This is a genomic window from Saccharopolyspora sp. NPDC050642 (assembly GCF_040654735.1).
Lineage (GTDB): Bacteria > Actinomycetota > Actinomycetes > Mycobacteriales > Pseudonocardiaceae > Saccharopolyspora > Saccharopolyspora elongata.
The window spans coordinates 115,343-172,641 of record NZ_JBFAIN010000007.1; the positions used below are offsets into that span (position 1 = coordinate 115,343).

A 57,299-nucleotide genomic window follows, 5' to 3' on the forward strand; every position below is an offset into this window, starting at 1 on the left:
ACGCGGAAAGCGACGCTCGATCGGCGCGGACAGCCAGGTCAGGGCGCGGTTGGTGTGGTGGGCCGGTCGGCCTCGGTGCTCGGGTCGTAGAGGTGGCAGGCGACCCGGTGCCCGCTGGAGAGGTCGATCATCTCCGGCTCGGTGGAGTGGCAGTGGTCGGTCGCGTACGGGCAGCGTGAACTGAACCGGCATCCGCTCGGCAGGTCGATCGGGCTGGGGATCTCGCCGCTGAGGGCGATTCTCTTCCGCTTGTTCTGGCCGCCCGGGTCCGGGACGGGGACGGCCGACATCATGGCCTTGGTGTAGGGGTGGGCGGGGTCCTCGGCGAGGCGTTCCGCAGGGCCTGCCTCGACCACTTTCCCCAGGTACAGCACGGCGATTCGGTGTGCGAGGTGTCTGATGGTGGCGAAGTCGTGGGAGATGAGCAAGCAGGCGACGCCGGTGGACTCCTGGAGTTCGAGCAGGAGGTTGAGGATTTCCGAGCGGGTGGAGAGGTCCAGTGCGGACGTCGGTTCGTCGGCGACCAGCAGGCGCGGCGCGAGCACCAGCCCGCGGGCGATCGCGACCCGCTGCCGCTGTCCGCCGGAGAGCTCGGCCGGGTAGCGCCACGCGTACGAGGCACCGAGTCCGACGCGATCGAGCATCCGCTCCGCCAGTTCCTCGCGCTGCGAGCGGTTTCCCAGCTTGTGCACGACGAGCGGTTCCGCCACGGCGTGGCCGACCGTCTTCGTCGGGTCCAGGGAGGAGAAGGGGTCCTGCAGGACCACCTGGACCCGGGTGCGGAGCCAGCGGAGGTCGGCCGGGGTGTCGCCCACCTCGCGACCGAGCAGCGCAACTCTGCCGGCGTCGGGTCTCACCAGTCTGGCCACGAGTCGACCGGCGGTCGACTTCCCCGAGCCGGACTCACCGATCAGTCCGAGGGTTTCCCCTGCCGCGACCCGCAAGTCAACCTCGTCCACGGCGCTCACCGCACGGGTCACGCGGCCGAACAGCGTGCGCCGCACCGGAAACCTCTTGACCAGGCCGCGAGCCTCGAGCACCGGCGTGTCGTCATTCACCGCGGGCCTCCTCGGAGGTTTTCGAAGCCGGGCTCTCCACCCGGACGCAGCTGGTTCGGTGTTGTGGCCTGATCTGCCGCACCTGGGGATCGGGAGCGTCGCAGGTGCCCGCGAGCGCGTGCTCGCACCGCGAGAAGAACCGGCACCCGATCGGCAGGTGACCGGCCGCGGGGACGCGCCCGGGAATCGACGCCAAGCGGGTATGTGCCGCGCCGTTCTGCGGGATCGCGCGCAGCAGCGCGGATGTGTAGGGGTGGAGGGGTTCCGCGAAGACGGACGACGTCCCCGCCGACTCGGCGACCTGCCCGGCGTACATCACGACGGTCTGGTCCGCGTTGCCCGCCACCACGCCCAGGTCGTGGGTCACCAGCAGCATCGCCATCGACGAGCTGCTGCGGAGCTCGCCGAGCAGCTCGAGTATTTCCGCCTGGATGGTCACGTCGAGCGCGGTGGTCGGCTCGTCGGCGATGAGCAGGGCGGGTTCGCAGGAGATCGCCATCGCGATCATCACCCGCTGCTGCATGCCACCGCTGAGTTCGTGCGGATAGGCGTCGAGCCGGGTGCGGGCGTTCGGGATGCCCACTTCCTGGAGGAGTTCCAGCGCTTTCGCTCGTGCTCGTCTCGAGTTCTCCCGCGCGTGCAACATCCTGGACTCGGCGATCTGGTCGCCGATGCACATCGTCGGGTTGAGGCTGGCCATCGGATCCTGGAAGACCGTGCCGATCTCCGCGCCGCGAACCTGCCGCAGCTCGCGTTCGGACAGCGCGAGCAGGTCGCGGCCCTTGAGCAGGATCTGGCCCCGCACGATCCTGGCGGCCGGCGGGAGGAGCCCGAGGATCGCCATCGCGGTCATCGTCTTCCCGCAGCCGGATTCACCGATCAGCGCGACCGTTCGACCCGCGTGGACGTCGAACGACACCCGGTCCACCAGCGCGGGCTGCGCGTCATCGCCCCCGATGTCCACGACGAGGTCTCGGACCTGCAGGACGGGTTCGGATTCGGCGGCGCTCATCGCGTCCTCCGTCCCGCGACGGCATCCCGGATGCCGTCGCCGACGATGTTGAACGACAGGATGGTGAGGGTCAGCAGCACGCCCGGAGCGACGACCGCGTACGGAGCGCGGAACTGGTGCTCGTAGGCCGTGCGGAGCATCGCGCCCCAACTCGCGTCCGGCGGCTGCACCGCCAGGCCGAGGAAGCTCAGACTGGCTTCGGCCAGCAGCGCGAAACCCATCATCAACGTGACCTGCACGAGCAGCGGCGTCGAAACGTTCGGCAGCACATGGGAGAACAGCGTCCGCGAAGTGGAACACCCGATGCTGCGGGCGGATTCGACGAAGAGCTCTTCGCGCACCGAAAGCACCGAACCGCGCACGACGCGGAACAGCCGCGGCGCGTAGACGATCCCGATGCCGACCATCGCGTTGACCAGGTTCGGACCGATCACCGCGACGATCGTGACCGCGAGGACGATCGGAGGCAGGCTCAGCAACGTGTCCGCAACGCGCGACAGCGCCCAGTCGATCCACCCGCCGCTGTAGCCGGCGAGGAGCCCGGTCGGCAAGCCGATCAGCACCGCGACGCCCACCGCGATCAGCGGCGCGATCACCGTCAACCGGGTGGCGACGATGATGCGGCTGTACACGTCGCGTCCGAGATCGTCGGTGCCCAGCCAGTGGGCGGCGCTGATCGATCCGAAGGACTCGCGCAGCGACTGCTGGTTCGGGTCGTGCGTCATCAGCAGCGGGCCGAATACCGCGACCGCGCAGAGCAGCAGCAGGAACGCCATGGCGAGCAGCACCGACGGCCGGCGGACGAGGCGGCGCCACGTCCGCCCTCTCTGCCGAGGAGAGGCCGACGGGCCGGTGCGCGTGCGTGCGTCGAGCGTGTTGATCATGGCTATGCCTGCACCTTCGGGTCGATCCAGCGGTAGGTGAGGTCGACCGCGAAGTTGATCGCGACCACGACGAGGGTGATCAGCAGGATGTAGCCCTGGATCACCGGCAGATCTCGGCTCAGCACCGCCGAGACCGCGAGCGTGCCGAGGCCGGGGATGCCGAACACCGACTCGATGACGATCACGCCCCCCAGCAGCCGGCCGATCTGCAGCCCCAGCACGGTGACGACCGGGATCGCGGCGTTCCGGGCGACGTGGCGGCGCAGCAGCCGGCCGGTGGGCACGCCCTTCGCCCGGGCGGTCTTGATGTAGGGCCGGTCGAACACGTCGCTGACGCCCGACCGGGTCTGCCGGGCGATCTCGGCGGCGGTGGCGAGACCGAGCGCCGTCGCGGGCAGCAGCGCGTGCACGAGCCACGGTCCGGCACCGTCCGCGAGGCCGACGTACCCGGTAGCCGGGAGCAGGCGGAAGGTGAAGGCGAAGACGCTGACCAGGATCAGCCCCACCCAGAAGCTCGGCATCGCGATCCCGAGCGTGGACACGAGGCTCGCCACCCGGTCCGTGATCGAGCCGCGGCGAATACCGGCGACGGCCCCCAGCCCGATGCCCACGACGACGGCGAGCAGGCTCGCCAGCGCGGTGACGGTCAGCGTCGGCGGGGCGGCCACCAGCAGCAGGTCCAGGACCGGGCGATCGGTGATCAGCGAGGTGCCGAGGTCGCCGCTGAGCACGTCGCCGACCCAGTTCGAGTACTGCAGGTAGATCGGCTGGTCGGTGCCGAGCCGCTCGCGGATCGCAGCGAGTTGCTCTTCCGTCGCGGCCTCTCCGGCGATGACGGACGCCGCATCGCCGGGCACGAGGTTGACCAGCAATGCGGCGAGCACCGAAACCAGCAGCACCACGAGGACGGCGCCACCGACACGCCTGCCCAGTTCTCCGGCAGTCACAACGCCGTCCTGCTGATGGCGCCGGGCCGCGAGGAGCGTTCATCGGCCAGGAGTTGGGCGAGTGGTGGTGCCGTCATGGGCCCTCCCGATGTCGTCGCCGCGTTGCGGAGCACGACAGACAGTAATTCGACGCCGATATCGAATCAACATTGACTTCGATACCGATGTCGAAATACCGTCTTCCCCTGACCGCTCCCGCCCTACCAGCGGTTCTCCGCGAAACCGCCGGCCCTGAAACGGGATCGGCGCATCAGGCACCCGATCCGTGCGTTTCGCGGTTCACCAAGCCCCCAGGACGACCGGGTCGAGGAGATGCGGATGAGCTTCAGCAGACGGCGGATCGGCCGGCTCGCAGCGGCGATCGCGGTGGCAGCACTGGTTTCCACCGCGTGCGGCAGCGGGACGGGATCGCCCGGTCCGGCCGGCGACGTCTTCCGCTGGGGCTATTCGACCCCGCCGACCTCGCTGGACCCGCACCGGACGGCCAGCGCGTTCGACCTCGCCTTCCTCGTCCCGATCTACGACACCCTCACCCTGCGCACCGCGAGCGGCGAACTCGAACCCAATGTCGCGACGGCGTGGGAGTTCTCGCCCGATCGCCGGAACCTGACGCTGACCCTCGCCGGAGGACGCACCTTCCAGGACGGCAGTCCGATCGATGCCGCGGCAGTCAAGGCCAACGTCGACCGGGCGGCCGCACCGGCCAGCAGCGTGCGCAACCACCTCAAGGGGCTGACCGGTGTGCACGTCATCGACGCCCGGCACGTGGCGCTCAGCTTCAACCGGCCCGCGGGCGACATCCCGGCGGTCCTCAGCAACAACGCCGGAATGCTGGTCAATCCGGCGAAGTTCGGCGATCCCGGGCTGTCGACGGGTCTGCCGACGGCCGGTTCCGGTGTCTTCCAGGTCACTGCCAGCACCGCGACGACCGTCTCCTACGAGCGCTGGGACGGACATCCGCAAGCCGCGAGCGTCGCGATCGCCGGTATCGAGATGCAGGTGCAGAACGCCGACAACACGCGGTTGGCGGCGGTGCGGTCCGGCCAGCTCGACGCGACGTTCATCCGGCCCTCCCAGGTCGCCGAAGCCCAAGCCGCGCAGTTGAAAACGGTCGAAGGCACCCGCACCCAGTTCTACGGGCTGCGGCTGAACCCCGGGAAGGAGAACCTCGGATCCCCAGCCGTGCGGCGGGCGATGATGCACGCCATCGATCGCCGCACGATCAACGAGCACGTGTACGACGGCCTGTGCGAGCCGACGCCCCAACCGTGGCCGAGCCGCTTCTTCGCCTACGACCACGGTCTGGACGAGGAAGCCGTCGGCGGCTACGACCCGGCGCTGGCCCGCCGCCTGCTCGCCGAAGCGGGACTCCCGGGCGGTTTCCACGTCACGCTGACCGTGACCAACATCAGCGCCTACACCCGCCTCGCCGAGGTGATCCAGGGCCAGCTCGCCGAGATCGGTGTCGAGGTGGAGCTGAAGATCATGGACTCCGTGCAGGCCTCCACCGCGGTCCGCAAGGGTTCCTTCGAGATGTACGTCGGCCCGAACGAATCCGCCCGCCCCGGCCCGACATCGTTCCTGTCCGAGTACTTCCTGCCAGGCGGAACCTCGAATCCCGGGGATTTCGACCTTCCCGGCATCGATGCGCAGGTCGACCAGGTCCGCCGGACCGCCAGCGAGGAACAGCAGGCCCCGGCGATCCGGGCGGCGGTGTCCGAAGTGCTCGCGGCCGGCCCGCCGGTGGTCCCCGTGTGCGTGCCGGCCACGGTCCTCGCCCACCGGGACGGGGTGCGCGGCTTGGAAGTCCCGCTTTACGGCAACTACGACTTCCGCCGGGTTTCGAAGGCGAACCACTGACGTTCCTCGGGCTGTGCCGAAGAACCTCCAACGACGGGAAGGAGCGGCAGACCCATGCCGGACACCTCAACGCGACCCGAGTTCTGGACCTCGATGCGCTCGCTGCCGGGCCGCGTGTCGGCGGGCGCGCGACAAGCCGAGGACGAGGGCTGGGACGGCTTGTGCTTCACCGATTCCCAGAACCTCTCCGGAGATCCCTACGTCGCGATGGCGACGGCGGCCGCAGCCACCGAGCGGATCAGGCTCGGCACCGGCGTGACGAATCCGAGAACCCGGCATGCCGCGGTCACCGCCGGGGCCATCGCGTGCGTTCAGGTGGAATCCGGTGGACGGGCCGAGCTCGGCATCGGCCGCGGCGACTCGTCGTTGGCCCACATCGGCATGGCGCCCGTGCCGCCCGCCGTGTTCGAGGACTACGTGCACCGAGTGCAGCGCTACCTTCGCGGTGACGCCGTCGAGTTGACCGGCTCCCCCTCTTCGGGCGCCGGCGACTCCTCGGCGACGTCGGACCGAGCGGTGCGCAGCGCACTCGTCGTCGCCGACGCACCGGCGGAAAGCCGCCTCCGGTGGTTGGCGGAGTGCGGCGCGACCAAAGTGCCGGTCTTCGTCGTCGCGTCCGGCCCGAAGATGATCGCCACCGCGGCGCGGGTCGGCGATCGCGTCGCGCTCGCCCTGGGTGCCGATCCGGACCGGCTGCGCTGGGGCGTCGAGGCGGCGCGCGCGGAAAGACCGGACGCGCGGATAGCCGCGTACGTCCACGTCGTCCCGCACGACGACGTGGCGGCCGCGACCCGGCTGGCAGCCGGGGGAATCGCCAGCTTCGCGCGGTTCTCGGCGATGCACGGCAAGGTCGCCGCACCGGCCGGCGAGAGCGATCGCGAGGTCATGGCGTCGGTGGCCGCCGCTTACCAGCTGACCCACCACTTCCAGGGCAGCGGCGGGCAGGCCGCCCTGATCACGCCGGAGTTCGCGCAGCGCTTCGCCGTCATCGGCGCGGTGGACGAATGCGTGCGGAAGCTGCGCGAGCTGGCATCGCTGGGGATCGACCGGTTCTACGTCTCGACGGCGGCCCGGGACGCCCCGCCCGCAGCCGCGCGCGAAGTGCACGACCGGTTCGTGCGCGATGTCCTGCCGCAGTTGAGGTCCGGCGCGTGAAGCCCGGGACCCGACATTGACTTCGACATCGGTGTCGAATTAGCCTCCGATGCACGTCACCTGAACGCTCGATCGGCGGAAGTACCGAGAGCGGCTCCCCTCCGGCCCCCCGAAAGGCAAGGGCACAGTGGCTGATCTGGAATTCACCGTCTCCGATGGGATCGGGACGATCCTGCTGAACCGACCGGAGCGCAAGAACGCCTTCACGCTCGAGATGATCGACGAGTGGGCCGGTCTCCTGCAGGCCGCGCGCACCGACCCCGACGTGCGCGTCGTGGTGCTCACCGGCGCAGGCGACAGCTTCTGCTCGGGCGTCGATCTCGGCACCGTGACCGACCGCGCCCGCGGCGAAGCCGGCCCGCTCGACCGCAAGACCGTGCTCACCGACCGCATCCACCGCATCGCCTACGCGCTGGAAGATCTCGACAAGCCGGTCATCGCCGCCGTCAACGGGCCCGCGGTGGGCGCCGGGATGGACATGGCCCTGATGTGCGACCTGCGCGTCGCCTCGCGCTCCGCCCGGTTCTCCGAGGGGTACATCAGGGTCGGCCTGGTCCCCGGCGACGGCGGCTGCTACTACCTGCCCCGCCTGGTCGGCACGGCGAAGGCGCTGGAGCTCATGTGGACCGGTGACTTCATCGACGCCGACGAGGCCCATCGCCTGAACATCGTCAACCGCGTGTACGACGACGAGGAGTTCACCGACTCCTGGCAGGCCTTCGCCCGCCGCCTCGCCGCCCAGCCCCCGGTGAACGTTCGCATGATCAAGCGCGCCACGTACCAGTCGGCCCGATCCGACCTGCGCACCGCTCTCGACCTCATCTCCTCCCACATGGCCGTCGTGCAGACCACCGCCGACAGCCGCGAGGCGATGACCGCCTTCCGCGAGAAGCGCCGGCCCGTCTTCGAAGGCCGCTGAGCCGGCCGCGCACCTGCCCACGCCCGTTTGCCGTCGATGTCACCTGTGAGGACGACCGAATGGTTCCCGACCTGCACGACGCCCCTCCATCCGCCGCGATGCAGGCGTTCCTGCGGCCGCGATCAGTCGCCGTGGTCGGCGCGACCGAGCGCCCGGGTTTCGCCGCCACCACCCTGCGGAACGCGGTCGGCTCCGATTTCCGCGGTTCGGTCCACCCGGTCAACCCGAACTACGAGCAGTTGGCCGGCCTTCCGTGCCACCCGTCGCTGAAGGCCGTGCCGGAACCGGTGGACCTGGCGCTGGTCGTGGTCCCCGCCGCAGCCGTTCCCGGTGTCCTGGAGGACTGCGGGGCGGTCGGGGTCAAGGCCGCGATCATCTACTCCTCCGGATTCGCCGAAACCGGATCGGAAGGGCAGCGGCTGCAGGAACGCGTGCTGGAAACCGCCCGGGAGCGCGGAATCCGGTTGCTCGGACCGAACTGCATGGGGCTGTTCCACCAGCCGTCCGGTCTGGTCGCGTCGTTCACCTCGGCGCTGAACACCGGTCTGCTGCCGAGCTCCGGCGCCGCCTACGTCGGGCAGAGCGGCGCGATCGGTGGCGCGGTCCTGGGCATGGCCAAGGAGCGCGGCTTCGGCCTGACCACCTGGGCCAGCACCGGCAACGAGATGGACCTCAGCGTCGCGGAGATCGCCGGAGGGCTCGTCGAGTCCGACGACATCCGGGTGGTCGCCGCCTACCTGGAGTCGATCCCGGACGGCGAGACCTGGTCGCGGCTGACCGCCCGGGTCCAGGAGCTGGGCAAGCACCTGGTGGTGCTGCGCAGCGGGCGTTCGGAATCCGGGCGCCGCGCCGCCGCCTCGCACACCGGCGCGATGGTCCGGCCGGACGCCGCGTTCACCCTGCTCAACCGCGAGCGCGGCGTCGTGTCGGTCGACGACGTCGCGAGCCTGGTCGACGCCGTGGAGGTGCTGGTCCGCGATCGCCGGCCGCCGGGGCCGCGGATCGCCGTCGTCACGAGCTCCGGCGGGGTGGGGAGCCTGATGGCGGACCACATCGAAGCGGCCGGGCTGCGCCTGGCCGAGCTCAAGCCGCGGACCCGGGAGGAGCTCGGCGAGCTGATCCCCGCGTACGGATCGGTCGCCAACCCGGTCGATGTCACCGCCCAGCTGTTCACGCAGGGCGATCGCGCGTTCGAAGCGGCGTGCTCCCCGCTGGTCACCGACGAGAACGTCGACGCCCTGGTGATCGTGCTGACGACGGTGACCGGAGAGCGCGCCGTCACGATCGCCGAGGGCATCGTCCGGCTGGCGGCCGGCACCACCAAACCGGTCGCGGTGGTGTGGGCGGCCTCGCACGAGGAGACGCTGGACGGGCGTCGGGTCCTGCGCACCGGGGGCGTTCCGGTCACCTCATCGGTTCCAGGGCAGATCGCGTTGCTGCAGAAGCTGGTCCAGGCCGTTCCGGTCCCGGTGGATGCGACCGAGCCCGATCGCACCCGCGCACTGCCGTGCGACCTCGTCGACGAGCTGTTCGCGGCCCCGGCCACCGTGACCGAGGCCGCTGGCGCCCGGTTGCTGGATGCGCTGGGCATTCCGCGTCCCGAGGCGGTGCTGACCACCAGCGAGCAGGAAGCCGTCGCCGCAGCGGATCGGTTGCGCGCGCCGCTGGTGTTCAAGGTCCAGTCCCCGCAGATCGCGCACAAGAGCGAGGTCCACGGGGTTCGCGTCGGCGTCGCAGCGGACCAGGCCGCGGCGGCGTACCGGCAGATCCGGTCCGCCGGTGAAGCAGTCGCCGGGGCGCAGGTCGAAGGCGTGCTGGTGCAGGAGATGGCCACCCCGGGCACGGAGCTGATCGTCGGCGTCCGCGGCTCCCGCGACGGCTACCCGCCGGTCGTGACCGTCGGCATCGGCGGGGTCGCCACGGAGATCTACGCGGACGTGGTCTCCGCTTCCGCACCCGTGACCCGCGAACGCGCGCGACAACTCCTGCGCGGCTTGCGCGGATGGCCGCTGCTCGACGGCTACCGCGGCCGACGGCGCGCGGCGGTCGACGCGGTCGTCGACGCCGTGGTCGCGCTGTCCCGCGCCGCCGTCGAACTCGGCGAGCGGCTGGACGAGCTGGAGATCAACCCGTTGGTCGTGGACGCCGACGGGATCAGCGCTCTGGACCTGCTGATCCGCTCCCGCGGCGCGGAACCGCCGGACGGCAAAGTAAGGCAGCGGACCCGAGACAACAACGCCACTCCAGGCAAGGACGACTGATGCGCTTTCTCCCCACCTCACTCACCCCCGCCGAGCTGGCCCTGCGCGCCGAGGTCCGCGCGTTCCTGGCCGAGGAGAACATCGAGCGGCACGCCGCCGGTGCCGAGCTCGCCGGTGGCCTGAACCGGGATTTCAGCCGCCGGCTGGCCGCCAAGGGCTGGGTCGGCATGGCCATCCCCACCCGCTACGGCGGGCACGGGCGCACCGCCGTCGAGCGGTTCGTCGTGGTCGCGGAACTGCTGTCTGCGGGCGCGCCGGTCTCCGCGCACTGGGTCGCCGACCGGCAGACCGCGCCCAGCGTCCTGGCGCACGGCACCGAGCAGCAGCGGCAACGGTTCCTGCCCGCCATCGCCGCCGGGGAGTGCGCCTTCTGCATCGGCATGAGCGAGCCGGACTCCGGCTCCGACCTCGCATCGGTGCGCACCAGCGCGGTGCAGGTCGACGGCGGCTGGAAGGTCACCGGTACCAAGGTGTGGACCTCGGGCGCACACGTCGCGGACCACATGCTCGCGCTGGTCCGCACCTCGCCGCTGGGCGAGGACCGGCACCGGGGGCTGAGCCAGCTGATCATCGACCTGCGCAGTCCCGGCCTGCGCGTCAACCCCATCCGCACCCTCGACGGCGGCCACCACTTCAACGAGGTCGTCCTCGACGAGGTCTTCGTGCCCGATGAGCTGGTGCTCGGCCGCGTCGGCGAGGGCTGGAAGCAGGTCAACTCCGAGCTGGCCTACGAACGCTCCGGTCCGGATCGCTGGCTGTCCACCTACGCGCTCTTCCGCTCGTTCCTGGAATCCGCCGACAGCACCTCGGATTCCGTTCGGGACGCCATCGGCCGGATCACCGCCCGCTACCGGGTGCTGCACAACCTTTCGCTGTCGGTGGCCCGCATGATCGACCGCGGTGCCGCCCCGGCAGCCGAGGCCGCGCTGGTCAAGGACCTGGGCACCACGTTCGAGAAGCAGACCGCGGAGACCGTGCGCGCGCTGGCCGGACGCGTCCCCGACCTCGCCTCCGGCGAACGGCTCGCCCGCGACCTCGCCGCCACGATCCTGACCCTGCCCACCGTGACCCTGCGCGGGGGCACCACCGAGATCCTGCGCACCGTCGCCGCCCGGGAGTTGACCCGATGACCACCACCGCCGAGCACCCCGAGGTCGACCACGTCCTGGTCGAAACCTTCCTGCGGATCTGCGCCGACGACACCGCGCGCGCCGGACTCGACGCCGCCGAGACGACCGCCTGGTCCGAGACCCTGTGGCACGCCCTCGCCGAGTCCGGGCTCACCCGGGTCGGCATCGCCGAGGCGGCCGGCGGCAGCGGCGGAACCGCTGACCAGGCCACCGAGTTGATCCGCCTGTCGGGGTACGCCGGCGCACCGGTGCCGCTCGCCGAGTCCCTGCTGCTGGGCGGCCCGGCGCTGGCCGCCGCCCGGCTGCCGCTGCCCGACGGCCCATTGGCGGTGGCGCCCGTACCGGGCGAGCTCATCGCGGTGCGCGCGGCGGACGGCTGGACCGTCAGCGGTCGGATGACCGACGTCGCCTGGGCTCAGGTCGCCGAGCAGGTCGTGGCGCTCGCCGACTCCGCCCAGGGGCCGGTCGTCGTCACCATCCCGCTCTCCGCCGGCCAAGTCGTCGCAGGCGTCAACCTGGCCGGGGAGCCGCGCGACACGGTGTCCGTCTCCGGAGCCACCGTCGCAGGCGCGCACGGTGTGCTCACCGCCGAGAACTGGCGCGAGCGTGGGGCGCTGGCGCGGTCCCTGCAGATCGCCGGCGCGCTGGAACGGGTGCTGGAGATGACCGTGGCCTACTCCAAGCAGCGCGAGCAGTTCGGGCGCCCCATCGTCCGCTTCCAGGCCGTCGGTCAGCTGATCGCGCTGCTCGGCGAGGCGGTGGCGCAGGCCCGGATGGCGGCCGAAACCGCCGCCGGCACGGCGTCGTCGACCGACATCGCCATCGCCAAGGTGATCGCCGGCGAAGCCGCCACCGCCGGAACCGCCAACGCCCACCAGGTTTTCGGTGCGATCGGCATGACCCTCGAATGCGATCTCCAGCGCTTCACCCGCCGCCTGTGGTCCTGGCGCGACGAGTACGGGGCCGAGCGCTTCTGGGCCGAACGCGTCGGCAGGCAGATCCAGCACGACGGCGTGCCCGGCCTGTGGGGGGTCATCACCGAGAACAGCCGCACCCGGAACGACAGCAAGGAGCAGGCATGAGCACGACGTTGGACGGCAAGGTCGCCGTCATCACCGGGGCGGGCCGCGGCATCGGCCGGGGCTATGCGCTGGAATTCGCCAGGCAGGGCGCCAAAGTCGTGGTCAACGACCTCGGCGGCACCGGCGACGGCACGGGCCGGGACAACGGCCCGGCCGACTCCGTCGTCGAGGAGATCACCGCGGCCGGCGGGCAAGCGGTCGCCAACGGCGACGACGTCGCCGACGAGCAGGGCGCGCGCAACATCATCGACACCGCGATCTCCACCTTCGGCCGCCTGGACGTCCTGGTGAACAACGCCGGGATCCTGCGCGACCGGACCGTGGCCAACATGTCCTACGAGGAGTGGGATTCGGTGATCCGGGTGCACCTGCGCGGCACGTTCGGCCCCACCCACTTCGCCGTGCAGCACTGGCGCGAGCTCGCGAAGTCGGGCCGGGCGGTGGACGCCCGCGTCATCAACACCTCGTCCTCCTCGGGCTTGTACTGCAACCCGGGCCAGGCGAACTACGGCGCCGCCAAGGCGGGCATCGCGGCCTTCACGATCATCACCTCGCGCGAGGTGGAGCGGTACGGGATCACCGTCAACGCGATCTACCCCACCGCGATGAGCCGCCTGACCGAGCCGGTGTTCAGCCGGATCAAGGCCACGGCCCCGACGGGCGGGAACGGCTTCGACGCCTTCGACGCGGAGAACGTCGCCCCGGTGGTGGCCTGGCTGGCCGGGCCGCAGGCCAAGGGCATCACCGGCCGGGTGTTCGGGGTCCGCGGCGGGCGCGTGACGGTCGCGGAGGGCTGGCGCGCCGGTCCGGCCGCCGAGGTCGACCGGCGCTGGACCGTCGAGGAACTCGACGAGGTGATCCCCGACCTGGTCGCCCGCGCCGCGGGGAACGCCGGATCCGATGGGCGCGTCCCGGAGGCGCAGCGATGAGCCTGGACCTCAACGCCGTCGGCCGCACCGCCGGTCCCGTCGAGGTCTCCTGGACCTCCCGCGACGCCCTGATCTACGCCCTGGGTGTTGGTGCCGGCCAGCACGATCCGCTCGCCGAACTGGAGTTGACCACCGAGAACACCGCAGGGGTGGAGCAGCGCATCCTGCCCGGCTACGCCATCGTGATCGGGCAGCGCGGGCCTCGAACCGATCTGGGCGACTTCGACCGGAGCAAGCTGGTGCACGCCGAGCAGGCGCTGACGCTGCACCAGCCACTGGCCGTGGCGGGCGCGGCAAAGCTCACCACCCGGGTCGACGGCATCCAGGACAAGGGATCGGGCGCGCTGGTGACCACCTCGACCGAGGCCACCGATCCGGCCACCGGCGATGCGTTGTTCACCACCACCTCGTCGGTGTTCATCCGCGGTGCGGGCGGTTTCGGCGGCGAGCGCACCCCGGCGGCGCCGTGGGAACGCCCGGACCGGCAGCCGGACCACAGCATCGCCGTGACGATCCGACCCGACCAAGCGCTGCTGTACCGGTTGTCCGGAGATCGCAACCCGTTGCACTCCGATCCCGCCTTCGCCGCCCGCGGCGGGTTCCCCCGACCCATCCTGCACGGCATGTGCACCTACGGGACCACCGTGCGGGTGCTCCTGCGGGCCGTCGGCGCCGATCCGCGCGAATGCTCTTCCATCACCGGACGTTTCACCAAGCCGGTGCTCCCCGGGGAGACGCTGACCGTCGAGGTGTGGACCGAGGGCTCATCGCACTGGTTCCGCACCACCGACTCCGCGGGCTCGGTCGTGCTGGACCGCGGCGTTCTGACCACCCGCCACCCCGGGGAGGCCGCATGACGTCCGAATCCCGCAAGCCGGTGCCGAAGCCCACCGACACCACCCGCCCGTACTGGGACGCGGCGAGCCGCGGCGAGCTGTGGCTGCAGCGCAGCACCGGCACCGGCGAGTACGTGTTCTACCCCCGCGCGCATTCGCCGTTCGGGCCGGACGACGAGCTGGAGTGGGTCCAGGTCAGCGGGCGAGCGACGCTCGACTCCTACGTGATCAACCACCGCCCGGGCCCCGGTTTCGAAGGCGGCCGGCCCGTCATCGCCATCGTCCGGCTGGTCGAGGGGCCACGCATGCTCAGCAACATCGTCGGCGTCGAACCCACCCCGGAGAACCTCGTCCTGGACATGCCTCTCGAGGTCGACTTCGAGGCCCGCGGCGAGCTCGCGGTGCCCGTTTTCCGCCCCGCGCAACCGAAGGAGTCAGCGTGAAGCCCGCGACCGCAGCCATCCGCGGCGCAGCCGAGAGCCGCATCGGCAAGTTGCCCGGGGTGTCCGAACTGGAACTCCGCGCCGAGGCCGCGCACCTCGCGCTCGCGGACGCCGGACTGGGCCTCGGCGACGTCGACGGCATCACCAGCGCCACCCAGTCCCCCGTCGACGCCGCCCACTACCTGGGGATCACCCCGACCTGGTACGACGGCACGAGCGTCGGGGGCTGCTCCTTCCTGGTCCAGGTCCGGCACGCGGCCGCGGCCATCGCCGCCGGGTACTGCACCACGGTGCTCGTCCTGCACGGGGAGTCCGGCCGCTCGCAGGTCGGACGGCCACCCCGCGTGCAGGCCCCGGATTCGCTGGCCAGCCAGTTCGAACGCCCCTACGGCGTCACCGCGCCGTTCAACATGTTCACCCTCCCGGTCATGCGCTTCCTCAAGGACACCGGGACGACCGAGGAGCAGCTGGCCGCCGTCGCCGCCGTGCAGAGCCAGTGGGCCGAGGGCAATCCGCGCGCGGGCAGGCCGGATCGCGTCGGCGTCGAGGACGTGCTGGCCTCCGAGCTGATCGCATACCCGTTCCACAAGCTGGAGTGCTGCCTGCTGACCGACGGCGGCGGGGCGTTGGTGGTCACCTCGGCCGAACGCGCCGAGGACGGGCCGCGCCCACCGGTGTACCTGCTCGGTTCCGGCGAATCCTGCGATTCCCCGCTGGTCTCGCTGATGGACGACCTGACCTCGTCCAAGGCGTTCCGGGAGTCCAGCCGCGCTGCGTTCGCCTCGGCCGGGATCACCACCGCCGACGTCGACCACCTGATGGCCTACGACGCCTTCGCGCACCTGCCGCTGTACATGCTCGCGGACCTGGGTTTCGTGGAGCGGCACGAGGTCGGTGCGTTCGTCGCCGAGGGCCACACCGCGCCCGGCGGCCGGCTGCCGATGAACACCAACGGCGGCGGGCTGCGCTACACCCACACCGGGATGTACGGGATGTTCGCCATCCAGGAGTCGGTGCGCCAGCTGCGCGGCGAAGCCTTCCGCCAGGTGGACGGCGTGGAAACCAGTGTCGTCCAGGGGGTCGGCGGCATGTTCACCGCCGCCGCCACCCTCGTCCTCGCCAACCGGAAGCCGTGAGATGTCCATCGTGGACAGTTTCGAGGAAAGCCGCGAACCGCTCGGGGAGTTCCGCAACCGCGCCCGCGACTGGCTGGCCGCGAACGCGCCGCGCACCGACATCGGCGCGGATGTTCCGGCCGCGCGGTCCTTCCAAGCCTCCCTCCACGAGGCCGGATTCGCCGGCATCAGCTGGCCCGCCGAGTACGGCGGCCAGGGGCTGGGGCAGAAGCACGAACGGGCTTTCAGCGCCGAGGCGAACGCCTATGAGTTGCCCGGCCAGCCGTTCGGCATCGGCTTGGGCATGTGCGGCCCGATCCTGCTGCAGCTGGGCACCGAAGCGCAGAAGCGCAGGTACATCCGGCCGATGCTGCGCGGCGAGGAGATCTGGTGCCAGCTGTTCTCCGAGCCGGGCGCCGGCTCGGACGTCGCGTCGCTGCAGGCACGCGCGGTGCGCGACGGCGCGGATTGGCTGGTGCACGGGCAGAAGGTGTGGACCTCGCGGGCGCACTTCGCCGACCGGGGCATCCTGATCGCCCGCACCGATCCGGACGTGCCCAAGCACCAGGGCATCACCATGTTCGTCGTCGACATGCACGCCCCCGGGGTGGAAGTGCGCCCGCTGCGGGACATGACCGGTGGCGCCACCTTCAACGAGGTCTTCTTCGACGGGCTGCGGCTGCCGGCCGACGCCGTCGTCGGAACGGTGGACGACGGCTGGTCGGCGGCCGTCTCGCTGCTCAAGTTCGAACGCATCGCCATCGGCACCCGCGCACGTCCGCGGGTGAATCCGCTGTCCGTGCGAAGTCTTGCGGACGCGGCTGCCGCCCGCGGCGTGGGCGGAGATCCGGGGATCCGCGGCGAGTTGGCCCGGCTCGCCGTCGAGGAGCTGGCGGTGAAGCTGCTGGCGGCGAGGCTCGCCGAGGAGCGCGCCGCCGGGATCGAAGTCGGGCCCCGGGGATCGGTGGCGAAAGCCGCCGGCACGGCACTCGCCCAGCGCGCGGCGGATCTCGCCACCCGGATCGGCGGGGACACGGCAGTCGCCCACGACCCGCAGGACGAGCAGGCCGCGATCCGCGTCGCGGCGCTCAACTCCGTTCCCTCCAACGGCATCGCGGGCGGCACCACCGAAGTCCAGCGCAACATCATCGGCGAGCGCGTCCTCGGGCTGCCCAAGGAACCGCAGTTCGACCGCGATGTGCCGTTCCGGGAGCTGAACGTCGGCACCCAGCGCCGCTGACGCCGCGGCCGGAACGATCACCTCTCCCACCGAAGGAGCCCTTCGTGGCGCTCATCCTCACCGCAGAACAGCAAGAGCTGCAGGCAACCACCCGCAAGCTGCTCGCCGACCACTCCCCCGGCTCGCGCGTCCGGGCCTTCGTCGACGATTCCCCCGACGGGGTCGGCGGTCGCGACGAGCTTTGGCACCAGCTGTCCGAGAAGACCGGGCTGACCGGTCTCGGGCTACCGGAGGAATGCGGCGGCACCGGCTCGGGGAACACCGAACTCGCCGTCGTCCTGGAGGAATTCGGGCGCGCGCTCACCCCCTCCCCGTTCTTCGCCTCGGTCGCGTGGGCCGGGCAGGCGCTGCTCGTGCTCGACGACGAGGCGGCCAACCGGGAACTGCTGCCCGGCATCGCCGCGGGGACCGTCCTGGCGTCCTTCGCGCCGTTGAGCACCGACCCGGCCGCCGCGTCGCACCCGCACGCCGGCCGCGACGGCTTGACCGGCACGGCCCCGCTGGTGGTCGACGGGCTGCTCGCCGACCAGATCGTGGTGGAGGCGCTCGGCGGCGACGGCCGAACCGAGTACCACCTGGTCGACGGCGCTGCCGCGGGCCTGCGCCGAACGGCGCTGATCAGCACCGACCGCACTAGGGCCATCGCCAGGCTGGACTTCGACCGCGTTGCGTCCCGGCGTCTCGCGTGCCGCGATGGCGACGCCGCCCGAGCTGCGATCACCGACCGCGCCGCGTTGGCGCTGGCCGCCGAACAGCTCGGCGGACTGCTGCGCTGCATCGAGATGACGGTCGAATACGCCAAGATGCGCGTCCAGTTCGGACGGCTGATCGGCTCCTTCCAGGCGGTCAAGCACCGGCTCGCGGACCTGCACACCGCGGGTGAACTCGCCGTGTCCCTGGTCCGGGACGCCTGCCGGGCCGCGGACGAGGAACCGGATGCGTTCCCGGTGGCTGCGCGCGCCGCGCTCGCCCATTGCAGCCGGGCTTACGCGACGATCGCCCGCGAAGCGATCCAGCTGCACGGAGGCATCGGCTTCACCTGGGAGCACGACGCCCACCTGTTCTACAAGCGCGCGCACAGCAGCCGCCAACTGCTCGGCGGCCCAGAGCAGCACGAAGCCGTCGTGGCCGACCGCCTCGCCCTGTAGAGCCTGTTTCCGAACTCATTTCGCGTGACGGTGCGGGTGGCGGCCCCAGCGGGAATTACGGCCGCCTTCCCCGAACAGCCTCTGTGATCGCGGCCCGCCGAAAGGACCTTCCGTGACAAGCGATCAAGCCGATGACCTCGCCGCGTTCCGCATCGACGGCGCCCTGGGGTTCTGGGAAATCGCCGCCGCCCGACCGCAGCGGCCAGCCGTCATCGCCGACGACGGCGGCCGGACCACCTTCGGAGAGCTCCGCGCGTGGTCCGACCGGATCGCCGCGGGCCTGCTGGAACTCGGTCTGGCGCCCGACGACACCGTCGCGGTCGTGCTCTCCAACGAGCCGGCTTTCCTCGCCGTGCAGCTGGCCACCAGCCAGCTGGGGCTGTACCTCACCCCGGTCAACTGGCACCTGACCGCGGCCGAAGCCGGCTACATCCTCCGGGACAGCGAAGCCCGCGTGCTGGTGGCAGATGCCCGCTTCGCCGCCACGGCCGCGGAAGCCGCGGACCTGGCGGGCATTCCGGCCGACCGTCGATTCGCGGCCACCCAGGTCGCGGGCTGGCGGCACCTCGACGAACTCGCGGGCCTGTCCCCGCTCCCCTGCCCGCCTCCCGACCGGCGCTTGATGGGCGCCACCATGCTCTACACCTCCGGCACCACCGGGCACCCCAAGGGAGTCCGCAAGCGGCGACGCACCGCAACTCCCGAGCAAGCACTGGCCCGCTCGCTTCCGCTCGGCTCCCGCCGCTACGGAACGGTTCCTGGCGACGGCGCCCATCTCGTGGTGGCACCGCTCTACCACGCGGCACCGAACGGGTTCGCCACCAGTTCCTTGCACCTGGGCCAGACCGTCGTCCTCATGCAGAAGTGGCAGCCCGAGCGAACCCTCCAGCTGATCCAGGAACACCGGATCACCTCGACGCACATGGTCCCCACCATGTTCCACCGCCTGCTCGCACTGCCCGAGGACGTGCGCCGCTCCTACGACGTGTCCTCGCTGAAGTTCGCGGTCCACGCCGCCGCGCCGTGCCCGGTCGAGGACAAGCGGGCCATGCTCGACTGGTGGGGCCCGGTGATCTACGAGTACTACTCCTCGACCGAGGGCGGCGGCGCCGCCGTGAACCCGCACGAGTGGCTGGAACACCCTGGAACCGTGGGCCGCGCCTGGGAAGGCGCGGAAGTCAAGATCCTCGACGAGGACGGTGCACCCGTCCCGGCCGGAGCCGTGGGAGCGGTGTGGATCCGCAACGACGACCCGTTCGTCTACCACAACGACCCGGAGAAGACCGCAACCGCTTGGCGCGACGGTTTCTTCACCGCGGGCGACATGGGATTCCTGGACGAGGACGGCTGGCTCTACCTCGCCGACCGCCGCTCCGACCTGATCATCTCCGGCGGCGTCAACATCTATCCCGCCGAGATCGAAGCCGCACTGCTCGCCCACCCCGCGGTCTCCGACGCCGGCGTCATCGGACTGCCCGACCCGGAGTGGGGCAGCACCGTGCACGCCGTCGTCGAACTCACCGCGGGAACCGACCCCGGCGACCGGCTCTCCCACGAGCTGCTGGACTTCTGCGAACGGCGGCTGGCCCGCTACAAGTGCCCGCGAAGCCTGGAATTCCGCAGCCTGCCCCGCACCCCCACCGGAAAGCTCAGCCACTCGGCCCTGCGCAAGACGATCCTGGAAAGCAGAGCGCAACGATGAGCGAAGTCAGCGCACCCCGCGGCGATGCGCCGCTGAAGATCGGCATCTCCCTCAGCTCCGCGACCGACTTCGCAAGCGCCATCGCGGAAATTCCCTCCTACGAGGCCGCCGGGCTGGACGTGGTCTGGGTCGGCGAGTCCTACGGCTTCGACGCCGTCTCCGCGTTGGGGGCGCTGAGCCAGGTCACCCACCGAGTGGAGCTCGGGTCATCGGTGCTCGGCCTCTTCAACCGGACCCCGGCCACGACGGCGATGTCGATGGCCGGCCTCGACGCGCTGTCCGGCGGCCGAGCGCTGTGCGGGCTCGGTGCCTCCGGCCCGCAGGTCGTCGAAGGCTGGCACGGCGTCCCCTTCGACGCCCCGATCGGCCGGACCCGCGAGGTGGTCGAGATCTGCCGCGCCGCATGGCGCCGCGAACGGCTCCAGCACTCGGGCCGGCACTACCGGCTGCCGCTGCCCGCTGACCGCGGCACCGGCCTGGGCAAGCCGCTGAAGCTGATCAACCCGCCGGTACGGCCCCGGATCCCGGTCTTCCTCGCCGCGCTCGGCGAGAAGAACCTCGCGCTGACCGCCGAGATCGCCGATGGTTGGCTTTCGATGTACTTCTGGCCCGAGCGCGCCCACGACGTCTTCGGCGCGGGCCTGGACCGGGGGCGGGCCCGTCGCGACCCCGGCCTGCCCCCGCTGCAGATCGTGGCGAACGCCCCGCTGGCGATCGGAGAGCGCACCGAGGGGCTGATCGACCGCCAGCGCCCGAAGATCGCCCACTACGTGGGCGGCATGGGAGCCCGGGACCGCAACTTCTACAACAAGCTGCTGGCCGCCTACGGCTTTCCGGCGCAGGCAGCGCGAATCCAGGACCTCTACCTCGCGGGGCGCAAGGACGAAGCCGCCGACGTGGTCCCGGAGGAACTGCTCCGGCACATCTCCCTGATCGGCACCGAGACCGAGATCCGCGAACGCCTCGCGGCGTACCGGAAGGCAGGTGTCACCCACCTGACGGTCATCCCGCTCGGCGAGAGCCTCGAAGAGCGCTGCGCCCAGATCAAGGCACTCCGCCGCCTCATCGACGCCACCGAGAGCACGGCCTAGCCCCGATCTGCACGTGACGGCCTCGTGATCAGCGCTCGTAGCCGATCGCGCCCAGCCACATCCGGCTCAGGGTGGCCTTGGCCAGCTCCTCGTCGAACGGCTCGCCCATGGCCAGCCAGTAGTAGGCGAAGTTGCCGACCATCGCCGCCAACGCCGCACCGGCGGTCCGCGCGTCGAGCTCCCGGTCCACCAGGCCCTTCGCCTGCAGATTGCGGATGCTCTTGGCGATCCGCTCCATGTGCAGTCGCCGGCCTTCGGTCCGGTACGAACCGATCTCCGGATCGACGGTGGCCAACTGCTCCATCAAGGCCATCATGGCGCTGTTCTTGCGGTAGACGTCCAGGAAGCGGCGGTTGGACGCATCCAGGCGAGCGGGGAAGTCGAGTCGCTCCTCTTCTGCGGTCTCGTCCCCGCCGAGCGTCAGCGCATCCGCGATCTCGTTCCTGACCTCCGCCATCAACGCGCGCATGACTTCGTTCTTGGAGTCGAAGTAGGTGTAGAACGTGCCGTGGGAGACACCGGCGTGCGCGACGATGTCGGCGACCCTGGCTTCCAGGTAGCCGTCCCGCTCGAAGATCTGCCGGGCAGCGGCCAGCAGCAAGCCGCGGGTCCGGCGCCCGCGCGCCGTGGCCCCGCTCCCGTACTGCTCCCGCCGCGCCTGGGCAGTCCCTTCCACACCCCAGCGCGCCGCACCTCCCGGCATGCGCTCTCCTCAGCTCGATGGGCGGCGAAGGCCGCTGCCACCATGGTTGTCGATGTCGATGTCGAAATCAAGTCGACCCGAGACTACCTGACGGTAACTCCTCACATCGACCTCGGCCGTGCCGGGCACACGCGAGGTCGGCCGGTGTGATGGGCATGAGCCAAGCGCGTAGGCACACTGCGGGTCCGAAATCCGGGGCGGCCGTCTGCACCGAGACGAGCCGGTGGGGACGGCCCGGCCGCGACCGCCGCGGGCACCACGAACCGGATCGCCGAGCGGGCGCAGATCTCGATCGGCTCGCTGTACCAGTACTACCCGAACAAGGACGTGATCGAGAACCATCTCAACGACCCGCAGCTGCTGCGGATCATGATCGAGCAGGTGCCCCGCTCCGGCGAGTTGCTGGAGCGGGTTACCCGGCAGGAGTGGGAGATGGTCGGTGACCTGCGGGACCTGTTCGACCACCACGCGGAAGTCCGGGTCCAGGACAAGGACACGGCCGCCCGGCTCGTGGCGTCCACTGTGGAGCTGACCGTGCACCAGCTGATCGCCGCGCCCGGCTCCGTCGACACCACACGGCTGGAGAACGAGCTCGTGGCGATGATCACCGGCTACCTCCGCACTCCCCGGTGAAGCCGGCCTGGCTCAACGGCGCCCCATGGCGCGCGTTTCATCCGTCGTGCGGGAGGCTCCACAAGTGGAGTGCGGTCCGGTCCTCGGCCCCGGTGTACCAGGTGCCGCGCCCCGCCGAGCGGGGCGAACCCGAGATGGGGAAGGGATAGTCGATCCGGCCGCGCAGGGTCATCGTGCGCGCGTCGACGAGCCAATGGTCGGGACCGCCCGCGGCGCTCTCGAGCCCGGCCACGATGGTGTCGTCGTCCGGGAACGCCGCCTCGTAGTCCCAGCAGGGACGGCCGTCGCCGCTCTGCGGCACCGCGTCTGCGGCGTCCAGCCGCCCCAGTTCCACGCCATCCTCCGCCCGGCGCAAGTAGAGGGCCCACTGCCCTGGATCCGTCGCGACGAGGTGCTCCCCGGATGGACTCGCCGCGAGGAAGACCTCCTCGACGAACCGCTGGATGCTGAACGTCGCGCCGTCCCAGCGTCCCCACAGCACGGGCGAATCCTCGTCGCCCTCACCGACGGTCAGCGCCATGTACGCGGGATTCGGGTGCGGGGAGTGGAAGGAGCCCGATCCCACGGTCATCGTCTCGGCACGGGCCAGCACCCTGCCGTCGGCGGGATCGAGGATCAGCCACTCCTCCTCGACGCCCTCTCCCGCGTAGTTGCGGACGTGGGCCCACACGAGCTTGCCGTCCGAGGAAAAGGCGGCCGATCCGCTGTCGGCATGGCCGTGGTCGTGGTCGTCGGCGTACTCGGCGAACGACGCGTGGGCGTCGGTGCACACCGCGGCCGACCAGCAGCCGTGCCGAACCTCCCACCGCACGGCGCCGGTCGGATCCACCGCTTGCAGCGCGTGCACCCCGGCGAACACGGCGAGATCCGCCTCGGGAGAGACCGCCACCGAGCCGAAACGTCGCGGCCACGGCGCCGGGAAGCGAACCTCTGCTCCCGAACCGTCCAGGTCACGGCCGACCAGTTCGGTGTCCCCGCGCTGCACCAGCAGCTTGCGCCCGGGCCAGTGCCGCACTTCTGGCGCGTCCGCGGACGCCGGGTCCAGCGGAGCATCGACAGTGGCGACGAGACGAGCCGCGTACTGCGCAGCACTCGCCCGAGCGGAATTCGTTGCCATGCCGGTATCTATACATGAACCGCTGGACGACCGGTACGTCGTGCGAGCCGGGCCTGGCAGCCCGGCTGTCCACTCGCGACCGCGTCAGAGCCGGGATGTTGCCGAGCGATCTGCGGCCGGTCGGCGATGCGGCGGCTGGCCTATGGCGTCCGGAATGTCGCACTCGGCGGTTTCGCGCTTCGGGCTCGAGCCGCACGCGGTCGAGACGTGGAAGCCGGCGCCACGACGATCGTCCCGGCAGAAACCCGGGAATCGCGATGATCAACTCCGTCAGCGCCCCCTACTTCGCCGGGACCATCGCGACCGGTAGCTTCACCTGTGCACTGTTGACCATCGCGATCACCACGGCCGCCGGGCCTCCCGTTCACCGCGGGGCGCCGGATGGGGCGGCTGGACAGGAGCCCGTCGTGACCACCGCACTGATCATCGGCGACGTCCAGCGGGGCATCACGAGCAGCTACCCGTTCGCCAGGCAGGTCATCCCGCCGCTCGCCGAACTGCTCCCGCGCGCCCGCACGGCCGGTGCTCTCGTCGCGTTCGTGCGCTTCGCAGTCCGGAGCAACGGGGCCGACTTGCCGCCGGGCAACGCGATGTTCAGGACGTTCCACGAAGCCGGGGACACCTTCCACGAGGGATCGGCCGGAACCGAGATCGATCTGCCGGTCTCCGACGAGGACGTCGTCGTGCTGAAGCGCCGTGCCAGCGCCTTCGCCGGCACGGATCTCGACCTCGTGCTCCGCGCTGCGGGCGTCGACACTCTCGCGATCGCCGGAGTCGCGACCAGCGCAATGGTGGCTGCGACGTGCTACGACGCGGCGGACCGCGGCTACGAAGTGACCGTGCTGCGGGACGGTTGCGCCGACGACGATCAGGCAATGCACGACTTCTTCATGGACTCCGTCTTCCCCAGTCGGGGATTCGAGGTCGTGCCCTGCGCCGGTTGGTCATAGACCCACCCGCGCACGCGGGGATGGTTCCTCGCCGAGCCCGGCACGGCCGCCGTTCGTGGTTCACGGGAGTCCTGGTGTTGCCGGGTCCACCTCGACCCAGCCGGTTCGGTTGAAGCGAAAGCCATCCGGCAGACGAACGGGCGAAACAGGTTGCGGCTGCCGGTTGCGCCAGCACGTGAACAAGTGCGGCTCGTGCCAGCGCCCGTCTTGGCGCCGCGCGTCGTTGAGATCGTCGTTGATCCAGTCGCTCCGGCCGATGTCGTTCTTCACCCGGCGCCACGCCTCGTCCAGATTCTCGACGCGACCATGGAAAAGGACTTCGTCGACGGTCAACAGGGATCGAATGGTCCGGGTGCTGTCGGCGGCGTAGTAGGAAAAGCCCTTGCCCATGTCGGTTTTCATGGGATTTCCACCGGGGTCGCGGCGGTACAGGACCCAGCCGCAGCCGTCACCCCGGGTCTCGTCGTCGGCCGGATCCCACCACCAGTGGTTGCGGATCCACACCTGGTGGCTCATCGATTTCTCCTCTGCCGGTGCGGTGCAGGAAGCGGGTGGGCAGGGCAGCGTCCCCCAGAGGGGCAGGGGTCTGCCCGGCCAAGCAGACCCGCATCCGGACACGCGGCCCACCTCGTCCGGCTCCTCGCTCTCCTGCGATGCGCCGGGACGTTCGGATCACTTCATGCACATGGCGGACTGGTACGGGCCCTTGGAGGTGGCCTCCTGCACGACCTGCCCGTTGACGAGGATGCGGCAGGTGAGGGTGCCGCCGTCCTCGTCGTTGGAGGCCATCAGGCTGTACGAGGTGAACCCGTCGGTGTCGACCGGAACCTCCACGCTCCACGGCAGACGCGCGTCGGACACCGACTCCGAGCTGAACCCACCGCCATTGCCGGTGGAGTAGTTGATCGACATCGCGGTTCCGGTGCCGTCGACCTCGTAGCGGACCACACCCGCCCCCGGCTCGACCTCGTTCCCCGGCGCAGCCGGGACGACACCCTCCGCGGTGTTCCCGATGCCGGGCGCAGGCGGAGCCTGCAAGCTGGTGCCGATCTCGTCCAGGTCGCGCACGAGCTTCTCGGTGGCCTGGAACACGATCACCATTCCCCAGATGCCGACCACGAGCGACAGGGCACCGAGCCCGGCCCCGATCCACGACATGATCTTGTTGGTCGCCACGCCCTTGCGCGTCCTAGCGACGCCGAGCAGCCCGAACAACACGGCCAGCGCCCCCAGGATGAGCGCGATGAACCCGGTCAACGGGACGATGCTGAACACGAGGCCGACCAACGCGAGCACCAGCGCCGTGATGCCGAAACCGTTGCGGGGCTGCACCGGGTGCGGGTTGGGGTTGGCTACCTGAGTCATGACAATTTTCTCTTTTCCGCCCCGTCAGGGCGCCCATGGCTCGTCCGGAGGTGCGAGCTTCAACTAGCCATTCGCGTGATCACTGAGCGTTGTTACGAGTTGGCGCGAAAAAGTTTTCGCAGGTCATGCACGGCACACCGCAGTAACGCTGCGCGGTCGGCAAGCGATTACTCCTGCCTGCATCGGCGAAGCTCCTTGCGATCGCCCGTCTCGCGGGCGATCGCAAGGCATGGTCACGCGACCAGGCGTAGCCAGGCCGCCGCGAGTGCGGCGTGACCGGCCGGCGTCGGGTGCACGCCGTCCGCGGCCCAGTACTCCGGCCCGGTCGTCGCGGCGAGCTCGGCGAACATGCCGTCTGCGGCAAGCAGGTTCGCGCCGTACTTGCGGGCGAGCTCGCGCACCACCTGGATCTTCGGGTTCAGGTCGGCGCGCCATTCCTTTCGCTCTTCCTCTCCGATGAGCGCGGCACCGGCCTCGACGACGCCGTGGATCGGCAGGAGGAACGGCTCGATGAGGATCAGCTCCGTGCCTGTCTCGGCGAGTGGCGCGAGCAGGCGGTCATAACCCGCTTCGAACTCCTCCACGGGGATCACGTACCCCTCCGGATCCAGCGTGTGCCAGCCCATGTCGTTGACCCCGACGAGGATCGACACCACGTCCGGGCGCGCGTCGAGCACGTCCGCCTGCCAGCGGGCTTCGAGGTCCATCACCTTGTTTCCGCCGATCCCGGCGTTCAGCCAGGTGACGGGGCGGTCCGGATGCCGGAGGCCCCACTCGCCCGCGATGCGCAGCGGGTAGCCGAACCCGAGGCCGTCTTCGCTGTCCAGCCGTTGGCAGTCGGTGATCGAATCGCCGGTGAACACCACGGTGCTGCCCGGTCGGAGGGTGATCGTCATGCGTGCTCCTCGAAATCGTTGCGGGGGAAGGAGGATTGGAGCGCTGGTCAGCTTTCCGGAGTGCCGAACCACTGGTTTGCGGCCCGCTCGAACGCTTTCCGGTCGAAGTCGCGATCGCCTGCCCAGGCGACGATGCCGTCCGGCCGGACGAGCACGGCACCCAGTCCGAGGTCGTTCTTCGCCGCCCCGGCCGCATAGCGCAGCCGGCGCTCCCGGCCCGTCGCCGAATCGCGCAGCCGGCGGTCGGCGCTGAAATCCAGCACGACGCCTCGCCCGTCCTGCATCAGGTCGCCGAGGCGAGTGCCGTCTCCGAGACGGAAGTCCGGGGCGTTGCGGCCGACCAGCGGCTGCTCGCTGCCGAGGTCGTAGCGGATCGCCGAGCCCGACACCTTCTCGAACACGTAGGTCGTTCCGGCCCCGGTCCCGATCAGGTCGCGGATCAGTCCCTGGACCGCCTGGCCATGCGGGTCCGGCCGCATGGCCACCGCCTGGGCGCGCGTCCAGTCGAGCGCCCAGGCCGCGATCGGATGGCGCTCGCGGGTGTAGGTGTCGAGCAGCCCGTCCGGCGCGTGCCCGTGCACGGTCGCCGCGAGCTTCCACCCCAGGTTCAGGGCGTCGCCGAGGCCGGTGTTGAGTCCCTGCCCGCCCAGGGGCGAGTGGATGTGCGCGGCGTCGCCCGCGAGCAGGACGCGTCCCTGCCGGTAGGTCGTCGTCTGCATTGCCCGATCGGTGAAGCTCGAGACGAGATGCACCTCGTCCAGCGTCACGTCGGTGCCGGACACGCGGCGCAGAACCGCCTGGAGGTGATCGCGAGTCGGCTGCTGCGAGCGATCGAACGCGCCGCCGTCGAAGTCCATCATCCCGATGTGCCCTTCGGCGGGCATCTGCACGTACATGCCCGTCGGCGTCAGGTTGAACCCAGGGCGCAGCTTCTCGGGATCGGCGACGGTGACGAGCATGGTGTAGCCGGTGAACTGCGGCTCGGTGCCGACGAACTCGAAGCCCGCGAGCCCGCGCACCACGCTGCGTCCGCCATCGCAGCCGACGACCCAGCGCGCCGCGTACTCGTGGTCACCGGCGTGCACGACCACGCTCTCCTCGTCCCGCGCGATGGCGTCCACGGTGACGCCGCGCCTGATCTCCACGCCCAGCTTGGCGGCCCGCTCGGACAACACCGACTCGACCGCCTCGAGGCTGGTCATCAGAAAGTCCGGCGCCGGGCTGGGAAGCCGGAACGGCAGGGCAGCGACGTCGACCTTGGCCGGATCGAGCACCATGCCGGCGAAGTGGCCCACGCCGCTGGGAGGCGCCGGCTCGTCCGCGTCGGGGCCGGGCTCGTCGTGGACGCCCGACGCCGCCAGCAGCGGGCGCAGCATCTCGCGGCGGTAGAACGCCTCGACCGAGGTGGCGGACAGGCCCCGCAGCCCGAGCGGGTCCGCCCGCCACGGGGAGCCGGGTTCCGGCTCCCGCTCGAGCACCAGGACGGAGCAGCCCGCGAGGCCGAGCTCGCAGGCTCACCACCGGCAGCCGGACCGCCTCCCCCCGGCACCGCACGCTGCGCGCGGTCATCGCGTGGAGCTGGGACCTGCTCGACGCGGACGCGCGGACGGTCGCGGCGCGGATCTCGGTCCTGCCCGGCGGAGTCACGCCGGCCTCGGCCACCGCGGTCTGCGCCGGCACCGCGGTGCCGGCCGGTGAGATCCCGGAGCTGCTCGCGGGCCTGGTCGACCGTTCGTTGCTGCAGCTCGCGCCGGACACCGGCCGGTACCGGATGCTGGAGACGATCCGCGAGTACGGCCTGGAGAACCTGGCCGAGCAGGGCACCCTGACCGGCGTGCGGGACCTGGCCGCCGACCACTTCGCCGAGCTGGTCGCCCGCCACGACCCGCTGCTGCGCGGCCCCGAGCAGCTCGACGCACTCCACGTGCTGCGCACCGAGTACGACAACGTCCTCGCCGCGCTGCGCCACCTCTGCGACACCGGTGACGCCGGCGGCGCGATCGGACTCGCGGTGAACCTCAACTGGTACTGGCAGATGCTCGGCCGGCACCCCGAAGCGGCCTACTGGCTCGGCGAGGCGGTCGCGGTGCCGGCCGAGCGGCCGAGCGTGGAGCACGACATCGCCGAGGGGGTGCTGCTGCTCAACGCCATCGCCACCCAGGGCTCGCTGGTCGACGACTCGATCGAGGAGCGGCGGGCGCTCACCGACCGGCTGCTGAGCTATCCGGAGTTGCCGGGCTTCGGCGGCGCGCTGACCGCGGTCGGGCTGGCCTGCCTGGAAGAGATCGAGGCGTCGCCGACGATCACCCGGCGACTGGTCGACGGGCCGGACGGGTGGCTGGCCGGGCTGGCGCACATGTTCCGGGCCCAGTTCGCCGAGAACGAGGGCCGGCTCGACCCGGTTCGCGGCGACGTGACCGCCGCCCTGGAGTGCTTCGCCCGGGCGGGCGACCGCTGGGGCCTGACCAGGGCGCTGCCGCTGCGCGCGCTGCTGCGGCAGTACGACGGCGACCTCGACGGCGCGCTGGCCGACCTGACCGAGGCCAAACGGCTGGCCCGCGAGTTCGGATCGCTCAGCCTCAGCGATGAGATCTTCATCGACCTGCGCCTGATCGATCTGCACGTGCGGCTCGACGAGACCGCGCGGGCGACCGAGCTGATCGCCGCGACCCGGGAGCGCGCGCTGCGCTCGGCGACGCCCGAGATGGCGTTGCTGCTCGACGCGCGGGAGGGCGGCCTGGAGGTGCGGCTCGGTGACCTGGACCGGGCGCGCGAGCTGATCGAGTCGGCCGAGTCCTGGCTGTCCGAGCAACCCTCGTTCGACGGCGGGCACGCGCTGGTCGGTGCGGTGCGGGGCGCGCTCTGCCTCGAACTCGGCGACGGTCCGGGCGCCGAGGAGACGCTGGGCCGGGCGTACGCGGCGGCGGTCGACAGCAAGGACATGCCGATCGTGGCGACGGTGGCGGTGACCGTGGCCGGCCTCGCCGCGCTGTACGGGCAAAACCGTGACGTGGCCGCCATTCTCGGCGCGGCGGCCCGCCTCCGGGGCGCCCACGAGCACACCGACCCGCAGGTCCGCACGCTGACCAGCCGCGCCCGGGCCACGCTCAGCGACGAGCGCTTCGCCGAGGCGTACGAGACCGGCTGGCAGCTGGACGCACCAGCGGCCCTGACCCGGACCGACCCGGCGCGGCTGCGGCGAACACACCGGGCCCGGCCGAAATTCACTTGATCTAGTGCGGTTTCAGTCAGGGTTCGCCCTGTTTGATCGCGACGCGCCGTTGTTGGTGCCGCAGAGATTGGTGTGATCGTTTCAAAACTGTGGATCATGGCTGAACGGGTGCGGGTTCGGGAGCTCGGTGACGATGAGGGCAACCGGTTGTTACGGATCATCCGCCGTGGCAGTGGGTCCGTGGTGGCCTGGCGGAGAGCGCAGATGGTGCTGCTGTCCGCGCAGGGCATGCCGGTGGCCAAGATCGCGAAAGTGGCGTTCACCAGCGAGGACCGGGTTCGGGATGTGATCCACAACTTCAACACCGACGGATTCGACTCGCTGTATCCAAAATACAAAGGTGGGCGCCCGCCGACATTCACGCTGCCGCAGCGCCGGGAAATCAAGAAGATCGCCAAGTCCAGGCCTGCCGAGCACGGGCTGCCGTTTTCGACCTGGAGTTTGACCAAGCTGGCGGATTTCCTGGTCGCTGAGGGGGTGGTCGAGGACATCAGCCATGAGGGCCTGCGCGCGATTCTGCGTGCGGAAGGGGTGTCTTTTCAACGGATAAAGACCTGGAAGACCTCCCGGGATCCGGAGTACGCGGTGAAGAAGGCCCGCATTGAGCACCTGTATGCGATCGCCGACGGCGAGATCGTCGGTGAACCCGACGATCCGACCGTGGTGTTCAGCATGGACGAGTTCGGGCCGCTGAACCTGCAGCCCCACCCAGGCCGGCAGTGGGCCGAACGCGGCGGTAACCATAAAGATCCAGACCGTGATCCCCGGCCCCGGCAACGAGCTACCTACACGCGCACCCACGGGGTCCGTCACCTGTTCGCTGCCCTCGATCTGGGCGCCGACAAGATGTACGGGCACGTGAAAACACGTAAGAAGCGGGTCCAGTTTCTAGAGTTCTGCCGCTACCTGCGCAGTCGGTACCCGCTCAAGGTGCGGATCGCGATCTTTTGCGACAACGCCAGCGCACATCTCAGCACCCGCATCGACACCGGGGTCGCCGACTGGGCCAGGGACAACAACGTCGAGATCGCCTACACCCCAACGAATTCCTCGTGGCTCAACCGCATCGAGGCACAGTTCACCGCCCTCCGCTACTTCACCCTCGACGGCACCGACCACGCCAGCCACCACGAACAGGCCAGCACGAACAGGCCAGCACGATCCGCCGCTACATCGCCTGGCGGAACCGCAACACCGACAACCCACGACTACACAAGATCGTTCAACAGGCAAACGTAGCCTGACGCAGCACTAGGGCGTGTCTGGCCACGAGATCTCCGGAAAGATCATCGTCGTGGTCGATGACTGATCTACCGGAGACCCTCACCTATCTGATCAACGACACGCTGTCAGTACAGCCATCCCCAACATCAACAGGCCAGCACTTCGATACACGCCCTAGCTGTACTGATCAGAGAGGTTGCGAACGGGCGGACACGCAGTTCGATGATCTTGGAATGAGGGAGGACCTCCAGGTGCGGTGTGGATTGCGACGTCTACACCAGTACCCCGGAGGTCCTCATGAACCACCGTAACGCCCCACTGACCGAGACCGGCAGATTGCGTCTGGCGCGCTGCGTCGTGGACAACGGCTGGCCGCTGCGCCGGGCAGCGGAACGATTCCAGGTCTCGGTCAGCACGGCCAAACGGTGGGCTGACCGGTACCGGCAGCAGGGTGAAGCGGGCATGGCCGACCGGTCCAGCCGTCCGCACGTCAGTCCACGTCGAACCCCGACCCGCACCGAGCGGCGGATCATCAAAGTCCGAGTGCTGCGCCGGTGGGGACCTGCCCGCATCGCCTATCTGCTTGGTCTGAATCCCTCGACGGTGCACCGGGTTCTGGCCCGATACAGAATTGCCCGGCTGTCCCACCTCGATCGGGCGAGCGGGCGGGTGATCCGTCGTTACGAACGCGCCGCACCAGGCGAGCTGGGGCACGTCGATATCAAGAAGCTGGGCAACATCCCCGACGGCGGCGGCCACCGGGCCGTGGGTCGCCAAGCCGGCCAACGGCATCGCACCCGTACGCCCGGCAAACGACTGGACCGCAACGGCAACAGTCATGTCGGCTACAGCTACCTGCACAACGCCGTCGACGACCACCCCCGGCTGGCCTACTCCGAGATCCTGCCTGATGAGACCAAGGAAACCGCGGCCGCGTTCTGGCAACGAGCCCAAGCGTTCTTCACCACCTGCGGGATCACCGTCGAGCGCGTGCTCACCGACAACGGCTCCTGCTACAAATCGCACCTCTGGCGCGACACTCTGACCGCAGCCGGGATCACACACAAACGCACCCGCCCCTACCGGCCACAAACCAACGGCAAAGCAGAACGCTTCAACCGCACCCTGCTCGACGAATGGGCCTACGCACGGCCCTACCAGTCCGAAACCGAACGCCGTAACGCCTACCCCGCCTGGCTTCACACCTACAACCACCACCGCGGCCACACCGCACTCGGCGGCCTACCACCCGCCACCCGCGTCCCCAACCTCACAGGTCAGTACACCTAGCGGAGTAGGTCCGGCCGGACTCTGGCTATCTCCTGGGCCAGCTGCCGGACCGTGGTGGTGTCCGGCAGTCTCAGTTCCACTTCCGGATCGGCAGTGGGCAGGCGTTGCACCAGCGCGCTGTGGCGGGTGACGAAGCGACGGTCCACGGGGGTGAACACTAGGGCCGACAGCACCGCCCTCGAGTTCGGGTCGTCCTTGACCGGCGGGCGCGGTTCCTGGCCGCGCACGGCACGCAGCTCGTCCCACGCGATCAGGTCAGATTTGCGACCGGCCCGCCACCACAGTCCACGTTCATCGACGGCGAAGCGATGCGTGCGGGGGACGGAGCCGACCATCACCAGCAGGCCGCCCAGCGCGAGCGCGCCGAACAGGAACGACACAAGGGCCGGAGAAAGATCGGCTTTCGACGTCCCCGACGGGTTCCCGATGTCAGGGAAGACGAAGGCCATCCCGAAGAAAACGAACATGGCTAGCCCGCCGATGAACATCGCCCGGCCGGATCGATACTCGACTACGGGCGTCCCAGGATCGGGTGACCATGTTTGTACGGACACGGCAGGCAGCGTAGCTGAAGACGGGAACCGGCAGATACATCATCTGGCGAAACCGTCACGCTGACGATCAACGACTACGAGCCGTAGTCGACAGGGCGAACGTTGCCTGATGCGGCACTAGCCACGGGTCGACGCTGCACTGTGACGGGACACCACGAGTCGTGGTGCCGGTATCCCCGGGGAGGCAGCGGCAGCAATGGAGATCCGTTCCACGACCGACCAGGACCTCGACGTCTTCGTCGACACGGTCCATGCCGCGTTCGGGCGCTTCCCGGAAACCCCGCCCGATGGCGGCGGGGGCTGGTGGTCGGCGCTCGAAATGGACCGAAACCTGCTCGCCACGGCGGCGGACGGGCGGCCCGTCGGCACCGCCGGTGCGTACTCCTTCGAGCTCACCCTGCCCGGGGAGATCCTCGTCCCGGCCGCCGGGGTGACCGCCGTCGGCGTCCTGCCCTCGCACCGGCGCCAGGGCGTGCTCAGCGCGATGATGCGACATCAGCTCACCGAGCTGCGGGCCCGAGGGGAGTTCCTCTCCGCACTGCTGGCCTCCGAGGCCCTGATCTACCGCAGGTTCGGCTACGGACCGGCGACCTACACGCAGCGGCTGGTGGTGCCGCGCCACCAGGCAGCCCTCGCCGTCCCCCGGGCGCGCGGAACGGCCGGCGCCCCAGCGACCGGATCGGTCGAGCTGCTGCGGCGTGCCGAGTGCGGCGAGATCCTGGAAGAGATCTACGACCGGTACCGCCGCGCACAGCCCGGCGCGCTGTCCCGGCCGCACCACTGGTGGGCCTTGGGCGCGGGGCAGCCCCCGGTCTCTCCGGCGCCGCGCTACGTCGCCGTCCACCGGGACGCCGACGGCGTCCCGGACGGGTACGCCAGCTACTCGCTCGGCGAGCCCGGCACTTTGACCGTCGACGAGACCGTCGCCACCGACGACGCCGTCTTCACGGCCCTGGCCGAGTTCGTGCTCGGACACGACCTGGTCGCTCAGGTCGAGTTCAAGAAGTTCCCGCCCGGGCACCCGCTGCGCTGGCAACTCGCGGACTTCCGCGCCGGCCAGGTGAGCGACGACACCGACTGGCTCTGGGTGCGGCTGCTGGACGTCCCGCGTGCGCTGACCGCGCGCGGCTGGTTCATGGACGGCGAGCTCGTCCTCGACGTCGACGATCCGTTCCTCGGCGAGCACGGCCGCTACCTGCTGACTGTCCTGGACGGCCAGGCCGACTGCGTCCCGACGGACCGGGAGCCCGACCTGTCCCTGGACGTGAGCGACCTGGGCTCGGTCTACCTCGGCGGCACCGCCCCGAGCACGCTCGTGCGCGCCGGACACATCCGGGCCCACCGCCCGGGCGCGGCGATGCTCGCTGACGCCCTCTTCAGCGCCGAACGCTCCCCGCACTGCCTGCACTGGTTCTGACCATAACGGCGCAGATCTTGTTCGTGGCATTGGGCGCCTAGGCATTCGCAGTGGTCTTCCCTCTCGACTTGGTGCAGCCTGGCCCATGCCGCGCCATGGCCCGCCTCTATATGCCGAGCACGCGGCGGGCGTTGCCGGCGAGCACCAGTGCACGCTCGTCGTCGGTGAAGGTCACCCCTGCCGCATCAAGCACTGCCGGATCCGGGGAACGGAACACCTCCACCCACTGCTCGTAGTCGACGAGCTTCTCGAAGGCGGGAAAGTCCGAGGCGAACAGCATCACCGCTCTGCTCACCTGGAACGGCTCGCTCAGAACAGCCCCGACCACCGACAACCCGTCGTCGACCTCTTCTGCGCCTACCTGAGGATGCCGTTCGTCCCACAGGAAACTGAACAAGCAGCTCACCACTGTCCACCATGGACTATACCGGGAGCATCCGAATCCGGTGGCGAGTCGCGCGACCTCCCGCTTCCTGGGTAATAACTCTCATGTGGACGGTGGGTAGGAGGGGCAGGGGTGCGTGCATTCGTCGAACCTGACGTGGTCGCTCAAGGAATAGCCGGTCACGCTGCTGCCAGGTACCGCTTCCTGCCTCGTCCTGTTGACCAGCCGCAATCGTCTGACAAGGTTGGCGATGAACGAGGGCGCCCATTGCACCGCGTTGGATCTGCTCGGCGGAGCCGAGGCGGCTCGTTGCTCACCAAACGTGTTGGACGGCAGCGAGTAGGGGCTGAGCCGGAGGCCGCTGATGCGTTGGTCAGATGGTGCGCGGGCTTGCCGCCGGCGCTGAGACTTAGCGCTGGCAAGTCATCGCGCTTCACGTTCGCCGCCGAGGCTCCAGCTGGCAGGCGTCACTCCACTAGCAGGAGCTGCAGCATGACAAGGACGAGAAGTCCACGTGGGACAGCCGACGAGAGGTCGTAGTCAGCTAGCTCATCTGTCGAAGCAGGGGCAATCGTTTGGTGAGAGGGCGCGTGCCCCGGGGCGGACGCCGACGGTCACCCCGGTCGATGTGGTGGCTTGTAGAGGTCGTCAAGGCGGAGTGGCGCGGGCTGGGGCAGGGGCACGCCGTCCGTCGTCTGGCAGGACTGGAGGAAGAAGGCGAGCAAACGGCGGGAAGCGGCCGTGGCGACCTCCGGGGACTCCTGCACGACCCCGTTGTTCGCCAGGAGCAGGAGGGTGACGTCGCTGGGGTCGAAGTCCTTGCGCAGCTGACCGGTGTCCTTCGCGCGCTGCACCAGCTGGGCGAGTCCTGCCTCGGCGCGGGCGCGTTCACGATGGACGTCGGGCGCGTCGGGAAACTGGGAGAGGAACGCGGCGCTGAACCCGCGGTCCTGGGCCTGCATCCTGCACACCTTGGTGAGGACGGCGCGAAGACCGCGCCAGGGGTCGTCGTCCTGGAGGGCCTCGTCGAGGGCTGCGACGCACTGGGCCAGTTGTTCGGAGAACGCCGCGGCGATCAGCGAGCCGCGTGTCGGGAAGTGCCGGTAGAGGGTGGCGGCACCCACGCCCGCTCTGCGGGCGATTGTGCTGGATGGTACGTCGGTGCCGTTGAGAGCGTACGCCTCGCGGGCGGCCTGGAGGAGCCGGGCGCGGTTGTGCCGGGCGTCGGCTCTCTTGCCCCGGTCCGGGGATGCCGGAGGCGGAGGGGGCGGGTTCCGAGACGGTTGAGCGGGCATGTCTCCCACTTAAGCACAAGTGGAAGACGTCATTCGTTTAGCGGGTTAGCGTGAACTAGTACCGCGGCATCCCGCGGCCAGATCTCGGCCGCAGAAATGAGCGGCCGCGAGTTCTCCTATTCACCGACATGCCATGTATACGGAGGTTGTCCGTGTTTGCTGTGCAATACCACCGCTATGGCGGTCCCGAAGTCCTTCGCGTAGAGGAAGTCGAAGAACCGCACGCCGGGCCCGGTCAGGTCCGCATCGCCGTACGTGCCACCGGCGTTACCCCTGCTGACTGGTATCTGCGCTCAGGGATGCTGCGGGACATCGCCACCGTGGACTTCCCCCATATCCCCGGCATGGATGCCGCCGGGACCGTCGACGAGGTGGGAGAGGGAGTGACCGGCACCGCCGTGGGGGATGAGGTCTTCGGCCTCGTCCCCGTTGCGGACCAGGGAGGCGCCACGGCCCAGTACGCCGTGCTGGAGGCATGGGCGTCCAAACCTCAGTCATGGTCTTTCGAGGAAGCGGGGGGCGCCGCGGGCAACATCGACACTGCCACGCGTGTCCTGGACGCCCTCGAGGCCGCCGAGGGCATGACCTTGCTGATCGAGGGTGCCGCCGGAGGCGTCGGCACCACTACCGCGCAACTCGCCCAGGCCCGCGGCCTCACCGTGATCGGCACCGCGAGCGAAGGCAACCACGGCTTTCTCGCTCAGCTCGGCGTCGTACCGGTCACCTACGGGCCAGGACTGGCCGATCGCCTTGCCCCACTGGCTCCGCACGGTGTCGACGTGGTTCTGGACGCGGCCGGCAAGGGCTCTCTTGCCGATCTGGTGACCATCGCCGGCGACCCGCACCGCGTGGTGACCATCGCAGACTTCGACGCCGCCCGGCACGGAGTGCGCTTCTCCCGCTCCGAAGCAGGAAAGTCGCCGGGCTGGGCAGGACTGCCACTGGCAGCCGACCTCGCCGACCAGGGCCGCCTCACCGTCCCGCTGCACGCCGTGTTCCCGCTGAAGGAGGCCGCCACAGCTCACGACGTCAGCGCCACTGGCCACGCGCGCGGCAAGATCGTAATCACCGTGCCCTGACACGACGGACGATTCGGCCCGCAGCAGGGCGGCCACGGCTCCCGCCGCTTCGCCAGCGCGAGCTGAGCCGGGCCGTCATCGTCGATGTCCGTGAGCCCGTATCGCGCCAGAACGACCTGCGTCAACTGCTGGTGTTGCGCCGGCTCGGGCAGCGCGACGGCGGGGTCCGGGGTGACTCTGGCTGTTCTGCTGCGCGGAGCTCTTCGGCGACGACTCCTTCCAGCGAACGCCCCATCGTTCGGGGGCCGAACACGAGGACGACGATCGAGAACACGATGTAGGAGACCGCCGCGATGATCATCAGCCCGGCGACGCCCCAGCCGCCGTAGACCGCTGCGCCGAGGACGCCCGAGGCAGCGCCACCGAACTTCCCCATGCTCATGATGATCCCGCTGCCCAGGCCGCGGGCGTTCGTGGGCATCACCTCCGGGATGTAGGCGTAGTACACGGTGACGACGAGTCCGGTGACGATGCCTGCGAGGCCCCCTGACACGACGACGGCCCAGCTGTTGGTCGAGACACCGAGGACGAGGAGCGGGATCGCGGTGACGAGGGATGCCGCGAAGACGAGGGTCTTCCGTTCCACCCGGTCCATGAGGAGCAGTCCGATGACGGGCGTGATGACGTAGACCACGTTCCAGATGAGCTGGATCTCGTACGCCTCCACCTCGGGGTACTTGAGCCCGTCGACCAGTGCGTAGAGCGCCCAGTTCTGGAACAGGTACAGACCGAGGGTCGATCCGAAGTAGCCCGCGGAAAGGACGGCGGTGGTGCGCAGCACTCCCTTGTTCGCGAGGAGCCGGCGAAGCGTGAGCTCCTTCGGGCCTGTCGGCACGGGCTGCGGCTCGCTCAGCGGCCCTCGACGGAGCGCACGGGCCTCGAGCCGCTCGACGATCTCCGTCGCTTTGCCGATATTCCCGCGAATGACGTACCAGCGCACGGACTCTGGCATGAGGAGACGCACCAGTGGGGCGATCAGCAGACCGACGCCGCCCCACATGAACAGGTGGCGCCAGGCGTTCGGTCCGGCGTTGGGGATCACGGCGAACGCGAGCAGCGCGACCACCGGGGCGATGATCACGAAGGCGAGGGTCACGATCGACACGAAGCGGCCGCGTGACTTGGTCGGGAACATCTCGGCGATGTAGACGAGCAGCGCCGACGTCGCGGCTTGCACTCCGATTCCCGTGATCACCCGGGCGACGAGCATCAGCTCGAAGTTCGGCGCGAGCGCCGTCGTCAGCGCCCCGGCCGAGTAGAGGGCGGTCGACCAGACGAGGACCCACCGGCGGCCGAACCTGTCGGAGAGGCGCCCACCGACCAGGGCGCCCACGATCATCCCGCCGAAGAAGGCACTGCCGATCAGGCCGATCTGCCCGAGATCGAACGTGGTGTCCTCGATGATCGCCGGGATCACGTAGGCGAAGAGTGCGTTGTCGTAGTACTCGAGCGTGAGGTTGGCGGTCAGGAGCGAGATCCAGACGATGTGCGGCAGCATCACGGGCAAGCGGTCGAGCCGCGTAGGCACGTCGGTGGGGCTCTTCGGGCAGACAGCCGTGTCCGCGTTGTCTTGAAGACCCATTGTTCTCCCTTTCCATGCGACAACGCTGTCGCACTCGTGAGTGGGGAGGAGCAAGCACGCGCACGCACGTGTAGATCAGGACGCCTCGGGCCCCGGGCAACGTGATGGGCCGTCGCCGGAGCGGCGGTAGTGCGTCAGTGCGGTTCGACTGCGACCGAGGGCAATCGGAGTCCCTCGGTCGCAGCTGGTGCCGGGCCGGGCAAGGTGCCTCGAGGTCAGCCCTCTCCGCTGCCCGCCACGGCGACGACGCGGATCTCCACCAGGAACTCGGGTCGGGCCAGCTGGGTCACCCCGACCGCGGTCCACGATGGATACCGGTCGGGGACGTACTCGTCCTTGACCCGGGTGAATTCCTTGATGTCGCCCCGGAGATCGGTGTGGAACGTGGTCAGTTCGACGATGTCGGCCAGGCTTGCGCCGGCGGCTTCGAGGACGTTCTGCACGCCCTCGAACGCGAGTCGGGCCTGGGCTTCCATGCCATCGCCCGGCGTCGTGGTGACGGGGTCGATCCCGACCTGGCCGGACACCCAGATCAGGTCGCCGACCCGGGTCGCCTGCGAGAAGTGCAGCCTGTCGTACATCTCTTCGGTGGCGGGCGGGTTGATCGATCGGCGCTTCATGTCGCCTCCTGGCGGGATCGGTCAGACGACCTTGCGGAAGATGGGCGAGCGGAACGGGTCTCCCGCGTTGAGCTTCGCCATCTCCTCGGCGAAGAGGACGCCGTTGCGTGCGTAGCGCGGGTTCGACTCCGGCAGGGGCCGGAACGTGGCGTCGTCGCCGAAGAAGCGCAGCACCAGCGTGTGCCGGTCCGGGCACCCGGCGTCGACGCCGGCGCCGCCGTGCAGCGAACGGGGATGGAGCACGACGACATCGCCGGGATCGACCTCCCACGAGATCACGTCGTAGGCGTCGGGGTCTACCGCGCGCTCGGCGTCGATGTTCGGCAGCCGAGGCAGGGTGCCGTCACCGTAGAGCGGATCGGTGGGATCGTCGGGGTCCGCGAAGCTGGCCCCGTCGTACTGGATGCCGCGATGAGAGCTGCGGACGATTTCCAGCGAGTTCTGCTTGGGGATGTGCTGGAAGGAGATCCAGGCATTGCCCCAGTGCTCGCCTGCCCACGGCAGGTTCGCCGTGTCCTGGTGCCAAGGTCCGCGACCGCTCTTCCCGCCGGCCTTGAGGAACACCTCCTCGGCGAAGTACCAGACGTGTTCCGAGCCCCACAGGTCGGCGAACAGCCGACCGAGCGGCAGCGACGACACCAGGTCGTCCAGCCGGTCCTTGGCGAGCGGGTTGGCGTTGTCGATGTGGGTCTGCAGCTTGGTCCCGTCGAGACCCTGGAACACGTAAGGGCCGGGGTTGGCGACGGCCCAGTCGAACGCCTCGCGGCACTGCGCCAGCTGCGCGTCGTCGAGGCAGTCCTCGATGAGGACGGCACCGTCGTTCCGGAACGCTTCCCGCACTGACTCGTCCATCAGTCGCTCCATTTCTCGTATCGGCTGTGATGGGAAACACGGTAGGAGTCCGCTCGGTTTTACACAACAGTCGTTATGAAAATTGTGTGGCAGAATCGACGGGGTGCCGAACACGAAGGCCCGGCTGCCGGGTGGCGATGGCGGAACCGAGCCGGTCGTGCAGCGTGGCCGCCCGACCGGGGACCACGCCGCGAAGCGGGCGGAGCTGCTGAAGGCGGCGACGTCGGTGATCGCGCAGGAGGGCTACGCCAACGCGTCGCTGCGCAAGGTGGCCCGGCGCGCGGGGTGCACGACCGGGGCGGTGACCTATTACTTCGCGAACAAGGAGGAACTGGTCACCGCGTTGGCCGAAAGCCGGTTCGACACCTACGACGCGATGCTGGAGGCCGTCCGGGAGCAGACCGACATCAAGGCGCTTTTCCAGCGGTGGCTGGATCTGACGACCGGCGATCCCGAGTTCTGGCCGGTGATGTCCCAATTGCTCGCTCACGCGCGCTACGAACCGGCCCTCTCCGCCGTCATCGAGCAGCGCTACGCGCGCTACCGCGCGGTACATGCCACGATCCTCGAGGCCGGGCAGGAACGGGGCACCGTCCGTGACGACATTCCCGCGGACCTGCTCGCCGATCAGCTCGCCGCCATGGGCGACGGCTGGATGATGATGTTCCCCTTCGAACCCGAGAGGTTCACGCCGAGCCGGGTCCGGGCGCTCGTGGACGCCGCCCTCACCTTGATCGCTCCCACCCCGGGCTCGTAGTCCGCGAACTCCTCGCGGTGGCGGGACATCGCGCGATCAGCCGCCGTCGGCCAGTGCGCGAGCGATGTCCCGGGCCGCCTTGGCGCCGGTCGCGATGGCGCCGTCGATGCCGCCGACGCCGACCGCCGCGATGTCACCACCGGCGAAGTGGATGCGCCCGTGGGGCTCGCGCATCAGCGGCGCGGCCCGGGTCAGGTTCCCCGGCCGGTGGTGAACCCATGTGCCTTGCGAGAACTCGTCGCCGACCCAGTCGTGAGCGGCGGTGGCCACCACTTCGATGTCGGGGACGAAGATCCGCAGGGCCCGCTGCACCGCCTCCCGGTCCTCGGCGCTGATCGTCGAGGCGTCGGAGCAGAAGCACACGATGAGCGTGTCGCCGTCGTGGTGGCCCTCCGTCTTGGCCGTGTTGATGGGGTGCTTGCCGACCGGGGCGTTGGCGGCGAAGGGTTCGATCTCGCCCTTGGCCCGCGCCCAGATCTTGGTCGTCTTCATCGGATTCCCCTGGTCGATCATGGTGCGCACGGGCTGCGCGACCGGAGGCGCGATGGTCACGTCGTTCAGGGTGTTGAGCGGGAGCGCGACGACGGCGCGCCGTGCTCGGATGCGCTCGCCGTCGCGGGTCGTCACGACGACCCCGGCTCCGTCGTCCTCGATCGCCGTCACCGGCGTGGACAGGCGCAGCTCGGCCTTCGAATCGCCGGTGATCGCGTCGAGCAGGCGCTTGGTCCCGCCCTCGATCGGCCAGTGACCGGCCGTCTCGATGAACGCGCCCCAATCGCCGAAATTGGCCGCGACCCACAAGAGGAACTGCGCCACGCCCTGCTCGCGGTAGGAATGGACCAGCGACGACAACGCGCCGTCGAGCACGTCCCGGTCCCATGTGGACAGGTTCAGCGAGTCGAGGCGGTCCCCGAGCGTCTCCTGCTCGATCGCACTGGTGTCGCCGGCAGCGACGTCGAACGGCCGGGGAAACCGCTGCCGCGCGTCGGCCACGAACTGAGCGAGCAACGGACCTCCGAAACCGGTGTACTCGACCGGGGTTCCGGAGTGCACGCCACCGTCGGCGAGCCAGTAGATCTTCTCGATCTCCAGCGGTGTCGACAGGCCGATGCCGTAGCGCTCCAGCTCGCGCCAGACGTTCGGCTGGGTCCAGTGCGCGTACGCGCCGCCGAACTCCACCGAGCGGCCGAAGGCTTCACCCGAGAAGGTCCGGCCGCCGATCCTGTCGCGCGCTTCCAGATGGATCACCGAGCAGCCCTCGACACTGAGGTCCCGGGCCGCGATCACGCCGGCGAACCCGGCGCCGATTACCGCAACGTCATACATGTCACGGACTCCTGTCGTGAGTGCTTGGAGGACCTTTCAGCCCTTGCGGCCGTGGAGGCGGTCCGACATCCGGTCGATCATCCACATGGCACGCAAGGCAAGCGGGTTGGAGATGGGCGTGGGCGCGAACCGCGGCTGTGCTCGCCAGACGGCGCTGAGGTCGTCGTGCAGTTCGTCGCCGGCGAGCCGGTCGGCGAGCAACGTGCCGAGGTAGGGCGCCTGGGCGAGGCCGTGGCCGTTGCAGCCGATGGCGTAGAAGACGTTCCCCGTCGCTTCACCGGCGACGGGCAGCCAGGGCGACGTCATCGCGATCCACCCGCCCCACGTCCGATCCAGCGCGACGCCGCGAAGCGACGGGAACCGGGAGCGGAAGCCGCGGGCGAGGTCCGCGACGGCCGCCGGGTCCGGGCCACGGGTCTCCAGCGCTCCCCGCCCCACCTGGAGCCGACGGACGCCGAAGACGATCGTGTTGCGCGGCGTGAGGCGGTAGCTCTCCATGATGTTGTGCTTGGTCGCGATGCCGGCACGACTCGTCCAACCCGTCGCTTCCAGGCGTTCGGGCTCGATCGGTTCGGTTTCGACCATGCGCACCCAGATGGGCGTGGCCAGCCGCTTCGGGGCGATCGCGAGGTCGCGGGAGTAGGCGTTGGTGGCGAGCACGACCCGCTCTGCACGGACGCGGCCTCCCGGCACGCTGACGACGACTCCCGCACTGGTGGGCTCCACCGCTCGTACGGGAGTGCGCTCGAAAACCCTCGCACCCGAGCCGAGAAGCGCCTCACGAACCCCGCGCGCGAACTTCCCCGGGTTCATCAGTCCTCCGAGGGGCTCGAAGAGACCGCCGAGGAACGCTTCCGGCAGACCGAGCTCGCGGCCGTCGCCGAACTCGGCGTCCGCCCCCGCCTTCTGGAGGATCTGCGCGATTCGCCGCACCTTCTGGAGCTGTCCTCTGGAGACCGCGGCCCCCACGTTGCCCGTCGGCTCGTACTCGCAGTCGATCTCGAGCCGGTCGAGCAGCTCCTCCGTGAAGCGGACTGATCCCTGCGCGAAGCGGACGATGTCGCGAAGACGGTGCGGGTGCAGCGCGCCCAGGAGCTGGGGATCACCGGCCGGCGAAGCAGACAACTGGCCTGCGTTGCGGGAGCTCGCCCCGAAGCCGCAGAACTCGGCTTCGAGCAAGACGACGTCGGCGCCTCGTTCGGCCAGCCGCAGCGCGGCCGCCATGCCGGCGTACCCGCCACCGACGACGGCGACATCGCAGGTGAGTTCACCTTCGAGCGCCGGCACGACTTCCGCGGGGGGATCGATCCAACCGCTGAACGACGAGTAGGTGATTCCACCGACGGTCACATCGCACCTCTTCTGCTGTTGGGCCGACGCCGCCAGCGGCGTCGACCCGGGCGCGGAAGCCGAACGCTCCCGACTCAGCTGCCTCGGTCGTCGCCAGGACCTGCCCGCCGCAACGTCGTGCATGTTGGTCGCGAGCGCCAGACGACTGGGGAGGACCATACCGAGCCCTCGAGATTTTGCGCAACAGTCGTTATGAAAATCCAGAGGAAGGCGATCACGCCCAGCGAAGGTTCGATGCGAGGTCGGCGTCGGCAGGCGGCGTGGATCTCGTCGTCGGCGATCCCGTCAGCGCGCAGGGCGCGGATCCCGATCCAGCCCCAAGGCCCCGCGATGCGGGGACGCAGTTCCCTGCGGGCTCCCCTACCCCGACGGGCGGGCTGCGATCGGACCGAACCGGGAAGCCACTATCCGCAGCTGAACACGCTGGTCACCCAGTGTCGGCCACACGCACGCGTTGCGGCGGCCCTCCTGGGTGGGCGGCCCCCGGGGCCGCTGCCGGGGATCATGCCGGTACCGGCTCGGCGCACGACTCGATCACGTCGCCGGCGATCTCCTCCAGCTTCGGGAGGGCCATCATTCGCCTCCGCACCGCGGATACCGCGGCGCGGTACCGCGTTTCGGCGAGAACCTCGGAAATCGCGTCCCGGACCTGCGAAGGGGTTGCGGTGGACCGGTCGAGCAGCAGGCCCATGCCGTGCGCGGCCATTTCTCTTCCGTTGAGCGGCTGGTCGGCGAACCACGGAAGCATCACCATCGGGGTTTCGGCCTCGATCGCTTCTCGTGATCCACCGAACCCGCAATGCGTGACGAACACGTTTGCGCGCCGGAGCACGAGCGTTTGCGGCGCGTATTCCACCACGCGGACATGGCGAGGCTGTGGGAGGTACTGGGCGACGTTGCCGCGTCCGACCGCGACGATCACGGTGCCGTCGAAATCCGCGAGGGCTTCGAGAACGGTGCGGTTCGCCCGGTGGAAACCGGCCGCCATGCCGGGCGCGCAGTTTCCGGAACTCCCGAGCATCACGTAGGCCAAGGGCGTGTCGTCCGGCAGCTCGCGCACCCAGCGCGGGAGCACTTCGCGGGCCTGCCTGGGATTCTCGTGCCGGTAGGGCTGAACCGCCGGAATGGGTAGGTCTGCGAGGAAGAGTTCCCTCGGTGCGGGGGTGAGCACCACGTGGTCCAGGCTGCTCGGTGTCCGGGGTTCGGGGCCGAGGCCGAGTGCCGAGCGGTGTTCGGTCAGCCTCGGGCGGATGTGATCGGCGTGGTGATCCCAGACGTTGCGCAGCAGGCCGTTGTCGGCGGAGAGGTTCCGGATTCCCAGCGACAGCGCCAGAAGCGGTCCCGCCCACTCCGCGCAGTCGTTGACGACGACGTCGGGGGCCCAGTGCCTCGCGTGTTCCAGCAGGTCCTCGAACATCGGCAGCACGCACTGTCCGGCCAGGACGTCGCCGTAGAGCACCTGGCAGAAGGCTTCGTTGCCATCCCGGGCCAAGGCCGACGTCAGCCGCCGCTCGATGTCCGGGTCCGCCGTCCAGTCGAGCCCGGCCGACAGGTGGGGGATGCCGTACGACCTGGTCACGAGGCGCTCCATCGACGCCGCTGTCGCCAGCCGCACGTCGTGCCCGCGCCTGAGCAGCGCTCGTGCCAACGGTTCGTGCGGCCGGATGTGGGCCGGAAGGGCCAGTGACGTGAACAGGATTCTCAGCGGTCTCGCCGTGACCGCCCGCGATCCGGGGCCGGCCGTTCCCGGCGGCGGATCGGCCCCGTCAGCGACGGATGACGGATTCCCGTCTGCCGAGTTCATGCGTTATCAGCGCAGAACACGCACTGTCCTTCCGTGTCGGGTTCGTCACCAGGACCTGGCCGCGATCGACGCGATGCATCTGCGAGCATTCCTACCGGCCTCGGAGGATTGGTGGGTACCCGCGAACCGTGGTGCTGCCTGAACACTCAGGAGTCTTGCCTCTTCGGTCATCGCCGAGGCTCGGGAGAACTGTGCCGTCGAGCGGGTGCGCTCAACTGCATCCAGGTGATCCGCTATCCACATAGGACACGCCGATCATTATGAAACAGGCTTATAAGACACAACGGCCTGACGTGCGATTTGTCCATCTGTTGCCGGTTTTGCGCTTGGGCGCTGCACTTCGTTGCATCGATTGACAATCATGTGGCGGTCGGTGAAGCATCCGAGCGCATGAGCCCATTGCCTCGACGTCGCTTGCTCCAGCTGTCCACGGCGGCCGGCCTCGCCGTGTTCGGCGCAGCTGCCTGCAGCACCCCCCGGGAAGGACAGGGCAACGTCTATGCGCAACCGCTCATTCCGCAGGTGACCGCGCCACCACCGAACGGCGTTCTCGGTGTGAACTTCAACGGTGACCCGCACATCATGACCTTCGGCGAACTCAAGACCGCCGAGGCGACGTGGCTGCGCGGCTTTTTCGCGATGCCCGATGCGGGCAAGGGAAAGCCGGCCGATGCCCCCGCGATCAGCACCCTGCTGCAGGCCGGCGCGCACGGCTACGGAACCGTGTTGTCGCTGAAGTTCCCCTACTTCCCGGAACGCGAGAAGCCGTTGCCGCGCCCCGGCACCGATGCGATGAACGCCGAACTCCGCCGGCTGGACAAGATGTTGCCGGAGGTGCTGAACAAGGTCGACATCCTGGTGATCGGCAACGAGCCGTTCATCGAATCCCCGCACGATGAATGGAACAACGGGGCGATCAACGCCTTCTACGAGGCCATCGCCGACCACGTCATCAAGTATCGTGCCGCGCACTTCCCGGACGAGTGCAAGACGCGGCTCTACATGGGCTCGCTCAGCCACCTCGACGATCCCGAGTGGACAGGCGAGGGCACCGAGCGCTGGATGGCCCACGTCCGCAACACCCCGGAGATCGAGGGCACGGACATCCATCCGCACGTTGCGGACCTGCACGACGCCGATGCCTACCTCGACTACATCCTGCCCCGGCTGGGTCCGGACAAGAAGTTCCTCGCCACCGAGTTCTCCCTCGTTCAGCTCTGGGAGAAGCATCTCACCGACCGGGTGTCCCGCGAGTACGCCGACAAGTACGACATCCCGCCGGACACCCGGGCGTGGCAGGTCATCAAGAACGCGCTCGACAGGCCGTTCCCGCAGGGACGGTGGTATGACTTCCTGCGCACCAGCCCGTGGTTCGAGAACAACAAGAACTTCCTGCACGACCAGACGCAGAAGTTCCGGGCCACCGGCAAGCTCGCCGTGGCCACCTACGGGGTCGGTCAGGACGCCGCCATGTCGAACAGCTTCGGCCCGGACAAGAAGCCTTGGCTGCTGAACAGCCTGTTCGCCTCGCGCACGGTGCAGCCCCTCCCCGACGGCACCCCCGCTCCCAACTACGCCTGGCTCGACGAGTTCAAGGCCCTGCAGCAGCAGTGACTTCTGCGCTGCGAGTGGGAAGGATTGCTACCGCAAGACTTTCCACCCGCCGGCCATGTGGCCGGCGCAGTCGCCCCGCCAGTTGAAAACGCTCGACCGAGGCACCCCAGCCGAGCGTTCTGCCACGCGATTCGTCGCCATCAAGTTGCGACGACCCCCAGATCCATCGCCGTCAGCCCAGCTCTTCCGGGGTGGACACCAGCGAGCTGACCCGCAGGTGCTTCGCGGCGAATCGCATCTCGTCGGCGCCGACGAGATGGACCGGCTGCGGCTCGGACATGTCCGGCAGCGAGGACTGGAATCCGGTGAGGACATTGGCGTTCGGGTCGCCGCTGTCGGCCAGGATCATGCCGATGCCGGCGTACGCGATCTCGCCGGGCTGGAGGGTGAATTCCTCGGGCGCGTCGGGAAGCCGCACGTCCTCGACGGGCAGCTCCTCGATCGGCGAGCCGCTCATGTCCAGGCCCTGGAGGTTGGGCACGCCGCCGTTGATCGTGCAGGTCTTGTCCGACCGGTTCCCGTACGACACGATGAAACTGCCGGGCTCGCCCTCCACAGGTGCGGCAGAGATGAGGAAATCGGCCTCCGAGCAGTTCGACGTGCCGATGTCCCCGCCGCCCCCGCCCGAGGCCGGACCGGCATTGACCGCGCCGCGCTCGGGCGCGGGCTGGAGAGCGGTGGCGGCTCCGCAGCCGGTGATCAGCAGTGCTCCACCCAGAATGCCGGTGATGGCCGTCGTCATGCGGTAGCGCTTGAGCATCGTGCTCCCCTTTTCTTCAGGTGTATCAGCGGTTTCTCACCGCTTTGTCATCCCGAAAGACGCCCCATGACCACCGGGGTTGCGTCCACCGCGCGGATTCGAGCAACGTTGCCCGAAAGGGCACCAACCCCCTGATCGACTTGACTCGGAGAGACCGCGAGGGACCTTCCCGGAACCCCAACGGCTATCCGCGTGAAAGCACTGACACCCGTTCCGCGGCTCTTCTCAGGAACGGCCGGCCGCCTTCGCGCACACATGTCTGTTCGTGGAGCCCACGGCCGTTGGCGTTCTTCATAGCAGAACAGACTTTCCGCCAGGGCGTCACTGCCGCACGATGGAACGTGCTACCCGGTAGTCCGCGGCAAGGCTCGACAGCCCACGCCCTCACGGCCCAGGGTGGTCCGATGCCCAGAGGAGCAAGACCAGTGCAGTTCTATCTCGACGGCTACAAGCCCGGGGACCCGTTCGTCGCGGACCCCCACCCGTCCCTGGCCGACCGTCCAGGCGGCCTGCCGGACACGGCCGATGTTCTGATCATCGGCTGCGGTCCGGCCGGACTGGTCCTGGCGGCCCAGCTCGCCGAGTTCCCCGAGATCCACACCGTGATCGTCGACCGGCGGGACGGGCCGCTCGAGGTCGGCCAAGCCGACGGCGTGGCGTGCCGCACGGTGGAGATGTTCGAGGCGTTCGGCCTGGCCGACCAGCTCATCCACGAGGGCTACCAGGTCAACGAAGTGACCTTCTGGCGACCGGACCCCCAGGACGGCACCTCCATCGTCCGGACCGGACGCATCGACGACGTCGAGGACGGCATCTCCGAGATGCCGCACATGATCGTCAACCAGGCACGGATGCTGGCCTACCTGCGCGACCACATGCGCCGCTCCGCCTCCCGCGCCGAACCCGTCTACGGGCTGCACGCCACCGACGTGCGGATCGACACCGACGCCGACGCCGAACACCCGGTCACGGTCACGCTTCAGCACGTCAAGGACTTCCAGCCGACCGGAGAGAGCTCGACCATCCGCGCCCGGTACGTCGTCGGTTGCGACGGCTCGCGCAGCGGCACCCGGGAAGCCATCGGCCGTCGTCTCGAGGGCGACACGGCCAACCAGTCATGGGGTGTGCTGGACGTCCTCGCCGTCACCGACTTCCCCGACATCCGGCTCAAGTCCGCCATCCACTCCGAACAGGGCAGCATCCTGGTCATCCCGCGCGAAGGCGGTTACCTGGTCCGGCTCTACATCGAGCTCGACAACGACCGCGACGCCGAGATGCTCCGCGAGCGCAGCGTGACCCCGGAGAAACTCGCCGCAGTCGCCGGCCGGATCCTGCACCCCTACACCCTCGAGGTGAAGCACGTCGGGTGGTGGGCGGTCTACGAGATCGGCCAGCGCCTCTGCGACCGCTTCGACGACGTCCCCGACGCCGAGACCGACACCCGCCAGCCTCGCGTCTTCATCGCCGGCGACGCCTGCCACACCCACAGCGCGAAGGCCGGGCAGGGCATGAACGTCTCGATGGCCGACGCCTGGAACCTCGGGTGGAAGCTCGGCACCGTGCTCCGCGGGACCTCGCGGCCCGAGGTGCTGCGCACCTACTCGGCGGAACGGCAGAAGGTCGCCCAGCAGCTCATCGACTTCGACCGCGAATTCGCTGCGCTGTTCAGCACCCGGCCGGACAGCGACAAGGACGCCGACCCGGCGCGGTTCCAGCACTACTTCCGCGAGCAGGGCCGGTTCACCGCCGGGGTCGCGGTCCGCTACGAGCCCTCGGTCCTCACCGCGGCACCGACCCACCAGGACCTGGCGGAGGGCTTCCCGATCGGGATGCGGTTCCACTCCGCGCCGGTCATCCGGCTGGCCGACGCCAAGCCGATGCACCTCGGCCACGCGGCCCGGGCCGACGGCGCCTGGCGCCTCTACGCGTTCGCCGACCGGGCCCATCCCGGCGGCCCCGATTCCCGGCTGCGGGATCTGGCCGGGTTCCTGGCCTCGGAAGGCTCACCGATCGCCCGGTTCACCCCGCCCGGCGCCGACCCCGACTCGGTGATCGACGTCCGGGCCGTCCTCCAGCAGGGACATCGCGACGTCACCGTCGACGACCTGCCGCCGGTCCTCCTCCCCCGCAAGGGATCGTTCGAGCTCATCGACTACGAGAAGGTCTTCTGCCCCGATCCGGCCACCGACATCTTCGATCTGCGCGGCCTGGACCGGGACCGCGGAGCCCTCGTGGTCGTCCGGCCGGACCAGTACGTCGCGAACGTCCTCCCCCTCGACGCCCACGACGAGCTCGTCGACTTCCTCGGCAGCGTGCTGGTCGAGGTCGGGACGCCGACCTGCTAACGCAGACGTCGAGCCAACAGAGCGGTCACCCTCAGCCGGCGACGGGCCCCTGGGCGATTTCCTTGATGACATCGGCGGGGCTGGGACGAGCGTCGTTCTCCGCGGCGGCGGCCTGGGCCCGGTCGCGGAAGGTTCCCTCTCCCAACGCCCGCCGCACCGCGGGAAAGATCTCGTCCCCGCTGTCAACGGTGATCGCCGCTCCGGCAGCAGCAGCCCGGGCGGCATTGATCGGCTGATCGGCGCCCTGCGGCCACAGCACCATGGGAAGACCGTGTGCCAGGGCGCCGAGGACCGTGCCGGAACCGCCGGCACCGACGACAAGATCCGCTCGGTCGAGAAGCTGGCCGAGCGGCACGAACGGCACGAAGTGCACCTCGACGCCGTCGGGTCGCCGGCTCGGCCGGGAGCCGTCATCGCCCGCGGCCGGGTTCCTCATCGACGAGCCCACAGTGGCGATCACGTTGACGTCGTGGCCTGCCATCGCCCTCACGGTCGTGTCGAGCACGTCCGGGTCCGAGAAGATCGTGCCCAGGGTGACCAGCACCGTGGGCTTGGCCGGGTCCGCGAAGGCCGGCGGTTCGAATGCCATGTCGCGGGGGCGTCGGTGGGCTTGCGTGCGCAGTGGCAGCACGGGAACGCGGCTCGACCAGTCGGGGTCCTGCAGTTGTGGTGGGCACGGGTCGATGTAGCTCAGCGGCCCAACGGGGTCCAGCCCGGCGTCCCGATAGCGCGAAGCCGCGGCGCGCTCGATCTCGGTGATCACGGCGTGCGTCGCGGGGCCGATACCCACCTGGTACCAGGGGATGCCGAGATCTGCTGCGACCATCGGGCCGATCGCGTCGAACATCTCGGCCACGATCAGGTCGGGCGCCCACTCGCGGCCAAGACCGATCGTCTCACCGCCGCCGAGGTCCACGCGGGAGCCGCCGAAGATCTCCCCGATGAGTTCGGGCCCCGGGTGGAAGGGGTCTGCGCCGGTGCGGCGGGCAGCGTCCTCCGAGAACTCCATCGGCATCGCACCTGCGGCCAGGAATGCCACCTCGGCGGCGAGCTCCGGACCGACCTCATCCCGCACGCCGGCGCTGGTCGCCAGCGCAACGGTATGCCCTGCCTCGACCGCTGCCTGCATCAACGGCCCCAACGGCAGAACGTGGCCGTACGCGGGGGTCGCACTGAACAGAATTCGCACAAAACCAACCTATACAGCAGTTCTGCCACTCGAGTCCGCATCGAAGTCGATCAGGACCATTCGTCGATCCGCTTTCAGCGGTCGATCAGCGGCGCCACCTCGGCGACCCGGTTGGTCCAGACGTAGCCGGTGAAACCACTGGGAATCCGCGCCAGCGACTCCTGTGTGTCGAATCCTTCGGAGAACCCACCCGATCCGGCTACCAGGACGACGCGGCTGCCCGCGGACTCCATGCGGCTCACGAACTTCGACGGCCACGCCCACAGCCACGGCGCGTAAGACTCCGGGATGTGCAGTTCGGTGTTCGCGCAGGCGTCCGGAACGATCCCGGTCCACCCGATCGCCTCGTACCGCAGAAGGCAGTCGGCCATGCTGCCCTTCGACGCGGCGCGGATCTGCGGCAGCCGATCCCGGACGGCCCGCACCGGCGCATCACCACCGTAGACGGCGATGTCGGCCAACCGAGCCGCGTCCAGCTCGGACAGCCGCTGGGCCAACGCAGCGCCCTCGGCCGCATCCTCGCTCTTGACGTGGATCAGCAGCGGCTCTTGGGGGAACGCCGAGAGCACCTCGTCCAGCGACGGCATGAGCCCGACACCGCGCCCCCGGAACGGGAAGGTCCGGCCGCCGTCCGCCGTGTAGCCGTGGCCGATGTCGAGCGCCTTCAGCTCGGCCATCGGGAAGTCCCGGGTGGTGCCGGCCCCGTCGGTGCGGCAGTCCACCTCCCAGTCGTGGAAGACCGCGAACTGCCCGTCGCTGGTGATGTGCACGTCGAGTTCGACCAGGTCGGCCCCGGAGTCGAACGCCGCGCGCAGGCCGGCGATCGTGTTCTCGAGGAACCCGTGCGCCGGAGGATCGATCCGCTCGGCGGTGCACGTGTCGTTCTCCACGCCGGCGGTGCTGAACGTCTGCGCGACACCGCGATGTGCCAGCACCTTCGGAGATTCCCCGCCGACCTCCGCGAACAGCTGGGTGTTGTTGACGAAGGCGAACGCGGCGAGGAACGCGACGACCGCGCCGAGGATGTACCGCTTCTTCCGCCACCGCGGACGTGCTTCGGGCATGCCGCATTCTGCCGCGAGCCCGGAAACCGGCTCAAACCGGTCTTCGCACCCACGACCGCTCAACGGACCGACGCCTCACCCGGGTGCGGTGAGGTTCGCGTCGGTCGACGCCGCCCCGTTGCGCTCCGGGTTCAGCACTGCGCGGGCGAACGACCTGACCTGCGAGACATGTCCTCAGTGGAACCTACCGCGCACCAGCTCGTCGCCGCGCCCGGCCCCATCGACACCACACGACTGGAGAACGAGCTCGTGGCCTGGTTCAGCGGTGCCGAACATCCGCAGCGTTCGCGGAACGGACCCGTTGCCTGAGGATGGTGCGCTGCTTCTCGGGTGCGACCTTGCGGAAGTCGCTCAGGTAGATCTCGTGATGCTTGCCGGCCATGCACAACCCGTGGCTGGGGATGAACTCGTGATGCAGTTGCGCGAGCACGTCCGCCTCGTCGTCGAAGGAGCCGATGTGCAGCGTCTGCACGCACCGCCCCTCGGACAACGCCTCCAGACGAACGTCGTCGAGACGCGCTGGCCGGTTCTTCTTCCCGGCCTGCTCGACAGCGGTGGCGAACATGGCCTGGTCGATCCAGCCGGGGGCCATGAGCATCATCGTCCAGTCCCACTGCGACTTGTCACGAGCGGCCGTGAAGGAGTCCATGTCCTCGGCCCACCACAGGCCTTCCAGCGGCGGGACCACGTAGTCGCGGCCGAGCCCCTGCTTGCTGGCGAACTTCAGCTTGTAGGCGACCGGGTAGAGCGCTTCGACCGCCTCGGCGAAAGCGGGCGAGGCGTTGGGGTCGCCGTGACCGTCGACCATGAGGTACTGCATGTCGGGCACCTCCACGAATCGGAACCGGCCACGTTGCGCCTGGTAGGAGTCGAGGGTCTTCTTGAAGTCGATCTTGTCGGTCATCAGGAACCTGGGCTCGCCTGGCGGAGCCACTGCCTTTCTGCCTCCCAGGAGGCTGAGCGGGTACGAGAACATCTCACGCGCCGGCCGGCTACCACTCACGAACAGGTGGGTGGGAGCTCGATGCCGGCGAGGTATTGGCCGCGGTTGGATTCGGCGATTTCGCCGGCGCCGAGGGCGCACAGGGCCGACAGCCACTGGTCGGGCCGGCCGGACCACACCTGAGGTGTGCCGGTGGTGGCGACGACGCCGGACGGTTCGCCATCACTTCCTTCTCCTGCGGCCGGACGAAGGACACGACGTGGCGATTGCGGTTGAGCAGGGACTGCAGCGCACCACTCGCCTGCGCGGTGGGCGCCGAGCGGTACGCCGCACCGGCCAACTGGGTGGCCAGCCGGGAGTTGGGTTGTGCCAGCGCTTCTGCCGCCAGCGCTCGGGACAGCGCCACCCGGGCCTGCCCTTCGGCTCGATCGCGTTGCTGCACAGCGAGAATCGACGGCGCGGTCACGCCCACGGTGAGCACGCACAGCAGGGCGACGCCGGAACGAGCCACGAGCTTGCGGCGGCGGTGCAGGCGGATGTCCTCGCTGTCGAGGTCGTCGGCGTGCACACCGTGGATCGGCGCGGCCAGTTTGCAGACCGCACTGCGGAATTCGGTGTGCCGCAAGGACAAGGAGTCCGTCTGCCGAGCCTTCACCAAGGGCACGCAATGCGGCTCGCTGTCGAACCAACCGCTGAGCCCCGGCGGCAGGGCGTTGGTCCGCGACCAGTCGAAGTCGTCGACCCCCCAGTGGATCTCGCCGTCGACCACTGCGATCAAGAAGTTCTCCGACGACCGGTGTTCCTGCCACAAGGCGACCTCTTGCCGCACCCACTTCGACTCTGCCGCCGCCCGCGACGCCAGCAGGATGAAGTAGCGCGAATCCAGCAGCGAGCGCTCGATCGACTTCGGCAACGATCCCGCCGAAAGGCTTTCGGCGTCGCGGAAAACGCGCATCGCCCTGCGGCGGAAGTTGGGCCGGGCGAGCCGGGTCAGACCGTTGCGCAGCGCGGTGGCCACTTTCTTGTCCGCGTGGCCGTAGGAGATGAAAGCGTCGTAGCCAGCCGCCCCGGCCGATGAGAGCTCCGTCACATCGCAACACTAGCAAGGTCGCTCATGACGCTTGGCCGGCTCGGTCACCACGAAGGCGGAGGCTGCGGCACCCATCACGGGTCTGCCGCAGCCCCCGAGTAGGCAGCATCCACACGGTTTGACCGAACTCGGCAGGACCTTCCTCCTTCCTCTGTCCACAGTGGCCGACTGGGCCGATCAACACGGTTCCGAGATCGACGAGGCACGTGCCCGCTACGACGCGACGTCCAGTTGACATCTGTGCGCGGACGGTGTCTGCGCCTCCTCGACGACCGCAGCATCGGCCTTGGCGACTGGGGGAACCGGCGCTTCCGGTCGAGATGATCCAGTAGCACGGCACATCGGCCGAGTGGCGGTGTCGCCGCCGTGGTCCTTCCGGGCGGATGCGTGACGCCCGGCGCTGCGCGTCGGGCGCTCTGGCGGTCGTCCTCCTGCTGGTCAGTCCTGCTGCGGTCGTTCCTCGATCGGGAACAGGATCGGGCTCAGCAGGTGAAGGCTGCGGCCTCGTGCGGGTTTGTTGTCCATCTTGGATGCGATGACCCCGCGCAACTCGCTTATGAGTTCGGCGAGTTCGTCCTGGCTGAGCCAGAGCGGTATCTGCCGGTAGCCCACCGAGTCGGCAGTCGGGTCTGCGTGATCCCGGTCGAGGTAGGCATTGAATTCGGCGTGCAGGGCGGCCATGGCGGCGGTGAACCCGTAGCGGTGGTCGTCCAGCGACATCGACGCGGCCGCGTCGATGTCGATCGTCGCGCGCTCGCGGCGCAGGCGGTAGCGGCGTTCGACGGCACCATGCACCCGCTGTTCGCCGACGACTTCCAGCAGTCCTGCCTCGGCCAGCAGGCCGACGTGCCGGTACAGGGTGGTCTTGGGAACGTCGGGCAGGCTCGCGCACAGATCGGATGTGGTGCGGGTACGCCCGCCGGACATGACGTGCACGATGCGCACCCGCACCGGATGCAGGAGAAGGTCAAGCGTGTCCACCAAGCCACGATCCCACATCTGGTACCGTTCCCAAAATTGGGAAAGCAGCGGATGTGCACTGACCGCGAGGGAGCCGGCGATGCAAGACCAGATGCGCGACCAACCGTCCGGGGACAGCCCCGACACCGCGACCGGGGCACCGCCACCATTGGGGCGGTACTACGAGGTAGGGGGTCGACGGTTACTGCTGCACCGCTCGGGCACCGGCAGCCCAGCGGTGGTGTTCCTACCCGGGGGCGGCGCGGTTGGCCTGGACTACTGGAACGTGCAGGAGCGGGCTGCCGAGCTCACCACGAGCGTGATCTACGACCGAACCGGGACGGGCTGGAGCGACCGGACCGACGCGCCGCTGACTTGCGCCGAGGTGACCGACGAGCTGCGCGACCTGCTGCGCACCGCCGACATACCCGCCCCCTACCTGCTGGTCGGCCATTCCCTGGGCGGCCTCTACGCCCGCCTCTACGCGACGCGCTTTCCCAACGAGGTGGCCGGCCTAGTCCTGATGGACACCGACCACGAGGACTACGACGCCTACATGCCCCGACAGCTGACGGAGATGCGGGGCGCATGGGATCCGGACCAGGAGCTGCCCGACGAGTTGCCGGAGGAGGCCGTTGCGCTCTACCGCGGTCTGTTCGCACAGATGATGGCGGACTGGCCGGAGGAGATCCGCGACTCGCTCATCGAACGCCACGTCAGCCCGGAATGGATCATGGACGGGTACGAGCTGGTGCCCTACCGCGACCGGTTCCTCGACGAGATGCGTCGCACAGGGCCGCTGCCCGATGTTCCGCTGATCGTCCTCACCGCCATGGACATCGACGACTTCAAGAAGGCGGTGCTGATCGGTGAATCCGAGTCGCTGCTCGCCGAGGAGATCGACGGCAAGCGGCGGCTCCATGACGCGCTGGCCGCATCGGTCCGGCGCGGTGAGAACCGCCTCGTCGACGGCGCCGGACACGCCTCCATCCACTGGCGGCGCCCCGACGCCGTACTACAAGCGATCCAGGACCTGCTCGGCAGGTGATACCCGAAAGCCATTACCACGTCAGGCGACGAGAACCATCGCCCACTCTCCCACCCAACTGGCTCCGCAGCGCCGGTGTGCATCCGGCGTCTTCCCTCACCGGTTCGCGTGTCCAAAATGGATATTTGGGCAGCCGCTTGATCACAGGACGGATCAGTACCCGGGCTGCTCGCGGTCCAGCTCGTCACGACGACCGCTCGCTGAACAGGATGGACCACCGGCTGGGCCCAACGGCTCGTGGATTTGCGGAACCACCCCAACACCGATGTCCGGGAAGCCGCGTGGTCAGCGCGCATGAGCCGCTGGGCCACACCTTCATACCCCTGATGACCCTGAAGTTTTCCGGTCAACTACCCCGATCCGCGAATCACGGACTTCGTGACAGAGCCGACATTCCCGGTTTTCGGGAGCCGCTTGTGCAACCTGGGTCGGATTCGTCGCGTCTTGATCACTGGTAGCTCCTTGACTCCGAAGGGCGGGAACCGTGCACGACGAGCCCACCGTGGTTCTTCCCAAGACCCGCAGGCGCTGGCGGCGCGTTCGGCGGATCGGCTTGTTCGTCATCGGCGGCTTCGTCCTCGCCGTGGCGGGTGCTTTCGGCATCGGGTACCTGGTTTGGGAGGTGCCGGATCCGCAGCAGGTCGCCGCCGGGACGCAGCAGTCGATCGTGCTCAAGTACGCGGATGGTTCCGAGATGATGCGGATCGTGCCGGAGAGCGGGAACCGGATCATGATCCAGGACCTGGGGGAGGTTTCCGGGCCGATGCGGCAGGCCACCCTCGCCGCCGAGGACGCGTCCTTCTACACCAACGGCGGGTTCGACTTGTCCGGCATCGTGCGCGCGGTGTTCGCGCAGATCACGGGCAGCGCCGGGGGTGGTTCGACGTTGACGCAGCAGTACATCAAGCTCGCCACCGGCGACGACGAGCACAACTACGCCCGCAAGTTCAAGGAGATCGTGCTGGCGTTCAAGATGACCAACGAACAGCCCAAGGACGAGATCTTCAAGGCCTACCTCAACACGGCGTACTACGGGCGCGGTG

51 protein-coding genes and 1 pseudogene (1 of these 52 cut by a window edge) are annotated in these 57,299 nt (G+C 69.4%); 27 read left to right on the plus strand and 25 right to left on the minus strand.

Annotated features, from left to right (window positions below; genetic code table 11):
• Positions 1-38 precede the first annotated feature (38 nt).
• Genes AB0H93_RS13905 through AB0H93_RS13920 form a run of 4 tightly spaced genes read right to left on the minus strand, consistent with a single transcriptional unit; the run spans position 39 to position 3,901 of the window.
• Positions 39-1,058, minus strand: a complete 1,020-nt coding sequence (locus tag AB0H93_RS13905; protein ID WP_358572112.1) for an oligopeptide/dipeptide ABC transporter ATP-binding protein — start codon at positions 1,056-1,058, stop codon at positions 39-41.
• Entirely contained in the window at positions 1,051-2,070 is a 1,020-nt protein-coding gene (locus AB0H93_RS13910) for an ABC transporter ATP-binding protein (RefSeq protein ID WP_358572114.1), read from the minus strand. The genes AB0H93_RS13905 and AB0H93_RS13910 overlap by 8 nt, the downstream gene beginning before the upstream one ends.
• A complete protein-coding gene (locus AB0H93_RS13915; RefSeq protein WP_358572116.1) occupies positions 2,067-2,954 on the minus strand; it encodes an ABC transporter permease in 888 nt (295 codons plus the stop codon). The genes AB0H93_RS13910 and AB0H93_RS13915 overlap by 4 nt, the downstream gene beginning before the upstream one ends.
• 2 nt (positions 2,955-2,956) lie before the next feature.
• Positions 2,957-3,901 (minus strand): ABC transporter permease, encoded by a 945-nt coding sequence (locus tag AB0H93_RS13920; RefSeq protein WP_358572118.1) that lies wholly within the window; start codon positions 3,899-3,901, stop codon positions 2,957-2,959.
• A gap of 318 nt (positions 3,902-4,219) precedes the next feature.
• Between AB0H93_RS13920 and AB0H93_RS13925 the strand changes: the two genes are divergently transcribed.
• The 14 genes from AB0H93_RS13925 (at position 4,220) to AB0H93_RS13990 (ending at position 20,812) form a co-directional block, all read left to right on the plus strand.
• The gene (locus AB0H93_RS13925; protein WP_358572120.1) at positions 4,220-5,761 is read left to right on the plus strand and encodes an ABC transporter substrate-binding protein; all 1,542 of its coding nucleotides are present in this window, start codon (positions 4,220-4,222) and stop codon (positions 5,759-5,761) included.
• 54 nt (positions 5,762-5,815) lie between these two features.
• Positions 5,816-6,916 (plus strand): LLM class flavin-dependent oxidoreductase, encoded by a 1,101-nt coding sequence (locus tag AB0H93_RS13930; RefSeq protein ID WP_358572122.1) that lies wholly within the window; start codon positions 5,816-5,818, stop codon positions 6,914-6,916.
• A gap of 127 nt (positions 6,917-7,043) precedes the next feature.
• On the plus strand, positions 7,044-7,835 hold the full coding sequence (locus AB0H93_RS13935; protein WP_358572124.1) for an enoyl-CoA hydratase: 792 nt from the start codon (positions 7,044-7,046) through the stop codon (positions 7,833-7,835).
• 59 nt (positions 7,836-7,894) lie between these two features.
• A complete protein-coding gene (locus AB0H93_RS13940; RefSeq protein WP_358572126.1) occupies positions 7,895-10,096 on the plus strand; it encodes an acetate--CoA ligase family protein in 2,202 nt (733 codons plus the stop codon).
• A complete protein-coding gene (locus AB0H93_RS13945) occupies positions 10,096-11,226 on the plus strand; it encodes an acyl-CoA dehydrogenase family protein (protein ID WP_358572128.1) in 1,131 nt (376 codons plus the stop codon). Before AB0H93_RS13940 ends, AB0H93_RS13945 begins: the two co-directional genes overlap by 1 nt.
• The gene (locus AB0H93_RS13950) at positions 11,223-12,308 is read left to right on the plus strand and encodes an acyl-CoA dehydrogenase family protein (protein WP_358572130.1); all 1,086 of its coding nucleotides are present in this window, start codon (positions 11,223-11,225) and stop codon (positions 12,306-12,308) included. The genes AB0H93_RS13945 and AB0H93_RS13950 overlap by 4 nt, the downstream gene beginning before the upstream one ends.
• On the plus strand, positions 12,305-13,237 hold the full coding sequence (locus tag AB0H93_RS13955) for an SDR family oxidoreductase (RefSeq protein ID WP_358572132.1): 933 nt from the start codon (positions 12,305-12,307) through the stop codon (positions 13,235-13,237). Before AB0H93_RS13950 ends, AB0H93_RS13955 begins: the two co-directional genes overlap by 4 nt.
• The gene (locus AB0H93_RS13960) at positions 13,234-14,094 is read left to right on the plus strand and encodes a MaoC/PaaZ C-terminal domain-containing protein (protein WP_358572134.1); all 861 of its coding nucleotides are present in this window, start codon (positions 13,234-13,236) and stop codon (positions 14,092-14,094) included. Before AB0H93_RS13955 ends, AB0H93_RS13960 begins: the two co-directional genes overlap by 4 nt.
• Positions 14,091-14,516: an OB-fold domain-containing protein gene (locus AB0H93_RS13965; RefSeq protein ID WP_358572136.1), complete on the plus strand. Its 426-nt coding sequence runs from the start codon at positions 14,091-14,093 to the stop codon at positions 14,514-14,516. The genes AB0H93_RS13960 and AB0H93_RS13965 overlap by 4 nt, the downstream gene beginning before the upstream one ends.
• Positions 14,513-15,652 (plus strand): thiolase, encoded by a 1,140-nt coding sequence (locus tag AB0H93_RS13970; protein WP_358572138.1) that lies wholly within the window; start codon positions 14,513-14,515, stop codon positions 15,650-15,652. Before AB0H93_RS13965 ends, AB0H93_RS13970 begins: the two co-directional genes overlap by 4 nt.
• A gap of 10 nt (positions 15,653-15,662) precedes the next feature.
• Positions 15,663-16,871, plus strand: a complete 1,209-nt coding sequence (locus AB0H93_RS13975; RefSeq protein WP_358572140.1) for an acyl-CoA dehydrogenase family protein — start codon at positions 15,663-15,665, stop codon at positions 16,869-16,871.
• Between the two features lie 44 nt (positions 16,872-16,915).
• Positions 16,916-18,019 carry an acyl-CoA dehydrogenase family protein gene (locus AB0H93_RS13980; RefSeq protein WP_358572142.1) on the plus strand — a complete coding sequence of 368 codons (1,104 nt, stop codon included), beginning with the start codon at positions 16,916-16,918 and terminating at the stop codon, positions 18,017-18,019.
• Positions 18,020-18,131: 112 nt separating this feature from the next.
• Entirely contained in the window at positions 18,132-19,721 is a 1,590-nt protein-coding gene (locus tag AB0H93_RS13985) for an AMP-binding protein (RefSeq protein ID WP_358572144.1), read from the plus strand.
• A gap of 32 nt (positions 19,722-19,753) precedes the next feature.
• The gene (locus AB0H93_RS13990) at positions 19,754-20,812 is read left to right on the plus strand and encodes an LLM class F420-dependent oxidoreductase (RefSeq protein WP_358572493.1); all 1,059 of its coding nucleotides are present in this window, start codon (positions 19,754-19,756) and stop codon (positions 20,810-20,812) included.
• Positions 20,813-20,840: 28 nt separating this feature from the next.
• On the opposite strand, the gene AB0H93_RS13995 is transcribed toward AB0H93_RS13990, so the two are convergent.
• Positions 20,841-21,515, minus strand: coding sequence for a TetR/AcrR family transcriptional regulator (locus AB0H93_RS13995; protein ID WP_358572146.1), 675 nt, complete (start codon positions 21,513-21,515; stop codon positions 20,841-20,843).
• A gap of 177 nt (positions 21,516-21,692) precedes the next feature.
• Here AB0H93_RS13995 and AB0H93_RS14000 point away from each other — a divergent pair.
• Together AB0H93_RS14000 and AB0H93_RS14005 are read left to right on the plus strand one after the other, a co-directional pair.
• Positions 21,693-21,830: pseudogene (locus AB0H93_RS14000) on the plus strand (hypothetical protein); the annotation flags it as partial.
• A 12-nt stretch (positions 21,831-21,842) separates the two neighbouring features.
• Complete coding sequence (locus tag AB0H93_RS14005) at positions 21,843-22,148, plus strand: hypothetical protein (RefSeq protein ID WP_358572148.1); 306 nt, start codon at positions 21,843-21,845, stop codon at positions 22,146-22,148.
• Between the two features lie 37 nt (positions 22,149-22,185).
• Here AB0H93_RS14005 and AB0H93_RS14010 read toward each other — a convergent pair whose 3' ends face one another.
• A complete protein-coding gene (locus AB0H93_RS14010) occupies positions 22,186-23,265 on the minus strand; it encodes a hypothetical protein (protein ID WP_358572150.1) in 1,080 nt (359 codons plus the stop codon).
• 407 nt (positions 23,266-23,672) lie between these two features.
• Between AB0H93_RS14010 and AB0H93_RS14015 the strand changes: the two genes are divergently transcribed.
• Entirely contained in the window at positions 23,673-24,215 is a 543-nt protein-coding gene (locus tag AB0H93_RS14015) for an isochorismatase family cysteine hydrolase (RefSeq protein ID WP_358572152.1), read from the plus strand.
• Between the two features lie 60 nt (positions 24,216-24,275).
• Here AB0H93_RS14015 and AB0H93_RS14020 read toward each other — a convergent pair whose 3' ends face one another.
• The 4 genes from AB0H93_RS14020 to AB0H93_RS14035 all read right to left on the minus strand — a co-directional run bounded on the left by AB0H93_RS14020 (position 24,276) and on the right by AB0H93_RS14035 (position 27,954).
• Positions 24,276-24,731: a hypothetical protein gene (locus tag AB0H93_RS14020; RefSeq protein WP_358572154.1), complete on the minus strand. Its 456-nt coding sequence runs from the start codon at positions 24,729-24,731 to the stop codon at positions 24,276-24,278.
• 156 nt (positions 24,732-24,887) lie between these two features.
• Positions 24,888-25,580 (minus strand): MmpS family transport accessory protein, encoded by a 693-nt coding sequence (locus AB0H93_RS14025; protein ID WP_358572156.1) that lies wholly within the window; start codon positions 25,578-25,580, stop codon positions 24,888-24,890.
• Between the two features lie 233 nt (positions 25,581-25,813).
• The gene (locus AB0H93_RS14030) at positions 25,814-26,476 is read right to left on the minus strand and encodes an SGNH/GDSL hydrolase family protein (protein WP_358572158.1); all 663 of its coding nucleotides are present in this window, start codon (positions 26,474-26,476) and stop codon (positions 25,814-25,816) included.
• 47 nt (positions 26,477-26,523) lie between these two features.
• Positions 26,524-27,954 carry an FAD-dependent monooxygenase gene (locus tag AB0H93_RS14035; protein ID WP_358572160.1) on the minus strand — a complete coding sequence of 477 codons (1,431 nt, stop codon included), beginning with the start codon at positions 27,952-27,954 and terminating at the stop codon, positions 26,524-26,526.
• A gap of 206 nt (positions 27,955-28,160) precedes the next feature.
• Between AB0H93_RS14035 and AB0H93_RS14040 the strand changes: the two genes are divergently transcribed.
• The 3 genes from AB0H93_RS14040 to AB0H93_RS14050 all read left to right on the plus strand — a co-directional run bounded on the left by AB0H93_RS14040 (position 28,161) and on the right by AB0H93_RS14050 (position 32,222).
• A complete protein-coding gene (locus tag AB0H93_RS14040; protein ID WP_358572162.1) occupies positions 28,161-29,708 on the plus strand; it encodes a hypothetical protein in 1,548 nt (515 codons plus the stop codon).
• A gap of 96 nt (positions 29,709-29,804) precedes the next feature.
• Complete coding sequence (locus tag AB0H93_RS14045) at positions 29,805-30,947, plus strand: IS630 family transposase (RefSeq protein ID WP_358572164.1); 1,143 nt, start codon at positions 29,805-29,807, stop codon at positions 30,945-30,947.
• 282 nt (positions 30,948-31,229) lie between these two features.
• On the plus strand, positions 31,230-32,222 hold the full coding sequence (locus AB0H93_RS14050; RefSeq protein WP_358572495.1) for an IS481 family transposase: 993 nt from the start codon (positions 31,230-31,232) through the stop codon (positions 32,220-32,222).
• Here AB0H93_RS14050 and AB0H93_RS14055 read toward each other — a convergent pair.
• Positions 32,219-32,776 carry a hypothetical protein gene (locus AB0H93_RS14055; RefSeq protein ID WP_358572166.1) on the minus strand — a complete coding sequence of 186 codons (558 nt, stop codon included), beginning with the start codon at positions 32,774-32,776 and terminating at the stop codon, positions 32,219-32,221. The genes AB0H93_RS14050 and AB0H93_RS14055 overlap by 4 nt on opposite strands.
• 196 nt (positions 32,777-32,972) lie before the next feature.
• Between AB0H93_RS14055 and AB0H93_RS14060 the strand changes: the two genes are divergently transcribed.
• Complete coding sequence (locus AB0H93_RS14060) at positions 32,973-34,193, plus strand: GNAT family N-acetyltransferase (protein ID WP_358572168.1); 1,221 nt, start codon at positions 32,973-32,975, stop codon at positions 34,191-34,193.
• Between the two features lie 106 nt (positions 34,194-34,299).
• On the opposite strand, the gene AB0H93_RS14065 is transcribed toward AB0H93_RS14060, so the two are convergent.
• A complete protein-coding gene (locus AB0H93_RS14065; RefSeq protein WP_358572170.1) occupies positions 34,300-34,590 on the minus strand; it encodes a hypothetical protein in 291 nt (96 codons plus the stop codon).
• 602 nt (positions 34,591-35,192) lie between these two features.
• Positions 35,193-35,873, minus strand: a complete 681-nt coding sequence (locus AB0H93_RS14070; RefSeq protein WP_358572172.1) for a TetR/AcrR family transcriptional regulator — start codon at positions 35,871-35,873, stop codon at positions 35,193-35,195.
• 152 nt (positions 35,874-36,025) lie between these two features.
• On the opposite strand from AB0H93_RS14070, the gene AB0H93_RS14075 reads away from it, so the two are divergent.
• Positions 36,026-36,952 (plus strand): NADP-dependent oxidoreductase, encoded by a 927-nt coding sequence (locus tag AB0H93_RS14075; RefSeq protein WP_358572174.1) that lies wholly within the window; start codon positions 36,026-36,028, stop codon positions 36,950-36,952.
• Between the two features lie 121 nt (positions 36,953-37,073).
• Here AB0H93_RS14075 and AB0H93_RS14080 read toward each other — a convergent pair whose 3' ends face one another.
• The 3 genes from AB0H93_RS14080 to AB0H93_RS14090 form a co-directional block, all read right to left on the minus strand.
• Positions 37,074-38,534 (minus strand): MFS transporter, encoded by a 1,461-nt coding sequence (locus tag AB0H93_RS14080; protein WP_358572176.1) that lies wholly within the window; start codon positions 38,532-38,534, stop codon positions 37,074-37,076.
• Between the two features lie 215 nt (positions 38,535-38,749).
• Positions 38,750-39,154: a RidA family protein gene (locus AB0H93_RS14085; protein ID WP_358572178.1), complete on the minus strand. Its 405-nt coding sequence runs from the start codon at positions 39,152-39,154 to the stop codon at positions 38,750-38,752.
• Positions 39,155-39,175: 21 nt separating this feature from the next.
• Positions 39,176-40,006, minus strand: coding sequence for a phytanoyl-CoA dioxygenase family protein (locus AB0H93_RS14090; RefSeq protein WP_207954640.1), 831 nt, complete (start codon positions 40,004-40,006; stop codon positions 39,176-39,178).
• Positions 40,007-40,109: 103 nt separating this feature from the next.
• Between AB0H93_RS14090 and AB0H93_RS14095 the strand changes: the two genes are divergently transcribed.
• Positions 40,110-40,763 carry a TetR/AcrR family transcriptional regulator gene (locus AB0H93_RS14095; protein WP_358572181.1) on the plus strand — a complete coding sequence of 218 codons (654 nt, stop codon included), beginning with the start codon at positions 40,110-40,112 and terminating at the stop codon, positions 40,761-40,763.
• Between the two features lie 36 nt (positions 40,764-40,799).
• On the opposite strand, the gene AB0H93_RS14100 is transcribed toward AB0H93_RS14095, so the two are convergent.
• From AB0H93_RS14100 to AB0H93_RS14110, 3 genes are all read right to left on the minus strand, one after another.
• Positions 40,800-42,089, minus strand: coding sequence for an NAD(P)/FAD-dependent oxidoreductase (locus AB0H93_RS14100; RefSeq protein ID WP_358572183.1), 1,290 nt, complete (start codon positions 42,087-42,089; stop codon positions 40,800-40,802).
• A gap of 36 nt (positions 42,090-42,125) precedes the next feature.
• On the minus strand, positions 42,126-43,439 hold the full coding sequence (locus AB0H93_RS14105; protein ID WP_358572185.1) for an FAD-binding oxidoreductase: 1,314 nt from the start codon (positions 43,437-43,439) through the stop codon (positions 42,126-42,128).
• A gap of 502 nt (positions 43,440-43,941) precedes the next feature.
• Positions 43,942-45,018: a glycosyltransferase gene (locus AB0H93_RS14110; protein WP_358572187.1), complete on the minus strand. Its 1,077-nt coding sequence runs from the start codon at positions 45,016-45,018 to the stop codon at positions 43,942-43,944.
• Positions 45,019-45,633: 615 nt separating this feature from the next.
• Here AB0H93_RS14110 and AB0H93_RS14115 point away from each other — a divergent pair.
• Positions 45,634-46,857, plus strand: a complete 1,224-nt coding sequence (locus tag AB0H93_RS14115; RefSeq protein ID WP_358572189.1) for a hypothetical protein — start codon at positions 45,634-45,636, stop codon at positions 46,855-46,857.
• A 172-nt stretch (positions 46,858-47,029) separates the two neighbouring features.
• Here the strand turns inward: AB0H93_RS14115 and AB0H93_RS14120 are convergent, their stop codons facing one another.
• Complete coding sequence (locus AB0H93_RS14120) at positions 47,030-47,617, minus strand: DUF4232 domain-containing protein (protein ID WP_358572191.1); 588 nt, start codon at positions 47,615-47,617, stop codon at positions 47,030-47,032.
• 425 nt (positions 47,618-48,042) lie between these two features.
• Between AB0H93_RS14120 and AB0H93_RS14125 the strand changes: the two genes are divergently transcribed.
• Positions 48,043-49,962: an FAD-dependent monooxygenase gene (locus tag AB0H93_RS14125; protein WP_358572193.1), complete on the plus strand. Its 1,920-nt coding sequence runs from the start codon at positions 48,043-48,045 to the stop codon at positions 49,960-49,962.
• 31 nt (positions 49,963-49,993) lie between these two features.
• Here AB0H93_RS14125 and AB0H93_RS14130 read toward each other — a convergent pair whose 3' ends face one another.
• The 5 genes from AB0H93_RS14130 to AB0H93_RS14150 form a co-directional block, all read right to left on the minus strand.
• Complete coding sequence (locus AB0H93_RS14130; RefSeq protein WP_358572497.1) at positions 49,994-51,091, minus strand: nucleotide disphospho-sugar-binding domain-containing protein; 1,098 nt, start codon at positions 51,089-51,091, stop codon at positions 49,994-49,996.
• 134 nt (positions 51,092-51,225) lie between these two features.
• Positions 51,226-52,215 carry a glycerophosphodiester phosphodiesterase family protein gene (locus tag AB0H93_RS14135; protein WP_358572195.1) on the minus strand — a complete coding sequence of 330 codons (990 nt, stop codon included), beginning with the start codon at positions 52,213-52,215 and terminating at the stop codon, positions 51,226-51,228.
• Between the two features lie 259 nt (positions 52,216-52,474).
• Positions 52,475-53,119: a GyrI-like domain-containing protein gene (locus AB0H93_RS14140; RefSeq protein ID WP_358572197.1), complete on the minus strand. Its 645-nt coding sequence runs from the start codon at positions 53,117-53,119 to the stop codon at positions 52,475-52,477.
• A gap of 88 nt (positions 53,120-53,207) precedes the next feature.
• Entirely contained in the window at positions 53,208-54,248 is a 1,041-nt protein-coding gene (locus AB0H93_RS14145) for a TIR domain-containing protein (protein WP_358572199.1), read from the minus strand.
• 438 nt (positions 54,249-54,686) lie between these two features.
• Entirely contained in the window at positions 54,687-55,355 is a 669-nt protein-coding gene (locus AB0H93_RS14150; RefSeq protein WP_358572201.1) for a helix-turn-helix domain-containing protein, read from the minus strand.
• Between AB0H93_RS14150 and AB0H93_RS14155 the strand changes: the two genes are divergently transcribed.
• Both AB0H93_RS14155 and AB0H93_RS14160 read left to right on the plus strand, forming a co-directional pair.
• On the plus strand, positions 55,309-56,256 hold the full coding sequence (locus tag AB0H93_RS14155) for an alpha/beta hydrolase (RefSeq protein WP_358572203.1): 948 nt from the start codon (positions 55,309-55,311) through the stop codon (positions 56,254-56,256). The two genes, AB0H93_RS14150 and AB0H93_RS14155, sit on opposite strands and share 47 nt — an antisense overlap.
• A gap of 502 nt (positions 56,257-56,758) precedes the next feature.
• Positions 56,759-57,299, plus strand: the start of a protein-coding gene (locus tag AB0H93_RS14160) for a transglycosylase domain-containing protein (RefSeq protein WP_358572205.1). It continues 1,478 nt past the right edge of the window; only the first 541 of its 2,019 coding nucleotides appear in the window; its start codon is at positions 56,759-56,761; its stop codon lies off the right edge, out of view.

Coding starts and splice junctions, on each gene's coding strand:
- AB0H93_RS13910 (WP_358572114.1), bottom strand. CDS start 2,070: ATGAGCGCCGCCGAATCCGAACCCGTCCTGCAGGTCCGAGACCTCGTC.
- AB0H93_RS13915 (WP_358572116.1), bottom strand. CDS start 2,954: ATGATCAACACGCTCGACGCACGCACGCGCACCGGCCCGTCGGCCTCT.
- AB0H93_RS13925 (WP_358572120.1), top strand. CDS start 4,220: ATGAGCTTCAGCAGACGGCGGATCGGCCGGCTCGCAGCGGCGATCGCG.
- AB0H93_RS13930 (WP_358572122.1), top strand. CDS start 5,816: ATGCCGGACACCTCAACGCGACCCGAGTTCTGGACCTCGATGCGCTCG.
- AB0H93_RS13940 (WP_358572126.1), top strand. CDS start 7,895: ATGGTTCCCGACCTGCACGACGCCCCTCCATCCGCCGCGATGCAGGCG.
- AB0H93_RS13945 (WP_358572128.1), top strand. CDS start 10,096: ATGCGCTTTCTCCCCACCTCACTCACCCCCGCCGAGCTGGCCCTGCGC.
- AB0H93_RS13950 (WP_358572130.1), top strand. CDS start 11,223: ATGACCACCACCGCCGAGCACCCCGAGGTCGACCACGTCCTGGTCGAA.
- AB0H93_RS13955 (WP_358572132.1), top strand. CDS start 12,305: ATGAGCACGACGTTGGACGGCAAGGTCGCCGTCATCACCGGGGCGGGC.
- AB0H93_RS13960 (WP_358572134.1), top strand. CDS start 13,234: ATGAGCCTGGACCTCAACGCCGTCGGCCGCACCGCCGGTCCCGTCGAG.
- AB0H93_RS13965 (WP_358572136.1), top strand. CDS start 14,091: ATGACGTCCGAATCCCGCAAGCCGGTGCCGAAGCCCACCGACACCACC.
- AB0H93_RS13995 (WP_358572146.1), bottom strand. CDS start 21,515: ATGCCGGGAGGTGCGGCGCGCTGGGGTGTGGAAGGGACTGCCCAGGCG.
- AB0H93_RS14010 (WP_358572150.1), bottom strand. CDS start 23,265: ATGGCAACGAATTCCGCTCGGGCGAGTGCTGCGCAGTACGCGGCTCGT.
- AB0H93_RS14020 (WP_358572154.1), bottom strand. CDS start 24,731: ATGAGCCACCAGGTGTGGATCCGCAACCACTGGTGGTGGGATCCGGCC.
- AB0H93_RS14025 (WP_358572156.1), bottom strand. CDS start 25,580: ATGACTCAGGTAGCCAACCCCAACCCGCACCCGGTGCAGCCCCGCAAC.
- AB0H93_RS14030 (WP_358572158.1), bottom strand. CDS start 26,476: ATGACGATCACCCTCCGACCGGGCAGCACCGTGGTGTTCACCGGCGAT.
- AB0H93_RS14045 (WP_358572164.1), top strand. CDS start 29,805: ATGGCTGAACGGGTGCGGGTTCGGGAGCTCGGTGACGATGAGGGCAAC.
- AB0H93_RS14050 (WP_358572495.1), top strand. CDS start 31,230: ATGAACCACCGTAACGCCCCACTGACCGAGACCGGCAGATTGCGTCTG.
- AB0H93_RS14060 (WP_358572168.1), top strand. CDS start 32,973: ATGGAGATCCGTTCCACGACCGACCAGGACCTCGACGTCTTCGTCGAC.
- AB0H93_RS14070 (WP_358572172.1), bottom strand. CDS start 35,873: ATGCCCGCTCAACCGTCTCGGAACCCGCCCCCTCCGCCTCCGGCATCC.
- AB0H93_RS14080 (WP_358572176.1), bottom strand. CDS start 38,534: ATGGGTCTTCAAGACAACGCGGACACGGCTGTCTGCCCGAAGAGCCCC.
- AB0H93_RS14085 (WP_358572178.1), bottom strand. CDS start 39,154: ATGAAGCGCCGATCGATCAACCCGCCCGCCACCGAAGAGATGTACGAC.
- AB0H93_RS14090 (WP_207954640.1), bottom strand. CDS start 40,006: ATGGACGAGTCAGTGCGGGAAGCGTTCCGGAACGACGGTGCCGTCCTC.
- AB0H93_RS14100 (WP_358572183.1), bottom strand. CDS start 42,089: ATGTATGACGTTGCGGTAATCGGCGCCGGGTTCGCCGGCGTGATCGCG.
- AB0H93_RS14115 (WP_358572189.1), top strand. CDS start 45,634: ATGAGCCCATTGCCTCGACGTCGCTTGCTCCAGCTGTCCACGGCGGCC.
- AB0H93_RS14120 (WP_358572191.1), bottom strand. CDS start 47,617: ATGCTCAAGCGCTACCGCATGACGACGGCCATCACCGGCATTCTGGGT.
- AB0H93_RS14130 (WP_358572497.1), bottom strand. CDS start 51,091: ATGCAGGCAGCGGTCGAGGCAGGGCATACCGTTGCGCTGGCGACCAGC.
- AB0H93_RS14135 (WP_358572195.1), bottom strand. CDS start 52,215: ATGCCCGAAGCACGTCCGCGGTGGCGGAAGAAGCGGTACATCCTCGGC.
- AB0H93_RS14140 (WP_358572197.1), bottom strand. CDS start 53,119: ATGACCGACAAGATCGACTTCAAGAAGACCCTCGACTCCTACCAGGCG.
- AB0H93_RS14155 (WP_358572203.1), top strand. CDS start 55,309: ATGCAAGACCAGATGCGCGACCAACCGTCCGGGGACAGCCCCGACACC.